Raw genomic sequence first — 55,791 nt, forward strand, 5'->3', positions numbered from 1 at the left:
GCTGGAACAGCTGATCGCCGCCTGGGGCAACCGCCAGGCGCAGGACCTGACCGAATGGAAGGCCCGGATCGACGGCTGGCGCGCGCGCAAGAGCCTGGCCTACCCGGCCAACAAGTCCGCGATCATGCCGCAGCTGGCGATTGAGCGCCTGTTCGAGCTGACAAAGGACAAGGACCCGATCATCGCGACCGAAGTGGGCCAGCACCAGATGTGGGCGGCGCAGTACTTCCACTTCTTTGGCCCCAACAAGTGGCTGACGTCCGGCGGGCTTGGCACCATGGGCTATGGCCTTCCGGCTGCCATCGGTGCGCAGCTGGGCAATCCTGACAGCCTGGTGATCGACGTCGCCGGGGATGCCTCGATCCAGATGAACATCCAGGAGCTGGGCACGGCCACGCAGTTCCGCCTGCCGGTCAAGGTTTTCGTGCTCAACAACGAATGGATGGGCATGGTCCGCCAGTGGCAGGAACTGACCTATGAAAGCCGCTATTCCAGCTCCTACTCGGACAGCCTGCCCGATTTCGTGAAGCTGGCCGAAGCCTATGGCTGGAAGGGTATCCGCATCGAAAACGAATCCCAGCTGGACGCCGGAATCCAGGAGATGATCGACTATCCGGGGCCAGTGATCGTCGACTGCCTGGTGGCCAAGGAAGCCAACTGCTTCCCGATGATCCCCTCGGGCGCGGCGCATACCGACATGATCCTCTACGGCGATCAGGTCGCGGGCACCATGGACGACGAAGCGAAGGCGCTGGTGTGACCCTTCGAGACGGCCTCTCAGCCTGCGGCTTCGACGCCTCCTCAGGGCGATCGGCTTCCCCCTTCTCCGTTCGTCCTGAGGAGCGCGAGGACGAAGTCCGAGTGCGTCTCGAAGGACCGCGCAGGAAAATTTGATATGATGAAGATCAAGCACGAAGCATCGGAACGCCACGTCCTGACCATCACGGTCGATAACGAGGCGGGCATCCTGGCCAAGATCGCCGGTCTGTTCACCGCGCGCGGCTATAATATCGACAGCCTGACCGTGGCCGACATTACCGAAAACCACGCGGTCAGCCGGATCACCATCGTTACCCACGGTCCGCCTGCGGTGATCGACCAGATCCATGCCCAGCTGGACCGGCTGGTCCCGGTCCACAAGGTCGTCGACCTGACCGAGGCTGGCGATCATGTCGAGCGCGAGCTGGCGCTGGTCAAAGTATCCGGCACCGGGGACGCGCGGGTCGAGGCGCTGCGCCTGGCCGAAGTGTTCCGCGCCAAGGTGGTCGATACGACTACCAGCAGCTTCATCTTCGAACTGACCGGCACTCCGGACAAGCTGGACCGCTTCGTCTCGCTGATGCGCGAACTGGGCCTGGTCGAAGTGGGCCGGACCGGCGTGGTCGGCATGATGCGCGGAGCCACAGGGATTTGATTTTCAAGTACCAACCTAACCCGTCATCCCGGGCTTGACCCGGGATCCAGCTTCCTTCCACGCGAAGAACAATCTGGACCCCGGCTCAAGGCCGGGGTGACGCAAACCAAAGACGGGATTACGAACATGAAGGTTTATTACGACGCCGATTGCGACCTGAACCTGGTCACGGGCAAGAAGATCGCCGTTCTGGGCTATGGCAGCCAAGGCCACGCCCATGCGCAGAACCTGCGCGACAGCGGCGTGAAGGAAGTAGCCATCGCGCTGCGTCCCGGCTCGGCCAGCGCGAAGAAGGCCGAAGCGGCCGGCTTCAAGGTCATGTCGAACAAGGAAGCCGCCGGCTGGGCCGACGTCCTCATGATCCTGGCTCCGGACGAGCATCAGGCCGCCATCTGGGACAACGACCTGAAGGGCAACATGAAGCCCGGCGCGGCGCTTGCCTTTGCCCACGGCCTCAACATCCACTTCGGCCTGATCGAAGTGCCCGCCGACATAGACGTGATCATGATCGCGCCGAAGGGTCCGGGCCACACCGTGCGCGGCGAATACCTGAAGGGCGGCGGCGTGCCGTGCCTGATCGCCGTGCACCAGGATGCTACCGGCAATGCCCATGACGTTGCCCTGGCCTATGCCTCTGGCGTGGGCGGTGGCCGCAGCGGCATCATCGAAACCAACTTCAAGGAAGAGTGCGAAACCGACCTGTTCGGCGAACAGGCCGTGCTGTGCGGCGGCATCACTCACCTGATCCAGGCCGGGTTCGAAACCCTGGTCGAAGCCGGTTACGCCCCGGAAATGGCCTATTTCGAGTGCCTTCACGAAACCAAGCTGATCGTCGACCTGCTCTATGAAGGCGGCATCGCCAACATGCGCTACTCGATCTCGAACACGGCGGAATATGGTGACATCACCACCGGTCCGCGCATCATCACTGCCGAAACCAAGGCGGAAATGAAGCGCGTTCTGGAAGACATCCAGTCGGGCCGCTTCGTGAAGAACTTCGTGCTCGACAACCGCGCCGGCCAGCCCGAGCTGAAGGCTGCCCGCAAGGCTGCCGAAGCGCACCCGATCGAACAGACCGGTTCGCGCCTGCGCGCCATGATGCCCTGGATTGGCAAGAACAAGCTGGTTGACCAGGAAAAGAATTGATCCTGTCATGACTTCGGGGCAGAGATGCGAACCATTCGCAACTCTGCCCCGGAGGTTTTCCCATGAAGAATGCACTATTCGGCAGCGCCATCGTGGCCGCCGCTCTTGCCCTGACGCTTCCGCTGGAAGCACAGGCACCCCAGCTTCCCGGCAGCAAGAACACCGCCGCTATCACTGGCGGAACCTATCAGGCCGATGCTGGCCACACCCTGGTCGGCTGGCGCGTCGATCACTTCGGCTTCACCCCCTATTTCGGCCTGTTCGGTGACATCACCGGCACGCTGGTGCTCGATCCCAAGAACCCGGCCGCGGCCAAGGTCGACGTGACCATTCCCGTCGCCAAGGTGACGACGGCCAGCGCGGGCCTGACCGCGCACCTGCTCAAGCCTGCGGGTGAGAGCGGCAAGGCTGACTTCTTCGGCGCGGCCCCTGCCCCGGCACGCTTCGTTTCCACCGCCGTCCATGTCCACGGCGGCGATAGCGCGCACATCACTGGCGACCTCACCCTGAACGGCGTGACGCGCCCGGTCACGCTGGACGCTAAGTTCTATGGCGCGGGCAAGGCTCCGGCGATGATGGGCGGCAAGGAAAACGTCGGCTTCACCGCCACGGCGAAGATCAAGCGCAGCGACTTTGGCGTCGGCTATGCGATCCCGCTGGTGTCGGACGAAGTCGAACTGGATATCGTCGCGGCGTTCCAGAAGTAAGCGGAACCGGCTCTGTGCGGGGGCGTTGTATCAGCGCCTTCGCCGGAGCCGATTTCATGCGCCTGACCTTGTCCCTCACCCTCTCCTGCCTCGCGCTACTGAGCGCCTGTAACGAGGCCAAACGGCCCGCGCCGGAACAGACCGAAATGGGCGAGGACAGCGCGGCCGCCGTGGTTACGCCCGTTCCCGACAACGAACCGACCATGCAGGTCCCTGTGGGGCCCGCGCCCGCAGGCGCTACCGATCCGGCCACGTCGGCGGTCCGCACTGCCGATACCTGCGGCGCTGCCAAGGCCCAGGCGCGCATGAATTCTCTGCCCAGCAAGGACACCCTAACCGCAATCCGCGCTGACGTGGGCCACAGCCGCATTCGCGTGATCGAACCCGGCGCGGCGGTGACGATGGACTATGTCCCCACCCGTCTGAACATCGAGATTGGCGTCGATGGCCGGATCAAGGCGATCCGCTGCGGCTAACGCATTCCGGCAAAGGCGGCACGCAGTTCCGCGACGAAGGCCTCTGGCTGTTCCCAGGCGGCAAAGTGACCGCCCTTCTCCATATCCCCCCAGTGGACCAGGTTGCGGTAATTGCGCTCTGCCCATTTGCGCGGGGTCGGCAGGATTTCCTTGGGAAAGGCGCTGATTGCCACCGGCAATTCGATTTCTTGCGGCGCAAACGAGCCGAAGCTTTCCCAATAGAGCCGCGCGGATGATGCCCCGTTGGCAGGCAGCCAATAGAGCATGATGTTGTCGAGGATCTGGTCCCGGCTCAGCGCATCGAAGGGCGAACCGGAATTGTCGGTCCAGGCCCACATCTTCTCGAAGATCCAGCCTGCCAGTCCAACCGGACTATCGACCAGCCCATAGCCCACCGTCTGCGGACGGGTGCGCTGCTGGGTGGAATAGCCGGAGTCCCAATCCTGGTAATGCTTGAGCGCGCCCAGCGCCTTCAGCTCTGCCGGAGTGGGATTTTCCATATCCTCGGGCAAGGGCCGCCCGATCGGCATGTTGAGGTGAATGCCCGCGCAGCCAGCGACTTTCTGCACGCCGATGGCCGTGGTCACGGCGCTGCCCCAGTCGCCGCCCTGCGCGACCCAGCGGGTGTAACCCAGCCGCGTCATCAGCTGACCCCAGGCGCGGCCGATCTTCTCCACGCCCCATCCGGTTGCGGCGGGCTTGCCGGAAAAGCCGAAGCCCGGCAGCGAGGGGAGGACCAGATCAAAGGCCTGGGCCGGATCGTCCGGATTGGTCAGCGCCTCGATCACCCCCATGAACTCGATCACCGAACCCGGCCAGCCGTGGGTCATGATCAGCGGCATGGCCCCGGCATGAGGGGAGCGGACGTGGATAAAGTGGATGGGCAGGCCGTCAATCTCGGTCACGAACTGGCCCAGGGCATTCAGCCGCGCCTCGCACCGCCGCCAGTCATAGTCGCGGCGCCAATAGGCAACCAGGTCCTGCAAGGCGGCCAGCGGCGTGCCCTGCGACCAGTCCTCCACGGTTTCCTTTTCCGGCCAGCGGGTCCGGTCGATCCGGGTGTTGAGATCGTCCAGTTCCTGTTGCGGAACATCAAGCGTAAAGGGCCGGATTTCAGACATTCCCCAGATCTCCCATTGCCCGTTTGTTATCGGATCATTTGTCCAAAGCCGCCTTCGATGCCGCCTCCACCCGCCCCCGGTCGATCATCGCCAGAGTGCTGGTGGCCTTGGCCAGCAAGTTGCCCGCCCCATCCTTTAACGCGCCTTCATAAAAGGCGGTGCGCTTGCCGTGCTTGACCACCCAGCCCTCCGCAAAGACCGGACCCGGCCGGGCGGGCGCAAAGAAGCTGACTTTCAATTCCAGCGTCATTGGCACGATCTCGTCCCCGGTCAGGGCAATCGCCGCATGGGCCATGGCGGCGTCGATCCACCCCGTCACGAAGCCGCCCTGCACCACGCCGCCGGAATGGCACTGCGCCTGCTTCGCCTCGTATTCCAGAACGGCACGGCCCGCAGGATCAATCTCGACAATCCGGGTCAGGCCCATCTCTTCATAGAGCGCGTTGACAACCGACATCAGACGAGCGCCGAATAGATCAGGGTCTTCAGTTCGCGGCGGATCGGATAGACGCTGCTCGGCGAAAGCTGGGTCATGAAGACCATGTGCACCTTTTCCACCGGATCGACGAAGAACGCGGTCGAGAACATTCCGCCCCAGTAATATTCGCCGGTCGAACCCGGAATCATGTTGGCCGCCGGGTTGATGTTCACGGCAAAGCCCAGGCCGAAACCCACGCCGGCATTGGTCGCCTCGCTGAACAGCGATTTCGACCAGCTGGCCAGATCGCCGCCATCAGGCAGGTGGTTCATGGTCATCAGCTCCAGCGTCTTGCGCCCGATGATCCGTTCGCCTTCCAGTTCCCCGCCGTTAAGCAGCATCTGGCAGAAACGGTGATAGTCCAGCGCGGTCGAAACCAGCCCGCCGCCGCCCGAAAGCTGGCGCGGCATCCGGCTCCAGGCGCTTTCCGCGCCGCGATCGTACATCACCCGGCCCTTGTCCGGAACGAAGGTGTAGCAGTCCGTCAGACGGTCGACCTTGCCTTCGGGCACGGCAAAGAAGGTATCGTCCATCTTGAGCGGCTGGAAAATCCGCGTGGCAAAGAACTGGTCGAGCGAAAGGCCCGACAGGCGCTGAACCACGGCGCCCAGAACGTCGGTCGAAACCGAATAGTTCCAGGCCGTACCCGGCGAAAACTCCAGCGGCAGCTTGCCCAGCGCGGCGACGAATTCGTCGAGATCCAGGTTGCCGTGCCAGTTCTCGAACTTGCCTTCCCGCATCGCGGCATCGATGTTGGTTCGGTTCTGGAAGCCATAGGTCAGGCCAGAGGTATGGCGCAGCAGGTCGACCATCTGCATCGGCCGTTCGCACGCCTTGGTCAGGAACGGCACGCCCGCGCCGCCGCCGTTATAGACCCCCAGTCCCTTGAATTCGGGCAGGACGTGGTGGACCGGCGTATCCAGCGCCACCTTGCCCTCTTCCAGCAGCATCATGAAGGCCACCGAAGTGATAGGCTTGGTCATCGAGGCGATGCGGAACAGCGATCCCTCGTCAATCGTCTTGCCCCCTTCGCGCGCGGTCCCTTGCGAGGAAAAATGCGCAATCTCTCCATCACGGGCGACCAGAACCTGCGCATTGGGCAGCAGGCCTGTATCGAGGTAGCGCTCCTTCACGAAGGCATCGAGACGGGCAAGACGTGACTTATCGAAACCGGCGGCAGATGGCATGCGCAAGAATCCCCTCAGTTGCTTTGCGCAACCTTATTGCCACTGCCGCACGGCTCGGCAAGCGCGGAGAGAGAAGGAGCGGAATTCAGGGGTATCCCCTTTACAAGCCGCGCCTCGCTCGCCATAGGCTGGCGCCATGAACCTGCGTCTTGGCCTTACCCTGCGACTTACCCGCCCTTGGGCGTGAGCTTGGCGTGCCGGTAGGGGCCGCCAGCGGCTCCCAAGGGAAGAACCCACCGCACCATTGTCGCAATTGCCATATACCGGACCATACCGATGACCATGCTGAAGAACCCCGCGGCCAAGTATCGCCCCTTTCCGCCCATCAACCTGCCCGACCGCAAGTGGCCGAGCCAGGTGATCACCAAGGCCCCGCGCTGGCTTTCGACCGACCTGCGCGACGGGAACCAGGCGCTGATCGACCCGATGGGCGCGGAAAAGAAGATGCGGTTCTTCGACCTGCTGCTGAAAGTCGGCTGCAAGGAAATCGAAGTGGGCTTTCCGGCATCGGGCGCAACGGACTTTGACTTTATCTCTGGCCTGGTCCGCAATGACAAGATTCCCGACGACGTTGCAATCCAGATCCTCACGCAGTCGCGCCGCGACCTGATCGAAACCAGCTTTGCCAGCCTGGAAGGCGCAAAGACGGCCATCGTCCACCTCTACAACGCGGTCTCGCCGGTCTGGCGCAAGGTCGTGTTCGGCATGACCAAGGACGAGATCAAGCAGATCGCCATTGAAGGCGCGAAGGTGCTGCGCGACCAGGCTGCCAAGTATCACCAGACCGACTGGGTGTTCGAATACAGCCCGGAAACCTTCTCCACCGCCGAAGTGGAATATTCGGTCGAAGTCTGCGCCGCCGTGATGGACGTGCTGCAGCCGACGCCGGAAAAGCCGATCATCTTCAACCTGCCCGCCACGGTCGAATGCGCGACGCCCAATGTCTATGCCGACCAGGTGGAACTGTTCGGGCGGCTGATCCCCAACCGCGACAGCGTGGTCATCTCGCTCCACACCCACAACGACCGCGGCACCGGCATTGCCGCAGCTGAACTGGGCCTGATGGCTGGTGGCGACCGCGTCGAAGGCTGCCTGTTCGGCAATGGCGAGCGCACCGGCAACTGCGACATCGTTACCGTCGCGCTCAACATGTACACGCAGGGCGTTGATCCGGGACTGGATTTCTCGGATATCGACGCCATCGCCAAGACGGTGGAATATTGCAACCAACTGCCGATCCACCCGCGCCACCCCTATGTTGGCGAACTGGTCTACACCTCGTTCTCGGGCAGCCATCAGGATGCGATCAAGAAGGGCTTTGCCGCGCGCGAGCAGCAGAATGACGAAACGTGGGAGATGCCCTATCTGCCCATCGACCCCGCCGATCTGGGCCGCGATTACGAAGCGGTGATCCGCGTCAACTCGCAGTCCGGCAAGGGCGGTTTCGCCTGGGTTCTGGAACAGGACCAGGGCCTGAAACTGCCCAAGAAGATGCAGGCGCACTTCTCCAAGCACGTGCAGGAACTGGCCGACGAAGTGGGCCGCGAACTGTTTGCCGACGATATCTGGGCGGTCTTCCAGAAGACCTATCACCTCAACACACCGCAGCATTTCCAGCTGATGGATTACGAGGAAACCAAGGCGGCGGACGGCACGCGCCTGTTCGCAGGCAAGATCGCCGTGGACGATCAGGAACAGTCCGTTTCCGGTCGCGGCAATGGTCTGATCAGCTCGGTCGTTTCAACCATTGGCGAAACCTTCGGCGTAAAGCTGGAAGTGAAGGACTATGCCGAACACGCCATGACCGCCGGGTCCGATGCCCGCGCGGCGGCCTATGTCGAATGCACCGGCCCGGACGGCAAGACCGTCTGGGGCGTAGGCATCGACGAGGACATTGCGACGGCCTCGGTCCGCGCCGTACTCAGCGCGGCGAACGCGGTGGCCGGTCGTTAACTTAAGACCCGTTCGTGTCGAGCGTAGTCGAGACACCGCTTGCGGCATCTCGACTTCGCTCGATGCGAACGGATCTTGTTTTCAAGCCCTGTCAGGGCGTCAACACCATCTTCAGCGCGCCAGCTTCCCGCGCTTCGAACAAGCGATAGGCCTCTGCCCCCTCGCTCAGCGGCATCCGGTGGCTGACGTACTTTTCCGGACGCAGACGGCCTGACTGGACCAGCGGGAACAGCGCAGGAAGTTCCTCGGGCACGGAGCAAGTGCCAATGCGGAAGGTCAGGCCCGCTGCAAAGGCGCGCTCCAGCGGAAAGGCAAAGCGTCGGCTCTGCTGCACGCCGATCACTGAAACCGTTCCGCGCCGCTTGACCAGGCGCAGGGCGAAATCGACCGTCGCATCGCTGCCGACCACTTCGACCACGCAGTCCAGCTTGTTGCCGTGGGTATCCTGCTTGATCCGCTCCAGCGCTTCATCCGGATGCAGCGCAATAGCACCCGATGCTTCGGCTATGGCGCGGCGCTCCGCAATCGGGTCGATCGCATAGACCACGTGGGCGCCCATCACGAAGGCGCTGTCCACCGCCATCAGGCCGATAGGCCCAAGCCCGATCACGGCCACGCTGGAACCCGGCCTGATATCCGCATTGCGCGCACCGAACCAGGCGGTCGCCAGCGCGTCCGTCATCATCAGCGCCTGTTCCATGCTGACGCCTTCGGGCACCGGAACCGCATTCACGTCTGCTGCCGGAACCCGGACCGCTTCAGCCTGAGAACCTTGCAGCTTGGCCGAGAGGCCATAGCAAGCACCCGCGTTGAACTCGCAATTGGCGACGTTGCCCGCCAGGCACGAACGGCAGGCTCCGCAGCCCACCGCTGCGGGGATCATGACCTTATCGCCCACCTTGAGCCGGTGAACGCCGCGCCCCACTTCCACCACTTCACCGACAGCCTCGTGACCGACACAAAAGCCGGTATCCTCGGAAAAGCCGTGGCCGTGATAGATGTGCAGGTCCGATCCGCAGATCGAGCAGGCCGTGACCTTGATGATCGCATCGCGGTCAGACTGCGGCGTGGGATCCTCCATCGCCTCGTACCGCACATCGCGCGCGCCGTAATATCGCAGGGCCTTCATGCCGTTCCCCTCTACCAACAGATTTTTTTAATCGCTCGATTAATGCGGGGCCGATCTGCGCTTGTCAAACCCGCAAGTGGCCATAAGCTGGCAGGCAGATCATAACGGAGAGGACGAGAGCGTGAGCGAAGCAATCCTGGAACCTGACCTGCCGATCATCGACCCGCACCATCACCTGTGGGACCTGCGTCCCTTGATGGCGGCCTTCCCCGAACCGCGTCACCACTTCATCGAGGCGATCGCCCTTTCGCCCTATTACACCTTCAATGAACTGCACGCCGATGCCACCTGCGGCCACAACGTGATCGGCACGGTCTTCATGGAATGCGGCGCATTCTACCGCGCCGGGGCCGACGATGCGTTCAAGGTCGTGGGGGAAGTCGAATACGTCAACGGCGTTGCCGCGCAGAGCGCCAGCGGCCTCTACGGCGATATCCGCCTGTGCGACGCGATCATTGGCCATGCCGACCTGCGGCTGGGCGCCAAGGCTGGTGACGTGCTGGACGCACTTTCCGCAGCCAGCCCCCGCTTCAAGGGCATCCGTCACCAGGGTGCCTGGAATGCCGATCCCGACGTGCTCGGCCCGCCGTTCCACGCACCCGAGGGACTTTATAACGATCCCGCCTTCCGCGAAGGCTTTGCCGAACTCGGCAAGCGCGGGCTGACCTTCGACGCCTGGCTGCTGGAGCCGCAGCTGGATGACGTGCTCAGCCTTGCCCGCGCCTTCCCGGACCAGACCATCGTACTGGATCACTGCGGCACGCCGCTGGGCATGGGCAGCTATCACGGCAAGCTGCACGAACGGTTCGACACCTGGCGCGAGAAGATCAAGGCCATCGGCCAGTGCCAGAACGTATCGGTCAAGCTGGGCGGCCTGGCCATGTCCTTCGCCGGGATGCCCGATCACGGACCGGCTGCGGGGCTTTCATCCGAAACGCTGGCTGCCATGTGGCGGCCCTATATCGAAACCTGCATCGAAGCCTTTGGCCCGACCCGCTCCATGTTCGAAAGCAACTATCCGGTCGACAAGTGGGGCGCGAGCTATGCCACCTTGTGGAACGCGTTCAAGCACCTGACCATCGGCGCTTCGGCTGAGGAAAAGCGGGCGCTCTACGCCGGCACCGCCGCGCGCGTGTACGGCATGGAACACCTGCTGGCCTGAGCAGGATGGCGGCAATCCACCTTCCCCGCACGATCCGCATTGGCGGCGGCGCGCTGAACGAATTGCCGGAGGTGCTTTGCGCCTCCGGTCTTTCGCACCCCCTGATCGTGACCGATTCGTGGATCGCCGGCTCCGGCATTCTGGAGCGGGTGGAAAGCTTGCTGGCGGGCGCGGGAATTGCAGCCCGCACTTTTACCGGCGTCGTCCCCGATCCGACTGTTGCCTCGACCGAAGCGGGCTGCGCTTTCCTGGCGCAGGGGAACCACGATTGCGTGATCGGTCTGGGCGGCGGCAGCCCGATCGACAGCGCCAAGATGATCGCGGTGAAGCGCGACCGCGCTATCGCTGTGCGCGATCTGAAGGCTCCGCACCAGGAAGACGCGCCGGGACTGCCGATCATCGCCATTCCAACCACTGCGGGAACGGGCAGCGAAGCGACGCGCTTCACCATCATCACCGACGCCGAGACCGACGAGAAGATGCTCTGCGCGGGGCTGGCCTACCTGCCTCAGATCGCCGTGGTCGACTACGAACTCACCCTGACCAAGCCCGCGCGGCTGACCGCCGATACCGGGATCGACAGTCTGGTCCACGCGGTTGAAGCCTACGTTTCCAAGCGCGCCAATCCGTTTTCCGATTCCATGGCGCTTTCAGCCATGCGGCTGATCTGGGCGAACCTGCCCCTCGCCTGCGCCGATCCCGGCAACCGCGCGGCACGCGAAGCCCTGATGCTGGGCGCGCTGCAAGGCGGCATTGCCTTTTCGAACAGCTCGGTCGCGCTGGTTCACGGGATGAGCCGCCCGATTGGCGCGCATTTCCATGTCGCGCATGGCCTGTCCAACGCGATGCTGATGCCGCTGATCACGGGGTGGAGCGCCCCTGCCGCCCTGCCCCGCTATGCCGATTGCGCACGCGCGATGGGCCTGGCTTCGGACAGAGAAAGCGATCAGGGCGCAGTGGGCCGCCTGGTCGAGGCGCTTGAGCGGGTCAACAGCGACCTCAAGGTTCCAACCCCGTCAGCCTATGGGATAGCCCGCGAACGCTGGGACGAACTGGTGCCGCTGATGGCGCAGCAGGCCCTGGCCAGCGGAAGTCCTGCCAACAATCCCAGAGTGCCCGAAGCGCACGAGATCGAGGACCTGTACCGCCGCGCCTATGCCTAGATCGGCTCCAGCGGTTCGTGCACCATGGGCAAGGATTCCAGGTGGATCGCATCCCCGGTCCGCACTTCGCCGCCGGTAACGACAATGGCCATGACCCCGCATTTGCGGATCACACTGCCGTCCGGCGCCTTGTCCAGCGTCGCAGCCATCAGGCCCTTGGCCAGGCCGTCGATGTACTTGCACGGGTTACGCAGACCGGTGATCTCGATCACGGCCTCATCCCCCAACCGCAACCGCGTGCCGCGCGACAGGCACAGCAGGTCGACGCCCTGGGTGGTGACGTTCTCTCCCAGTTGTCCCGGAGAAACGTGAAAGCCCTTTTCGGCCAGTTCCTCGAACAGCTCGGCATGGATCAGGTGGACCTGTTTCAAGTTCGGCTGGTTCGGGTTCTTGCGCTGATCATAGAGATGCTGGACCAGACGGCCGGCATGGGCATCCCCCTCAACGCCAATTCCCGCGATCAGGTTCACCCTTTCGTGAAGCTGCTTGGAAAAGCGATGCTCGCTATCGCGGGCCAGGCCGATGATGGTTGCTGTCATGGGCCACGGCTTGGCCCTGTTGCGCGGCAGGATCAAGCCCATGCGGGGGAAACGCGTGCGGACTCTCTCCCGCCATTGTAGTCCACGGACAAGCTTTCGCTCCCTCTCGACACGCCATTCCCGGCACTGCTAAGGATTGTTTAATTGACCGTTTAACAGGGGTTATTCATGTCGCTTCCCGCTCCGTTCGATCGTCTTCGCCTGCCCGTCATCGGCTCCCCGCTGTTCATCATTTCCGGGCCGGAACTGGTCATCGCCCAGTGCAAGGCCGGCGTGATCGGCAGCTTTCCAGCGCTCAACGCGCGGCCTTCGGGCGTGCTGGATGAATGGCTGCACCAGATCACCGAGGAACTGGCGGCCCACAACCGCGACAATCCGGACCGCCCGGCCGCGCCCTTTGCGGTGAACCAGATCGTCCACAAGTCGAACAACCGGCTGGAAGAGGACATGGAAGTCTGCGCCAAGTGGCAGGTGCCGCTGGTCATCACCTCGCTGGGCGCGCGTGAGGATATCAACATGGCGGTGCGCGGCTGGGGCGGCATGGTGCTGCACGACGTGATCAACGACCGCTTTGCCCGCAAGGCGATTGAAAAGGGCGCAAGCGGCCTGATCCCGGTGGCAGCAGGCGCGGGCGGCCATGCCGGCACGCTTTCGCCCTTCGCCCTGATGCAGGAAATCCGCGAATGGTTTGACGGCCCGGTCGCCCTCTCCGGCTCGATTGCCTGCGGGCGCTCGATCCTTGCCGCCCAGGCCATGGGCGCGGACTTTGCCTATATCGGGAGCCCCTGGATCGCGACCAAGGAGGCCCGCGCCGTCGATGGTTACAAGCAGGCGATTGTCGAAGGCACGGCTTCGGACATCGTCTATTCCAACCTCTTCACCGGGGTTCACGGCAATTACCTGCGCCCCTCCATTGTTGCGGCCGGGCTTGATCCCGACAACCTGCCCGAAAGCGACCCGTCGAAGATGAACTTCGGTTCGGGCGGCAATACCGAAGCCAAGGCGTGGAAGGACATCTGGGGTTCGGGCCAGGGCATTGGCGCGGTCAAGGCCGTCGAAACAGTCGGCGAGCGGGTCGACAGGCTGGAAGCCGAATACAACCAGGCCCGCACGGAACTGGCGGCCAAGGCCCGGATGGCCCTCGCCTAAAGATTGCGTTCCGGTGCAGTGGCGGGCCACAACAGGTCCGCCATTGCATCCAGTTCGGTAAAGTCGAAACCGCGCCCGACCGGATCGTGGCGATTGAGCCGCAGCGGGCGGCGCTGGGCGAGCAAGCGGCGGCGCAGTGCGCGTTGCAGCAGGCGCAGCCGTTCCAGCGCGTCTTCCAGAGCCTGTTCCGGGCTGTGCCGGTTCCGCAGCGCCCAACCCGCCTCGATCTGCCCCACCCGTTCGATCACCAGGGCATTGTAATCGCGGTGCGGCCCGCGATGCAGCGGCAGACCGATGCGGACGGCGGCATCGTCGTTGGCCGGAAGCAGCATTCCATTGCTGCGAAAGTCGTCAAAGCTCAGCCGGTCCCGCCCGAGACTATCTAATAGGGGGTGGAAACATTTCCGGTTAAGTATCTGCAAAGGAAGCAGATGATGGCGCTGAAGCCCGCCATCATATCCCGGCCTGCCGCGCCGGTTCACTGCCCGGAAGGATAGTCGCTGACGGCCATTCGCAACGGACCATCCACCAGCTTGCGGAGCGGGCAGTGACGGTATTCCACCTATGGTCATGGCGCGACCGTGACCTGCAATTGCCGCCCGCCCAGGATGGGCTTGATCGCCACGCGCTCACCTTCCGGCCCGGTCAGCTCCAGCGGTTCCCTCAGCGGCCCTGTGGCGAGCAGGTCATTGACAAGGCGTACTGCGATGCGCGCAACCGCAGCGGGAGCAAGCCTGCGGTTCGGCAGAAAGAACAGCTCCTGACCGATCAGATAGTCGAGGCCGACCGAAACCATGGCCCCGTCCCGCGCCTGTTGCAGCGAGGTCAGGCCCAGCGCGGGGAAAGGCCCGCCCTTCAACCAGTCCTGGACCACGCCCCGGAAGTACTTCGGGGTCATCCAGCAATGCGCGGGCCGCCAATAAGCGCCCAGGACACCAGGCATCCCGGCCAGTTGCGCCCCCAGCCCCGCAAGGACACGAACCACCGGCAACAAACCCCCGCCCTCTGCCAGATGCGGCGAAGGTCCCAGCGTCACGACCTCTCCCGCGGGGGCGTCCGGAAGCCCTAACAAAGCCGCCTTGCCCGGATGCACTCCCGCCCTGCCCGGAGCCAGCCCGCGGCAATCGAACGTCAGTCCACCAGCCAGCAACTCGGCCCAGTTTCCGTCGTCTTCGGCGATGTGGCTGATCGTGAACTGAAGGTCCAAATCGGCTTTGCTAGCCAGCGCGACCAGAGAATCGATCCCCGGACGCGTTCCAGGCGCAAAGGCGAGCGCAAGAATTGCACTTTCACCGCAGCCAGCGCTGGAATTATCTACTGCCACCCCTGTCCCACAAGCTAAGTAAGTATCCGTAACCCCTGCCATTTTTCCCGGCATTTAGTCGAGTCCCGGCAGGGCAATTAAAACCGTTTCGGAGGAGTCTCTCCTGGCGGTGTTCAAAATATCCCCTGCTCCAGGCCGGTCGCCAACGCCTCGCCCATCTCTTCCGCCTTACGGAGAACATCGGGCAACAGGACCTTGGGAGCCAGAATGGCCTCGGGCGTCTGGGCCGCGGTGTTCACGATCAGCGGCTCGGCCACCCGGCGCAAACGCCAGCCGGTGACGATCCGGTCCACCTGCGCTTGCGCCCCATGTCCGTCGCTGCCCGCCGCAATGATCGTGGCATAGGCGCGGCCCTCCACGCGGCCCAGCAGCGGGTAATAGCAGCGGTCGAACATCTCCTTCATCATGCCGCTCATCGTGCCGAGGTTTTCCGGGCAGACGAACAGGTAACCCGCCGCCGCCAGCAAGTCCTCGGCACCCGCCGCTCCGGCCTGGATCAGCTTTCCATAGCCCCGCGCACCGCGCGCAGCCGCCTCGGCCAGGGCCATGCTTGCGCCAGTGCGGCTATGCCAGATGATTGCGAGCATGGCGGCACCCTAGCACTGTAACCCGCTATGCGGGCAAGTCTTTGCTGACACGGCGGCAATCTATGAACAGGCACCTTCCCCCTTCAGCCGCGCTCGGCTAACCAGCGCGGCATGGCCGCACCTTCTATTCTTGGACTTGATCGCTCGCTCACTGGAAAGACCTGGCGCTGGCGCGGCGGGAACATGGATCTGGGCGGAGCGATCGGGCTGGAGCATGATATTGCCGCCCAGTTGCTGATGTCACGCGGCGTGCCGGAAGACGATCTGGAACGCCACCGCAATCCCTCGCTGCGCGCGTTCCTCCCCGACCCGTCCCTTTTCCGCGACATGGACGTCGCGGCAGAGCGATTGGCCCGCGCCATCGAAAGCCAGGAGCCAGTCACGGTCTATGGCGACTATGACGTCGATGGCGCGACCAGCGCCGCCCTGCTGATCCGCCTGATCCGCGCATTGGGGCACGAGGCGCGCTATTACATTCCGGACCGCCTGCTCGAAGGCTATGGCCCCTCGGGCGAAGCGCTGGTCCGCATTGCCGAGGAGGGCTCAAGCCTGATCGTCACGGTCGACTGCGGCGCCATGGCGCACCAGGCGCTGGACATGGCGCGGCAGGCCGGGGTCGACGTGATCGTGGTCGATCACCACAAATGCTCCCCCGAACTTCCGCGCGCGGTTGCGCTGGTCAATCCAAACCGGCTGGACGAAGAGCTGGAAGCGGCAGCCCATGGCCACCTTGCCGCCGTGGGAGTGGCCTTCCTGCTGGCCGTGGCCACGGTGCGCACCCTGCGGCAGCGCGGCTATTTCGCAACGCGCCGCGAGCCGGACCTGTTTGCCCTGCTCGACCTGGTCGCGCTTGGCACCGTGGCCGACGTTGCCGCGCTGCACGGGCTGAACCGGGCCTTCGTCGCCCAGGGGCTGAAAGTGATGTCGCGGCGCGAAGGCGTGGGCATGTCCGCGCTGATCGACGCCAGCCGCCTGACTCGCGCGCCGACGTGCAGCGACCTGGGCTTTGCCCTGGGCCCGCGAATCAACGCCGGAGGGCGCGTCGGCGAATCGACCCTGGGCGTCCGTCTGCTCACTACCGAGGACCCGGAAGAGGCACAGGCGATTGCCGCGCAGCTCTCCGCCCTCAACGAAGAACGCCGCGCGATCGAGGCGATGGTGCAGGAACAGGCCGAAGCACAGGTCGATTCGCAGCACAACCGCGCGGTGCTGACCCTGGCCGGACGAGGCTGGCATCCCGGCGTGATCGGAATCGTCGCCGGGCGAATCAAGGAAAAGACCGGCAAGCCTACCTTGGTCATCGCATTGGACGCGGACGAATCAGGCCATGGCAAAGGCTCCGGTCGTTCGATTGCCGGGGTGGATCTGGGCGCGGCGATCATTGCCGCGCGCGAACACGGCCTGCTGGTCGCGGGCGGTGGCCACGCCATGGCCGCGGGCCTGACGGTCGAGGCGGGCAAGCTGGACGCGCTCGGCCAATGGCTGGACGAGCGACTGGGCAACACCGTCTCCGCCGCCATGGCGAGCCAGGCGATGCTGCTGGATCTGGCCGTCGCGCCGGGCGGGCTGACCCCGGCCCTGGTGGAGAAACTGGAAAGCGCCGGACCCTACGGCATGGGGTGGCCGGGGCCGCGCGTGGCCGTGGGGCCGGTGCGGATGGTCAAGGCCGATATAGTCGGCACCGATCATGTCCGCCTGATCGTGCGCGGAGAAGATGGTGCCAGCTTCAAGGCAGTCGCTTTCCGCGCCGCCTCTACCGATATGGGCCAGGCCCTGCTCCACGCCACGCACCAGCGCAAGCTATGGCTGGCAGGGCGCGCGAAGATCGATGACTGGGCCAGCCGACCGCAGGCGGAACTGCACGTCGATGATGCGGCTTTCGCAGATTGAAATATTCTTTTGTTTGGCCCCTTGACCGCCTTGGCGGTCTCTCCTATTGGCGCGGCCTGCCCACCGCGCAGCCGGTTGGCCCCTTCGTCTAGCGGTCTAGGACGCGGCCCTTTCACGGCTGAAACACGGGTTCGAGTCCCGTAGGGGTCACCAAGCTGCGCAGGTGGGCATTTTCATTTCCGGCCCGGGTTTCCCCGGGCCAGGCCCACCCGCCCAGCGCGGTTTTTCTCAAGAATCAGAACGTCGCGGACAGGCCGAGGGTCAGCACGTTGTCGCTGGTGTCCTCGCCATTGCGGACGAAGCCGTGCTGGTTGAGATAACCGACGTCGACCGAGACATTCTTGGCCAGGGGCACGTTCACCGATGCCGCATTGCGCATCCGGTCATAGCCGCTGACGGTCTGGAAGCTGGTGGTGTTGAGGTTGATGAAGCTTTCGTGGCTGACGGTGAAAGTCGACTTGCCGACGAAGGGCATTGATGCCTTCACTTGCGGGCGCAGGCGCCAGCCGGTGCCGGTGCGGCCCTCGCGCCAGCGCTCTTCGGTGCGAATGCGTCCGCCCAGCTTCACCTTGCCGATCTGGGCGACATTGTCGAAGTTCACCTGCTGGCGGAAGCGATGTTCACGCGCACGGAAGGTGCCCTGGTTGTAGGTGGGGTTGAAGGTATAGCCCAGCCATGCAGTGACGTTCTTGTTCAGCTTCTTGCCGACCATGACGTTCTGCTCGATCTCGTAAAAACCGCGTTCGTCGCCGGAACGAAAGATCGATTCGCTGTTCAGCTTGAAATTATCGGGCAGGTTGACGGTGACATTCAGCGTTTCCCAGTGCTGGGTGTCTTCCTTGGCCTGGGCCTGGGAAGCAATCAGTGCCGCCGGGATAACGAGAGAGGTGAGAAACAGGCGCATATTGTAGATTCCCTTAAGTGCGGCACTGCGAGTATTTCCGTTTCATGACGGTTTCATGACCATTGACGTCAAAAATGCGACATCAGGGCTACAGCAGAGCGGATAAGCCGCCTCTTCCGACGTGAAATCAATGAAAATCGCGTGAGCGCGGTATGACACGTACAGCGCGTGGATGCCCGCCCCGACTGTCCGGCAAGGGCCGCTCTACATGATCGGCACGGCCCGGATGATGCGGCAGCAGATCATCCGACAAGCCGTGCAGCGCCGCCGTGGCGTCAATCAGCCGGGTGGCGATGACGTGGATCACCTCGTCGTCGTATTCGACCCGCCCGGTCACTTCCATCAGCCGCGCGCTCATGATGACCTTGCGCTGCTTTTCCATCAGGTCCGGCCAGATCACCAGGTTCACTACGCCGGTTTCGTCCTCCAGCGTGATGAAGCACACGCCCTTGGCGCTGCCGGGGCGCTGCCGGATCAGCACCACGCCTGCCACCTGCACCGCAGAGCGATACTTGCGGCTGCGCAGCTCGCTTGCCCGAATAAAGCCGCGCTGCGCCAGGCTCGCGCGCAGGAAGGCCAGCGGATGGGCTTTGAGCGAGAGACGCTGGGTCTGGTAATCGGTCACCACTTCCTCGCTCAGCGGCATTTGCGGAAGGTGGGTTACCGCCCGCTCTGCCCCTTCGTCGCGCGCGGCCATAGCGGCGAACAGCGGCAGGTCCGGCGCGGCGATCAGGCTGCGCGCATCCCACAGCGCCTGCCGCCGGGTCAGGCCAAGCGAGTTGAAGCAATCGGCGCTGGCCAATCGCTCGACCAGCGCAGGCGACAGCGCGGCGCGCTCCTTCAGGTCGCGCACATCGCGAAACGGCCCGCCCCCCTGCCGCGCCGCCACGATCCGCGCGGCGGCGGCTTCGGGAAAGCCATCGACCTGGCGCAGGCCGAGGCGCAGGGCGATTTTGTCCTCACGCAAAGGCGCAAAGGCGCGAAGAGGTTGTTCTGCGCCGCAGGCAATACTCGGTAGATCAGCCCCTGCGCCAAACGCACCCCAGGAATGGCAGACGGCTTCGCCGTAAGCTGAACCTCTTTGCGCCTTTGCGCCTTTGCGTGAGTCAAAAATCTCCAAAGCATTGTCCCACCCCGAACAGTTCACATCCACCGGCAAGACAGTCACCCCATGTTCCCGCGCATCGCGGACGATCTGGGCCGGGGCATAGAACCCCATCGGCTGCGAATTGAGCAAGGCCGCCGCAAAGGCCGCCGGGTAATGGCACTTTAGCCAGGACGAGACATAGACCAGCAGGGCAAAGCTGGCCGCGTGGCTTTCCGGAAAGCCATATTCGCCAAAGCCCTTGATCTGGTTGAAGCAGCGCTCGGCAAAGACCGGATCGTAACCGCGCGCGATCATCCGGCCGACCATCATGTCCTGCAATTCGTCAACCATGCCCCGGCTGCGAAACGTCGCCATGGCCTTGCGCAGACGGTTGGCCTCGGCGCTGGAAAACTTCGCAGCATCCAGCGCGATCTTCATTGCCTGTTCCTGAAAGATCGGCACGCCCAGAGTACGGCCCAGGATGCTGGTCAGTTCGTCCGGCGGGCCGTGCTGCGGACCGGGGGCGGGAATCTCCACCTTCTCCGCCCCGCGCCGCCGTTTCAGATAGGGGTGAACCATGTCGCCCTGGATCGGTCCGGGGCGGACAATCGCCACTTCGATCACCAGGTCATAGAATTCGCGCGGGCGCAGGCGCGGCAGCATGTTCATCTGCGCGCGGCTTTCCACCTGGAATACGCCCAGCGAATCCCCCTTGCACAGCATGTCATAAACCGCCGGATCCTCGCGCGGGACCGTGGCCAGGGTCAGGTCCTTGCCGTGGTGATCGCGCAGCAGGTCGAGGCACTTGCGAATGCAGGTGAGCATGCCCAGCGCCAGCACGTCGACCTTCAGGATGCCCAGCGCGTCGATATCGTCCTTGTCCCACTCGATGAAGCTGCGTTCGGGCATGGCACCATTGCCGATCGGCACGGTCTCGGTCAGCGGCCCCTGGGTCAGGATGAAGCCGCCCACGTGCTGCGACAGGTGCCGCGGCATTCCGATCATCTGCTCGGTCAGGGCCAGCACCCGGCGCAAGTGCGGATCACCCAGGTTCAGGCCGGTTTCGCTTTCGACATGGGCCTCCTTGATCGAATGGCCGTGGCTGCCCCAGACCGTTTTGGCGAGCATGCTGGTCACGTCTTCGGACAGGCCCATGGCCTTGCCCACCTCGCGGATCGCCATGCGCGGGCGGTAATGGATCACCGTGGCGCAAAGGCCCGCGCGGTGGCGGCCATAGCGCCGGTAGATGTACTGGATCACCTCCTCGCGCCGCTCATGCTCGAAATCGACGTCGATGTCGGGCGGCTCCTTGCGCTCTTCGGAAATGAACCGGTCGAACAACAGGGCATGGCGCGCCGGATCGACCGCCGTGATTTCCAGCACATAGCACACCGCCGAATTGGCCGCCGATCCGCGCCCCTGGCACAGAATCGGCGGATCCTGATTCCGTGCAAAATCAATGATATCCTTGATGGTCAGAAAGTACTGTGCGAGGTTCAGCTTGCCGATCAGGTCCAGTTCGCGCCGCAGCGTATCGCGCACGCTGCCCGGCACTCCATCGGGATAGCGCCGCCCTGCCCCTTCCCAGGTCAGCTGCTCCAGATAGGCCTGCGGCTCCATGCCGTCGGGGCAGGTCTCTTCGGGGTATTCATAACGCAGTTCCTCCAGGCTGAAGGCGCAGGCATCGGCCAGATCGCGCGCCGCGCGGATGGCATGAGGCCAGCGGGCAAACAGCCGGGCCATTTCTTCCGGCCCTTTCAGGTGCCGCTCGGCATTGGGGGCCAGCAGGTGCCCCGCCGCCGCGACGGTGGTCTTGTGGCGGATTGCCGTCATGACGTCATGCAAGGGACGGCGCTGCGCCGCATGATAGAGCGGCAGATTGGTGGCAAGAATGGATAGCCGGTTCGCCTTGGCCAGTTCGTCCAGGCGGGCGATCCGGGCCAGGTCGTCGCCGGTATAAAGGTAGCTGGCCGCAAGATGCCGCAGCGTGGGAAGCAGGCGGGTCAGGTGGGGGAGAATGTCCGGGAAAGGTGCGCGGAGAAGGGAATAATGCTCACACGAAGACACGAAGGCACGAAGATGCCGATCTGCGCCGCAGGCAATATCCTTGGCTTCGGCCTCATCGCCAAACGCAGCCGAGGAATGGCAAGCGGCTTCGCCGCAGACTGAACCTCTTCGTGCCTTCGTGTCTTCGTGTGAACCATTATCCCAACGCCCCCCATCCAACGCCACCACGTTGCTTGCGACCGGAATCGCAACCTCAGCCGAAAGATCCCCCGGCGGGACCAGCACCAGGTGCACCCCGGCGCTATGCTCCGCCAGCATGGCCAGGCCGATCTGGCAGGCGCCCTTGTCCTGCCATTCGCCCTCCAGCGTGGACATCCGTCCGGCGGAAATCAGACGGCACAGGCGGCCATAGGCGGCGCGGTCGGCTGGATAGGCCAGGAATTCGAGCCCTTCGACCGTCTCGATCCGGCAGCCGATCACCGGACGCAGGCCCAGTGCGGTCGCTTCGGTATGAAGCCGCACCACGCCGGCCATGCTGTTGGCATCGGCAATGCCCAGCGCGTCATAGCCCAGGCGGCGCGCCGTCGTGGCCAGGTCCACTGCATCAGACGCCCCGCGCAGGAAGGAAAAGCAACTGACCAGCCCCAGCTCGACAAAGGGCGCGCGGCTTTGCGGTGGCGGCAGCGCCTGCTCCACGCGGCGGCGTTCAGGGGTAAGCGGGGCCTCTGGCATGGGTCACGCCGCCAGTTCGCCCAGGCGCGCGGCCACCTTGCGCAGGTCGGCCGCGAAACGGGCTTCCTCTGCCGCGCGGCCATCGTCATGCAGGCGCAGCAGATAGGACGGGTGGACCGTGGGCCACAGCTCGGTCCCGTCCTCCAGCACGTGGGCGCGGCCGCGTTCCTTCTGGACGCTGATCGTCTTGCCCAGCATCCCGCGCGCCGCGCTGGCCCCCAGGGTCAGGATCAGGCGCGGCTGGATCAGCAGGCGCTCGCTTTCCACCCACCAGCGGCAGATGTCGATTTCCCTGGCCGTGGGGTTCTGGTGCAGCCGCCGCTTGCCGCGGGCCGCGAACTTGAAGTGCTTGACCGCATTGGTCACCCAGGCGCGCTGGGGATCGATCCCGGCGTCTTCCAGATAGGCGCGGAGCAGCCGTCCGGCGGGGCCGATAAAGGGGCGGCCCTGCTCTTCCTCGCTATCGCCGGGCTGTTCGCCCACGATCATCAGCGCGGCATGGCGCGGCCCCTCGCCCGGCACGGCGCGGGTGCCGTTGCAACCGATCGGGCAGCGCCGGCAGGCCTGGATTTCCTCGGCAATCGCAGCCAGGCTGGCCGGACGCTCATTGCCGAACAGGCTTGCACCCTGATCCACCATCGCCGCCTCGCGCGCTTGCGCCCCGGCGACCAGATCGGGGATCAGTGCCGCCTCGGGCAGGTTCTTCCAGTATCGCCGGGGCATTTCCTTGAGCATGGCCCCGACCTTCAAACGCGCCGGATTGAAGATGGCTGCGTAATATCGCCGCCACAGCTCCTCCGCCGGATCGCCGGACGGTGCCTCCTCGCGCCGGGCGGGCGGCCCTTCGCGCAACACTTCGCCATCCCAGTGGAGCGAGCCTTCGGGCGTCAGGATCGACCAGTGCATCGCGGTGAAGCGGTTGACGAAGAAAGCCGCATTGGCGCGCAGGATATGGTGCTGCGGTTCGAACCAGGCGACGTAGTGTTCTTCATCCTCTTTCTGAACTGCGCGGAACCGCACGAAGGCGCGCATCTTGTGAATGTCGCGCCGTACGCTGCGCGCCAGATCGCCCAGGCGGCGCACATCGGCATCGGCGGCATCCTCCATCAGGCGGGGCCGTGCCTGCAAGCGCCAGAGCAGGCGGTAGAGCAAGGCAAAGCGCTGCGGATCGCTGTGCAAGGCCGCTTTTCCGGCCAGTTCCAGGAAGGAGCGCGGCACCCGTGGCGGCATGACGTCACGCGCCGGAGCCGGCAGGCGGCGCGGCTTTCCGGCGGCAAACAGGTCTTCACCGCCTTCGCCGGGTACTTGCCAGACCACGCGGTCGGGCGGCACCTCGGCCATGATCAGCCGCCGCGCCTGCTCCCGCCAACCAGCGAAATCGTCCGCCGCATCCAGGGGAACGGCGCAGGCATCGGCAATGCGGGCGTCACGGAAGGGGGTCATGGGCGGTCTGGGTGGAATGGTTCACACGAAGACACGAAGACACGAAGATGGCGCGCTTGCGGCGCAGCCGCGCCTTCCCTCAAACTTAAAGTAAAGTGTGAGGTATGCCGGAAAAGCCTAAGGCGTTTCATGCTCCTTCGTGGCTTCGTGTCTTCGTGTGAGCCTCTCTTCATGCCGCAAACAGCTCCAGTTGCTCGCTACGCCGAGGAGCGACCAGGGCCTTCAGGTCGTCGCGGTCGGTCAGGAGGACCGGACGCCAGTCCGCCGTGACGATGAACGGGCGGACCTTGGCCAGTGACACGGTCAGCTTGGCCACGTCGTCCAGGCGCAGAGTGCGGTGGCGGCGGCTGGCGAGGATCGCGCCGACTGCGCGGGTTCCCAGCCCCGGCACCCGCAGCAGCAGTTCGCGCGGAGCGCGGTTGACGTCGACCGGGAAGCTTTCGCGGAATTTCAGCGCCCAGGCCAGCTTGGGATCCACGTCGAGCGGCAGCATCCCGTCCGCGCCCGCCGCCTGCTGCACTTCATCGGGACGATAGCCATAGAACCGCATCAGCCAGTCAGACTGATAGAGCCGGTGTTCCCTGATCAAGGGCGGACGCTTGAGCGGCAGGACCGCGCTGGCATCGGGGATCGGGCTGAAGGCCGAGTAATAGACCCGGCGCAGGCGGTATTGCCCGTAAAGCGCGCTGGCCCGGCCCACGATCTGGGCATCGCTTGCCCCGTCCGCGCCGACGATCATCTGGGTCGATTGCCCGGCCGGAGCAAAGCGCGGGGCCGAACGGAAGCGCCGCCGCGCGTCCTTCGCCTCGACAATCGCGCTTTTGAGGTCGCCCATCGCGCCTTCGATCACAGCCGCGTTCTTGTCTGGCGCCAGCCGGGTCAGCCCGGCCACTGTAGGCAGTTCGACATTGATCGAAACGCGATCGGCATAGAGTCCGGCCTGCCGGACCAGTTCGGGATCAGCTTCAGGAATGGTCTTAAGATGAATATATCCCCTGAAATCATGCTCCTGACGAAGAATCCTCGCAACCTCTATGAGCTGCTCCATGGTGTGGCTGGAGCTTTTGACGATGCCGGAGGAGAGGAACAGCCCTTCGATGTAATTGCGGCGATAGAAACTGAGCGTCAGGTCCACCACTTCCTGCGGGGTGAACCGCGCGCGCCGCACGTTCGAGCTTTTGCGGTTGATGCAGTAATGGCAATCGAACACGCAGTGGTTGGTCAGCAGGATCTTGAGCAACGAGATGCAGCGGCCATCCGGAGCATAGGCGTGGCAGATGCCCATTCCCTCGGTCGAGCCGATCCCCTTGCCGCCCTTGCTGGTGCGGCGGGTGGTGCCGGATGAGGCGCAGGAGGCATCGTACTTGGCCGCATCGGCCAGGATGGCAAGACGTTCGATAAGACTCGGCCTGGACATTTGTTCGCCTTATGTTCTTATCACGCTGCTGACCAGTCCCTTCATGCACACAGCCCTTGCAGGAACCATTCGGGCACCCCGCCCCGCCCGTCTCCGGCCAGGCCATTGCGATAGATCCAGTAGCGGCGGCCCTGGTCGTCCTCGATCCGGTAATAGTCGCGCAGGCGCGCGCTGGAGCGTTCGCGCCACCATTCCGGGGCGATCCGTTCCGGCCCTTCGGCGCGGGCGATTTCGTGGACCTGCCCACGCCAGCGGAACCGGCGCGGCAGGCCATCGGGGCTGGCATAGAGCACCGCGATCGGCTCGGCCCGGTCAAGCAGCTTCAAGGGCGGCGCGTGAAAGGCCAGTTGCCCCTGCACTGCCCGCTCCGGCTCCAGCGGCGGCACCCAGCGCTGGGCGCGTTCCGGCACGTGGCTGGCCACTGCCAGCGGGCGGCGCACTGCGCTTTCCCCCAGCCGCGCGGCCAGCCGGTCGATACAGGCGGAAAGCGAGGTGCCGTGCGCCTCTGCCGCCTGCTCGAAATCGGCCTGGCTGAGCGCCAGCGGCTCGCACCACGGGGCGGAGAGGCGCGCCAGTTCGATCCCGAAGCCCGCGTCCAGATCGTCCAGCTTGCCCCCGAACAGGCGCGCAACATGAGCCGCGTCGCGGCTGGCAGCGGCCAGTTCCAGGCGGCGCGACAGGACTTCGCCGTCGACCTTCCACAGCGCCAGTTCCAGCCGCCGCGCGCCCTGCGCCTGCCCTTCCAGCAAGCGCGCCATGTCTGCTGCCAGATCGCCCAGCACCTGATCGAGCAGGCTGCGGTGGCGGATTGGCTCCATCAGGCGGCGCTGGACCAGCGGCACTTGTGCGGCGATGACCGGCAGCAGCGGTTCGGGCACCTTGCCGAGCAGCTGGTCCAGCCGGATCAGGGGATTGGCAGCAGGCGCGCGGCTGTTGCGAAAGCGCCGGGCCAGGGCATCACGCGCCACGCCGGACAGGTCGCGGATCCGCTTCAGCCCGAGGCGGCGCAGCACCAGCAGGGTCGCGGGATCAAGCCGCAGCGCCGCGACGGGCAGGTCGTCCAGCTGCGTAGTCCCTTCGTGCAAAATCGCCCGTTCCGGCCCGTAATGCGACAAGGCCCAGGCCGCGCCTGCGGTGGGCGCCAAGGCCAGCCGGGCGGTCAGGCGCCGTGCCGCCAGCCGCAGCGCGGCATCGTCCAGCAGCGCTGCCTCTCCGCCAAACAGGTGCGCGACGCCGGTCACGTCGAGCAGCAGCCCGTCGGGCGGATCGATCGCCGACCACGGTCCCCAGCGCTGTGCCCAAATCGCCAACCGTTCCAGAAAGGCCCGGTCGCCCGCCGGATCACCGGGCGCCACGGCCAGATCGGGACAGAGCGCGCGGGCATCGGCCAGCATGGTGCCGCTTTGCACTCCGGCCCGGCGCGCCGCCGCATTGATCGCGGCCAAGCGCGGCCCATGCGCGGTTTCGGCCAGCAGGGCGAACGGCGCGGGGCTTTCCCCCTCAGCCAGTTGCCAACGGTCTATCGCCAGCTGCGGGCACCAGATCGAGAGGATGCGGCGCGCCATGATCAGCCATGAACCCGGCTTTCGCCATGCTGGTCCGAGGTCGAGCCTGAATCCGGCGAGCGCAGGGTCAGAGCGCCCTGCCCGCCTTCCACCAGCCATGACCCGGGAGGATGCGCGCGGGCGCGAAACAGTTCGGCCTGCCAGGCAGGCACTCCCGGCGCGGCGGGGTTCCAGCGCGAGGGACGCGACGGAGCCGCCCTGGCCTCCCACCGCTGACGCGCGGAAGACAGCCCATGCTCCGCATCCAGCCGGACCAGCCACAGCGGCACGCCATGCCGCTCTACTGCCAGACTAAGCCGCCGCGCCGCCGTGAAGTTCAGCGCTTTCGGATTGCCGGCGATTTCGCCGATGACAAAGGCCAGGTCGCGGCAGCGCAGCCCTTCCTCCAGAGCGAACAGCGCGTCTTCCGGAGTCTTGGCGGCCACGTGGATCAGGCGGTGACGCAGCGCGGGCGGAAGTCCCGGCTGGTAAGGCCGCCCGCCCAGCCGGATCGCGCGCGCATCCTGCACCCACAGCCAGCTACGCTCGTTCTGCTGCGGCCGATTCAGGGCCATGGCCAGCGCCAGGGCGGCCCCGGTCGCCTCTGTGCCGGACGCGAACACTTCGCCGTGCAGAGGCCCTGCATCCAGTCCCGGACGCCAGCGCGGCAGGCTGGGCCGGGAGGGCGCGGCAGGGGGCGCAAAGGCGGAAAGAGGGGTAATGGCAGTCATGGGGCGAGTCTCAATGTTCTATTTATGTTCTCACTCGTCCGATTCGCCAAGCCCCTTCTGCCCCTTTGTGCACGCCGCTTTTGCGGAACCGGTCCGCGCCCCGTGGAGTTCCCCTGATGCTCTCCAACCGAAAGGCGCTTTGATCATGCACTATGAAAACGGCAATCCCGACGAACTGAAGGAAAAGTTCTGGAAAGAGCTGGATGGCTCGCCCTTCGTCATGCTGGAACTGGACGGTCACAGCGGTGATGCAGCGCCGATGACCGCGCAGCTGGACGAGGACGCCAATTCCGCGATCTGGTTCTTCACCAGCCGCTCCGGCGCCTTTGCCGCCATGGGTCCGGCCACGGCGACCTTTTCGGCCAAGGGCCACAACCTGTTCGCCCGCTTTGACGGCGTGCTGAGCGAAGAGGCCGACCGCGCCCGGATCGACCAGTTCTGGTCCAACATGATCGAGGCCTGGTTTCCGCAAGGCAAAGGCGACCCTAACCTGCTGCTGATGCGCATGGACCTGGGTCAGGCCAAGATCTGGGATTCCAACCTGGGCCTGATGGGCACGGCCAGGATGCTGCTGGGCATGGATGCCCGGGCCGACGCCCAGAACAACACGGTCGAAACGAAGCTCTGACCCCCAAAAGGAAGGGCCGCTCCCACCAGGGGAACGGCCCGAACCTTTTTGCCTGTGTGCCAGGTCAGTCGTTGATGTCGATCCCGCCAGGCAGCGGCGGAACCGGCTGCTGCGGCGCATCGGCGTCTTCCTCGTGCACTTCGACCCGGCCGAGCCCGACGTGGCTGCGGCTGCGGCTGTAGCCGAAGTAGACCAGCAGGCCGACTGCGGCCCACCCGACGAACAGCAACTTGGTATAGGCCGACAGGCTCCAGAACAGATAGACGCAGCCGATTGCCGCCAGCGGGGCAACCAGCATCACTGCCGGAGTGCGGAACGGACGCGCCCGGTTCGGATCGCGCTTGCGAAGAACCAGCACGGCAATCGCCACCATGGCAAAAGCGAACAGGGTGCCCGAGTTCGAGATGTCCGCCAGGGCGCCCACCGGGAACAAGGCGGCGAAGAACGCCACGAACACGCCGGTGATCATCGTGACCACGTGCGGCGTCCTGTACTTCGGGTGGACCTTGCTCAACACTTCGGGAAGCAGGCCGTCGCGGCTCATCACGAAGAAGATGCGGGTCTGGCCGAACATCATCATCAGAATGACCGAAGGCAGAGCCAGACCGGCGGCAAGGCCAACCAGGTTGCCAACTTGCTGCCAGCCGATTTCACGCAGGGTCCAGGCCAGGGCTTCCTTGGAGCAGACCACCACTTCGGTCGCCTGCGCGGCGCAGGCAGCGGCCAGTTCCTTGCTCCCCGGCGCAATGGCATTGCCCGCTGCGTCAAAGAGCGGCTGCGCGCCGACCGAACCGATCACGCCCGCTGCCACCAGCAGGTAGAACAGGGTGCAGATGGCAAGGCTGCCGATCAGGCCGATGGGCATGTTGCGCTGTGGATTCTTCGTTTCTTCCGCTGCGGTCGAAACCGCGTCGAAGCCGACATAGGCAAAGAAGATCGAAGCCGCTGCCGCCGAAATCCCGCCAAAGCCGAGCGGCGCGAAGGGTTCGAAGTTCTGGCTGTTCATCACCGGCACAGCCAGGACCACGAACAGCGTCAGCGCGGCGATCTTCACGGCCACCAGGATGGCGTTGACGAAGGCGCTTTCCTTGGTGCCGATGATCAGCAGCCAGGTCACGAACAGCGAGATGAGGAAGGCCGGAACGTTGAACAGGCCGCCGTCGATCGGGCCAGCCGTCCACATGGTTCCCAGATCAAGCCCCAGGAACTCCCTGAGCAAGCCGGTGAAATAACCGGACCAGCCGACCGCGACGGCCCCGGCCGCAACCGCATATTCCAGCACCAGAGCCCAGCCGACCATCCAGGCCAGCATCTCGCCCATCACTGCATAGCTGTAGGTATAGGCCGATCCCGAAACGGGGACCATGGATGCCATCTCAGCGTAACAAAGCGCGGCTACGGCGCAGACGAAACCTGCGATGATAAAGCTGATCATCATACCCGGCCCGGCCTTCTGCGCTGCCTCTGCGGTCAGCACGAAGATGCCGGTGCCGATAATCGCGCCCACACCCAGCATGGTCAGCTGGAAAGCACCCAGAGAGCGGTGGAGCGATTTCTTTTCGGCAGTGGCCAGGATGGCGTCTAATGGTTTGACGCGTCCAAACATCGAAATCCCCTAAATATAGCAGCCCGATACACCGCCGGGCGGCATGTCTTGTCCTGGCGCGGAAGCTAGCGGCACGCTGCAACTTGGCAAGGGCTAACTGCCAAGCCTTCCCCAGATTGTGCGGAACGTATAAGGCCGCAGGCATGTCCACGACTTTCCAGCTCGACACGGCGACCAGCCGGGCCAACCCGACCCCCGCTCCGATGAAGCGGCTGACCATCCCCGCGATCCGCCGGCGCAAGGTGGACGGCGTGACTGCCCAGCCGGTGGTCATGCTGACTGCCTATACCGCGCGGCAGGCGCAATTGCTGGATGCGCACTGCGATCTGCTGCTGGTCGGGGATTCGCTCGGTCAGGTGATCTATGGCCTGCCCTCCTCGGTCCCGGTCACGCTGGACATGATGGCGGCGCATGGCGCGGCCGTGGTCCGCGGTTCCTATCACGCGGCAGTCGTGGTCGACATGCCCTTCGGGGCCTATGAAGCATCGCCGCAGCAGGCCTTCGAAAGCGCCGCGCGCCTGCTCAAGGAAACCGGCTGCGCGGCGGTGAAGCTGGAAGGCGGCGCGGCCATGGCCGAAACCGTCGCATTTCTGACCCAGCGCGGCATTCCGGTCATGGGCCATGTCGGCCTGACCCCGCAGGCGGTCAACGTGCTTGGCGGCTATAACGCGCGCGGCCGCAGCGATGCAGAGGCCAGGAAGATCATCACCGACGCGCAGGCGCTGGACGATGCTGGTGCCTTTGCCGTCGTAGTCGAAGGCGTGGTTGAACCCATCGCCATCGAAGTGACCAAGGCGATCAAGTGCCCGACCATCGGCATCGGCGCTTCGGCGCAGTGCGACGGGCAAGTGCTGGTGACCGAGGACATGCTGGGCATGTTCGAGCGGGTCCCGCGCTTCGTGAAACGGTATGAAAACATCGCCGAGACCATTTCCGGCGCGGCCGAGCGCTATGCAACCGAAGTGCGCGCCCGCACGTTCCCCGGCGTCGAACAGACCTATCAGCCCAAGTAAGCTTGCCAGTCCGCCATCCGGTTGACGCGAGACGCTTTGAATCTACAGGGTCATTCCATGCTGATGAAGTTCTACAAGGGTTCGATACTCTTCACCGCCGTCTGCCTTGCGCTGGGCGCCTGGTATGGCTGGTCGCAGACCGGAAGCCTGTCTGCCACGGCATCGATGCTGTGGATCATCTTCGTCCTGTCGATCCTGGAAGTCTCGCTCTCGTTCGATAACGCCGTGGTCAATGCCGCCGTGCTGAAAGACATGGACGACATCTGGCAGCGCCGCTTCCTGACCTGGGGCATGGTGATCGCCGTGTTCGGCATGCGGATCGTCTTCCCGCTCGCCATCGTGGCGATTGCCGCAGGGCTGGGGCCGATGGCGGCGCTGGACCTGTCGCTCAACAACCCGCAGCAGTATGAAGCCATCGTTTCCAGCGCCCACGTCGGCATTGCCGGATTTGGCGGGGCCTTCCTGGCCATGGTCGGCCTGTCGTTCTTCTTCGACGGGGAAAAGGACGTCCACTGGATCACCTGGGTCGAGGAAAAGCTGAGCGTCATTTCGAACATCAAGGCTGCGGAAATCGCGGTCCTGCTGATCGCGCTCTATTTCATCTCGCGGATCCTTCCGCCCGAGGAAGCGCTGGTCTTCATGGTTTCGGGCACGCTCGGCCTGGTCTGCTTCATCGCGGTCGAGGCGATCAGCACGATTCTGGAAATGCGGGACGAGGCACTGGCGATGCAAGGCGCGGTGGTCCGTTCGGGTCTGGGCGGCTTCCTGTACCTCAACGTGCTGGACGCCTCGTTCAGCTTCGATGGCGTGATCGGCGCCTTCGCGCTGTCGAACAACATGGTGATCATTGCCCTGGGCCTGTCGATCGGTGCGATGTTCGTGCGTTCGATGACCATTCACCTGGTCAAGCAAGGCACCCTGGCAGAGTATCGCTACCTGGAACACGGCGCGTTCTGGGCGATCATTGCCCTGGGCGCGATCATGCTGCTGTCGGCGAAGTTCCACATCCCCGAAACAGTCACCGGGCTGATCGGCGCTGTGTTGATCGGGTTGTCGCTGTGGTGGTCGGTGCGGCACAACCGCCGCAATCCAGACGTGGAAATCGAAGCCGCCGTCAGGTCCGATTGAGCCGGTTGGCTATCGGCGCAGCCAGAACCAGCTGCGCCAGGTGGTAAAGCAGGATCGGCAGCAGGACCACGCCCGCCACCGCCGGCTTGAACAGCACCGAGGCAAGTGGTGCGCCCATGGCAATGCTCTTTTGCGCCCCGGCGAAGAGCAGGCTGACGCGGTTCGCCCGGTCCAGCCCGACCAGCGCGCCTAGCAGCCATGCGCCGAGGTGGCCGACCACCAGGAAAATCGCCACGCCGCCCAGCAACCAGACCCAGCCCGCAGGCTCCACCTGGTTCCAGAACCGCTGCTCGACCGCACCGGAGAAGGCGACATAGACCGCGATGGCAATCGAGCCACGATCAAACCAGGTGGTGAGTTGCTTGTTGTCTTTCACCCAGCCCGACAGCCTGCCCTGCATGACCTGGCCCAACATGAACGGGACCAGCAGGATCATCACCACCTTGATCAGGCCATCGGCGTGAAACCCGGCCTCTCCCCCGCCGCCGAGCAGGGAGAACAGGGGCGCGGTCACGAAGACGCCGAGCAGGTTGAGCAAGGCCGCCGCAACCACGGAACTCGCCACGTTGCCCCCGGCCAGCGAGGAATAGGCCGTGGCCGATTGCACGGTCGAGGGCAGGCAGCCAAGGTAGAGAAAGCCCAGCGCGATCAGCGGCGGCATCCACCCCTGCCCGCCCTGCCACAAGGCCCAGCCAGCCAGCGCCAAGCCGCCAAAGCACCACAGGGTCAGCGGCCAGAGGAAGCGGTGGTTGGACAGGCCCGCCGCCACTTCATGCCGTGGCAGCCGCACGCCATTCAGGAAGAACAGCAGGAAAACCGCGGCATTGGCTACGAACTGGGCGATCCCCCGCGCCGGGCCGGTAACGGGCACCAGCACGGCGAGGAGGATGGCCAGGGTCAACAGACGGACCATCGGGTCGATGCGGCTTAGCAGAGTCACAGCGGCCCCTTAGGCGGTTCAGCCCGGTTTAGCGACCCGCAAGCTTCGGAGCAGGCGCAGGCGTGGCCGAGAAACGCGGCGCCGGGGCCGGCTGCACCATTCCGCCTTCCTCGATGAAAGTGCCGCGCGCCACGTTGTGCGGATGCTGCGGCGCTTCCTTCAGGCTGAGCACCGGGGCGAAGCAGATGTCGGTCCCATCCATGATCGCGCACCATTCGTCACGGGTCTTGGTCAGGATCAGGGCGGTCATCCGCTCCTTCAGCTCGTCCCACTTGGCCGGGTTCATCTGCTGGGCAAAGTCGGCATCCTCCTTCAGCCCGGTCTTTTCCATCAGCAGGGCATAGAACTGCGGCTCGATCGAGCCGAGCGAGATCCACTTGCCGTCCTTGGTTTCGTACGTGTCATAGAAGTGCGTACCGCTGTCGAGCAGGTTGACCCCGCGCTCGTCCTTCCACTGGCCGTTGCCCAGGAAGGTATAGGTCATGGCCGACAGGATCGCCGCGCCGTCAACCATCGCGCAGTCGACCACCTGGCCCTGCCCGCCCGACCGGGCGTGCAGCACTGCGGACACGACGCCGAAGGCCAGCATCATGCCGCCGCCGCCGAAATCGCCCACGGCATTGACCGGGAAAGTCGGCTTTTCGCCCTTGCGGCCATAGGAATGGAGCGCGCCGGACAGGGCGATATAGTTGATGTCATGCCCCGCCAGAGGCGCCATCGGTCCTTCCTGGCCCCAGCCGGTCATGCGGCCGATCACCAGCTTGGGATTGATCGCGTGAAGCACGTCCGGACCCAGGCCCAGCCGTTCCAGCACGCCGGGACGATAGCCTTCGATGAGGGCATCGGCGCTTTTCACCAGTTCCTTGATCTGGTCGATTGCGGCGGGATCCTTGAGGTCCAGTTCGATCCGCTCGCGGTTGCGGTTCAGGATGTCGCGGTTGCCGCCATCGCCAAAGCGCCCGCTGGTGCCCGGCCGCTCAACCCGGATCACCCTTGCGCCGTGGTCGGCCAGCATCATCCCGCAGAACGGGCCCGGCCCGATTCCGGCCAATTCGATGACGGTCACACCCTGAAGAACGCCTGCCATATCCATCCTCTCCACAAAATTTAATCGCGCGGTTGAAATTGCCTTTAAGAGGCTGCCGCGCGGCTTGTCGAGAGGGCTTGGCGCAATTTCAGGTTTGCAGATCGTACTGCTTCAAGAGGTCGTAAAGCGTCGGGCGGCTGATCCCCAGCAGCTTGGCCGTGTTGGAGATGTTGCCTTCGCTGCGCGCCAGGGCATGGCGAATGACCTTGCGGTCCGCTGCCTCGCGCGCCGATTTGAGGTTGAGAGCCTGGGTATCGTCCTCCGTCCCACCGGCCAGGTCCAGGTCTTCCGCAGCGATCAACTTGCCATCGGCCATGATCACCGCGCGCTTCACCCGGTTTTCCAGCTCGCGCACGTTGCCGGGCCAGGGCCAGGCGTCGATGGCGGCGAGCGCATCGGGCGCAAAGCCTTTGACCGCAGGGTTCATTTCGCGTGCAAAGCGGGCGAGGAACGCCTTGGCCAGCAGGGCCGCATCGCCCGGACGTTCGGCCAGGCTGGGGATTTTCACGACGATTTCGGCCAGGCGGTAGAACAGGTCTTCGCGGAACCGGCGCTCGGCAATCATCGCTTCAAGGTTCTGGTGCGTGGCGCAGACGATCCGCGTGTCGACCGCGATGGACTTGCGCGAGCCGATCCGCTCGATCACCCGCTCCTGCAAAAAGCGCAGTAGCTTGACCTGCAAGGGCAGCGGAATGTCGCCCACTTCGTCAAGAAACAGCGTGCCGCCCGCCGCGAGTTCGATCTTGCCCTCGGTCGTCTTGACCGCGCCGGTAAAGGCCCCCTTCTCGTGCCCGAACAGTTCGCTTTCCAGCAGGTTTTCGGGGATGGCGGCGCAGTTGATCGCGACGAAGGCCCCGCCGCGCCGGTCGCTTGCCTCGTGCAGGCCGCGCGCCAGCAGTTCCTTGCCGGTGCCGCTGGCCCCCAGCAGCATGACCGAGACATTGGTATTGGCGACCCGCTCTATCGTGCGGGCCACTTTGACCATTTCCGGCGCGGCGGTGATCAGCCGCCCCAGCACCCGGTGGTCCTCGCCCACCTTTTCCGCCAGCTTGCGGTTTGCCGCTTCGATCTGGTGCAATTGCAGCGCGCGCCGGACGATCAGGCCCAGAGTCTCGATGTCCACGGGCTTCTGGTAAAAGTCATAGGCCCCGCGCGCGATGGCCTGAAGGGCGGATTCGCGCGCGCCATGGCCCGATGCCACGATTACCTTGGTATCCGGCTTCAGCGCCATGATCTCGTCCAGCACGGCAAAGCCTTCGCTGGTGCCATCGGGATCAGGCGGCAAGCCCAAGTCAAGCGTGACGACCGGCGGCTCCTCGCTGCGTAGTGCCGCAAGCGCTCCGGCACGGTCCGTCGCCTGGATCACTTCGAAATCCGGATAGGCCCATTTGAGCTGCGCCTGAAGCCCGGCATCGTCCTCCACGATCAGCAGCTTGGGTTTGGGTTCAGTCATGTCATGCCACCTTTGCACCGGCAAAGCCGATGGAATTCAGGCCCTGCGCGGCACCGGGCTGGGCCAGTGGGAGAACCACGGCGAAGCGCGTGCCCAGCCCTTCCCGGCTTTCCACTTCCAGCCGCCCGCCCATGGCGCGCACCAGTTCGCGCGCTTCGTAAGCGCCGATGCCGAAGCCGCCGGGCTTTGTGGAATCGAACGGACGATAGAGCCGCGAGCGGATGAATTCCGCGCTCATGCCGGGGCCGGAATCGAGCACTTCGATCACGCCTTCCGCTCCTCTTGCTCCCACCGCAACCACGACCGGCGCGCCTGCGGGGCTGATGTCGATGGCGTTCTGCACCAGGTGAAGCAGCACCTGCTCCAGCGATTCCGGGCTGGCCACGACCACGCTGTCCTCGTTCTCAACCAGCGAGAGCGGATGCCGCGCCTTGAGTTGGTCCACCACAGAGCGCGCAATCGCATTGGCGCGGATCGGCGCGAGGGCTTCGATGTTGCCCGGACCATAGCGCGAAAGGCGCGACACCAGCGCGTTCAGCTTGTCGGTCGAATTGCGCAGGGTGACCAGCATGTCGGCGCGAAATTCCGGATTCTCGGCATGCAGTTCGGCATTGCGGGCGAGCAGGCCCAGCTGGCTGGCCAGATTCTTGATGTCATGCATGACAAAGGCGATGCGGCGGTGAAAGTCATCGAACCGCGCCGCTTCGGCCAGCGCCGCCTGCCCGGCGTTTTCAGCCAGATAGCTCGCGAGCTGACGCCCGACCACGCGCAGCAGGTCAAAGTCTTCCCAATCCAGCCGCCGGACATGGGCGGGCCGGGCGAGGACGACCATCCCTTCCAGCCGCTCGAAATGCAGCAATGGAACCAGCGCCCAGGCCTGCGGCTCTGCCAAAAGCCATTCCGGCAGCGCACTGGCAGCGCCTGCGGCTCGTTCCACATCGAGGTCAGGGATATACCCATCCTGCTCATACCGCCGCGCCAGGGTGTGACTCAGCGCCGCGGCCGGCACCGTCGCAATCGGCCAGTTCCACCGCGCTGCCAGTTCGAGCGCGCCGTTTTCTCCTGGCAGCAGCAGCAATCCCGCCGGACTATCGGTAATGTCTGCCACGGCCCGGATCACGCGCTGGTTCAGCGGTGCGCTGTCAGCCCCGGCAAGCCCGATCGTGCGGGTAAAGCGCAGCCACTCTGCCCGGTAGTCATAACGGTGCTGGAACAGGTTCTTGATCAGCGTCACCCGCAGCCAGCCGCGCAGGCGCGGGGAAAGCGCGGTCAGGATCCCCGCCAGCGCAATCGCCACTACGAACGCGATCTGCAACAAGGCCGCATTTTCGCTGCCGGCAAAGGATAGCCACTGCGCCACGGCAACCATGACCGTCAGGTAGCCGCCGATCAGCAAGAGCGAGACTGTCTGGAACGTCACCGCGCGCGAAGGCTGGAACCGCAGGCTTTCGCTCTTCTCCACCGCTCCCAGCGCCAGCAGCCCGGCGACCGGAACTGCGAACAGCCCGCGCAGCAGGGCAATGACCTGCGGAGTGGCCTCAGAGAGATAGGCAATCGCATAGAAGTGCAGATCCACGATCCACAGCAGCGCCGCCGCAATGGCCGGCCAGCGAATGATCAGGCGCGATTGCTGCGCCGCCCCTGCATAAAGGTTGTGGACCAGCACCAGCCCGCCAACGGCAACCAGCAGCCGCAGCGAAACCAGCGAATGAAAGGCAAACCCGGCAGAGACCGGCACCTGCCGCAGCGACAGGATCAGGAAAATTGCGACCTGCAAGAACTCCACGAAAGCCAGCGCGGCAAGCATGGGCCGGACCGGCCTGACCGAAGCGAGCCGTCCATCCATGCTGAAGAGGCGATAGAGCGCAAAGATCCAGGCCAGGTTGCGCAGGCTCTCGGCCAGTCGGACCGCGCCGGATTCCAGGCCTGCCCCGGCTCCGGTCATCAACCACAGCGCGGTAAGCCCGACGGCGACATTGAGAGCAGTATCAGCCGCACCAAACCGCCCGCGCCGCCGCTGCAACCACGCGAGCGCAAGCAGGCAGGCAAGCGCGCCCATGCTCCAGAACAGGGCGTCAATGCCGGATGGAAAGGAGAACGGCCAGAACATGGCAGGGCGAGCCTCGCGAAGGTTGCCTCTCTAGCCTAACTGCCATGTGTGAAATGTCGGTAAATTTTACAGAATGCGGTTAACTTCGCCCTATCGGCCAAAGGAGAATGGGGTAAGGCCGCGGCTGCGTTCATCGAATTGCAGGGCCGCACCACGCGGCGGCAAGGACCGCTGCTGGCAATCGCCCCGATGGCAACGCGCGCAGCCAGGACCGGTCCGGGCCTCTTGCGCCGGATCGAGCGACAATCCCCGCGCTTGCGACAATTGCCGTGCCAGTTGCGCATCCAGTCCCAGCACCACGGCAAATTGCGCCGGGTTTCCACCGGGGGCAGCACTCCCCTCCACCGTCCGGGCCATGGTGAACCAGTGCGAGGTCTGACCGGAAGTCTCGGCAAATTCGACCGTCTGGACCTGGATCCGTCCTGCCTGCTCGAAGGCGCGGTGTACGTTCCACAGGGGGCAAGCAACGTCGCTTTCCAGCATGGTCGTCCCGCTGGCCCCGGCATAGCGCTTGGAAAACTGCCCGGCGCGGTCGATCCGCGCCATGAAGAACGGCAAGCCGCGCTGCCCCACCCGTTGCAGCGTGGTCAGACGGTGGGCGAGCTGCTCGAAGCCGACATTGAACCGGCGCTGGAGAATGGTCAGGTCATATCCGGTCGCCTCGCACGCGCGCATGAACCGGCCATAGGGCATCAGCAGGGCCGCCGCGAAATAGCCGGACAAGTGGCGGCGAAACAGCCGCCAGGCCGCGCGGTCGGCAAATTGCGCGCCATCGGCAATCGCGGCGATATGCTCGCCCTGCTCCAGCATGGCCAGTTGCAGCGCGACCTGGAAATTGCGCGAGGACTGATCGAGCAGTTCGGACAATTGCAATTGCCGGGCATGAAGGTCGAGCCGCCGCAAGGCATCGGGCATCACGTCATAGGGCAGGACGCGGACCGAAAGCTGGTGCTTCTGCCGCAAGCGTTCCGCCAGGGCCGCGCCCATGTCCGCGTTGGACAGCCGCAATTCGTCGTGAAGCGCCTCCGCCGCCGCATCCAGGTCGGCAAAGTGGTTGCGCCAGCGCTCGATCTCGCGCCGGGCCAGGTCCATCGGGTCGCTGGCGGCCACCTCCCCCACTCCGCCCCCAGCGTCGTAGAGCCGAGCAAAGGCCAGAGCAGCTTGCGGCGCGGCGGACAGCCATTCCGCAATCTCGTCGCGGTCGATTCCCAGGTCGGCGAAGCGTTCGTCGGCCAGACGGCGGCGCAGGCCATCGACCCCGCCCACGGCCTCGTCTTGACGCAGGCTGCGCGGATCGAAATCGAAGGTTTCGGCCAGCTGCACCAGCAGGCGCGCGGAAATCGGCCGCTGGTTGCGCTCGATCAGGTTGAGGTAGCTGGGCGATATGGCCAGGCGCGCGGCCATGGCGGCCTGGGTCAGCCCTTCGCGGCGGCGCAAGCGGCGAATGGCCGGTCCGGCCAGGAATGCGGTTTCTGCCATGCACGCCTTATGTAAATTAATTTACAGATTTGCAAGCGCGGCCTGCACCCTTCGGGCATCGATACAACAAATTTTGTAATTTGTCGTACGAGAATCACGGGCGGCGAGGTTACCCATGGTGCAGCAACTCCCCGATGGAGAAAGACCATGAGCTACACCGACATTATCGCCCAGGCAGATCAGACCATTGGCCAGAACGGCAACTGGGATGGCATCAGCGCCGAATCCGTCGCCCGCATGCGCCTCCAGAACCGCTTCAAGACCGGCCTGGACATTGCCAAGTACACCGCCGCGATCATGCGCCAGGACATGGCCGCCTACGACGCGGACCCGGCCAACTACACCCAGTCGCTGGGTTGCTGGCACGGCTTCATCGGGCAGCAGAAGCTCATCTCGATCAAGAAGCACTTCGGCACCACCAAGAGCCGCTACCTCTATCTCTCCGGCTGGATGATCGCCGCCCTGCGCAGCGAATTCGGCCCCCTGCCCGACCAGTCGATGCACGAAAAGACCTCGGTCCCGGCGCTGATCGAAGAGCTCTACACCTTCCTGCGCCAGGCTGATGCCCGCGAACTGGGCATGCTGTTCCGTGACCTCGACAATGCCCGCAAGGCTGGCGACGAAGTCACGGCCAAGCAGGTCCAGGCCAAGATCGACAACTACGAAACCCACGTCGTTCCGATCATCGCCGACATCGACGCCGGTTTCGGCAATGCCGAAGCGACCTACCTGCTTGCCAAGAAGATGATCGAAGCGGGCGCTTGCGCCCTGCAGATCGAAAACCAGGTTTCGGACGAAAAGCAGTGCGGCCACCAGGACGGCAAGGTTACCGTCCCGCACGAGGACTTCCTGGCGAAGATCCGCGCAATCCGTTACGCCTTCATGGAACTGGGCGTTGAAGACGGCATCATCGTTGCCCGCACCGACTCGCTGGGCGCTGGCCTGACCAAGCAGATCGCCTATACCCGCGAAGCTGGCGACATTGGCGACCAGTACAACAGCTTCCTCGATTGCGACGAAGTCGACGCCGGCAACATCGGCCACGGCGACGTGCTGATCACCCGCGACGGCAAGCTGCTCAAGCCGAAGCGCCTGCCCAGCAACCTCTACCAGTTCCGCGCCGGAACGGGTGAAGACCGCTGTGTCCTGGACTGCATCACCAGCCTGCAGAACGGCGCGGACCTGCTGTGGATCGAAACCGAAAAGCCGCACATCGGCCAGATTGGTGGCATGGTCAGCCGCATCCGCGAAGTCATCCCCAATGCCAAGCTGGTCTACAACAACTCGCCCAGCTTCAACTGGACGCTGAACTTCCGCCAGCAGGTGTTCGATGCCTGGACCGAAGCCGGCAAGGACGTTTCCGCCTATGACCGCGCCAAGCTGATGAGCGTCGATTACGACAACAGCGAACTGGCGGCAGAAGCCGACGAGCGCATCCGTACCTTCCAGCGCGATGCTGCCCGTGAAGCCGGCATCTTCCACCACCTGATCACGCTGCCGACCTATCACACCGCAGCGCTCAGCACCGACAACCTGGCCAAGGAATACTTCGGCGAACAGGGCATGCTGGGCTACGTCAAGGGCGTCCAGCGCCAGGAAATCCGCCAGGGCATCGCCTGCGTGAAGCACCAGAACATGTCTGGCAGCGACATCGGCGACGACCACAAGGAATACTTCGCCGGCGAAGCAGCCCTGAAGGCAGCTGGCGAACACAACACGATGAACCAGTTCGCGGCCTAACCAACCGCACCGATCTCCTGGGGAGGAGAAACGACGGCCGTCGGAGCGCCCCTTTCGCTCCGGCGGCCGTTACCTTTTGTGGGAAGGATCTCCCCCCTACTGCTGAGGCGGAGCCTGTCGAAGCCGGTCATTGGATAAATGGTTCACGCAGAGACGCAGAGAAGGAAGGGAGGCGCGGAGGCTGCCAGTTGTCGCAGGCACTTCCAATCTCGCGAAAATTCAGGCCCAGCGCAGAAGAAACCGCCAACAGGGCAGCAAGCACTCCTTAACGCCTCTGCGTCCTTTGCGTTCTCTGCGCGAACCCCTTGAAGCCCTGCCACCTAACGCAAAGACCGCTGGGCCCCGGCCTTCGCCGGGGTGACGGCTAATTTCCAAAACTCCGCTCAGGCTGAGCCTGTCGAAGCCGAACCGGTCAGCCCAACGTCAGAAACACTCACGCGCCAGGAATTCACGGCTTTCCGGGCTAATAAGCGCGGCGTGGCCGTAGTTCGGGTGGTCGATCAGCAACATCGCATTGCCCTGCCCGCTCTTCCACGCGGCAATCGCTTCGGGGGTGAAGTCGAAGTGCATGAAGTGGACCGCGCTGGCCTTGTTGTCGCTGGCGCGGGTGCGTTCAGTGTCGCCTTCGGGACGGGCGCGGATCACGATGTCGCCAATCTGGATGGCGATGTGGTTTTCCACCCCGCCAATTGTGCGCAGGAAAGCATCACGGCGGACCGGATCGCCCACTTCGAACAGGATCGTGCAGGTCAGTTCCGAACCCTTGGGCACCATCGGATCATAGGCCGCCAGTTCATCGACCAACTGCTCATGGCCGCCCTTTTCGATCCGCAGCATTTCCTGGATCTGCAGCCACATCGAATCCCAGTTTTCGAACAGGACAGTGGCGTTCGGCCCCACCGCGATGCGGGTGAGCTTCTTGCGGGCCAGGGCTTCCTGCTTCTTGTCGTTCCGGATCAGTTCGTACTGATCCAGCGGCAGAATGTCGGCAGGGGTAATGGTGCGGGTATCGCGAGGCATGGTTACAGTCCGTATGCTTGAGCCAGAACCTCGATCGGGTGGCCGATGCGAGCCGGGGGTTCGCCACCGTTCGAAGCAATCACCTGCTTCAGGTGCGGACCGGCCAGCGGGCATTCCGAAACGATCAGGTCCGGCTGTTCTTTCACCAGATTGCGCGCGGCAGGACGACCCACCTTGACCGCGCGGTCGAAGTTTTCCTTGAAGATGCCCCACTTGCCGCCATGGCCAGAGCAACGCTCGGTCAAGGCAGGCTTGGCTTCGGGGATCAGGCGGAGCATTTCCATCGCCTTTGGCCCCATGTTCTGGGCGCGAGCGTGGCAGGCAAAGTGCACGGCGATGCGCTTGTCCATCGGCTCGATCGGGGCCAGCCCGCTCTCCTTGGACAGGGCAACGATATATTCGGAGACGTCAAAGGTATGCTTGCTCAGCAGCTTCACCGTCTCGCTTTCCGGATCGATCAGCGGCCATTCGAACTTGAGCATCAGCGCGCAGGAGGTGGTCAGCGCGACGACGTCCCAGCCCTGTTCGATCAGCGGCGCAAAGTGTGCGGAAATCCGCTGCGAGGCGCTGGCCACGGCAGGCAGGTCGCCGTTTTCGAACTTGGGCATTCCGCAGCAATCGGGATGCTCGATCCGCACCTGGACGCCGTTGTGGGCCAGAACCTTGACCATGGCGAGACCCGGCCCGCCATCGTTGAATTCATCGTGGCAACCGGCATAGATCGCGACCTTCTTGCCGAAGGCCGGGCCATCCGGGTTCGGCGCAGGAACGATGCCGGGGGCCTGGCGCGTCAGGGAGACGTCCATGAATTCCGGCAGGTGCGCGCGGCGATCAATGCCGACGACCTTTTCCATCACCGGACGGGTCAGGCCATTGTTCTGGCGCGTGGCCCAGTTGGCGAGACCGGCAACGGCAGTACCCAGCCGGCCATTGCGGTCCATCTCGGCGAGCTGTTCGTCAGCGAAAGAGGTGAGGCCCTTGCGATGCTCAACCGCGCGATAGCGCAGCATCAGGTGCGGGAAATCCAGATCGAAGCTGTGCGGCGGGACATAGGGGCACTTCGTCATGAAGCACATGTCGCACAGCGTGCAGGCGTCCACGACGGCCTTCAGCTGCGGCGCAGTCAGGTCTTCGACTTCCTCGTTCGGCGCTTCGTCAATCGCGTCGAACAGGATCGGAAAGGAGTCGCAGAGGTTGAAGCAACGGCGGCAGCCGTGGCAAATGTCATAGACGCGGCGCAGCTCAGCTTCGAGCGCGGCTTCATCGTACCAGCTTTCGTCCTGCCACGGGATCGGATGACGAACGGGTGCTTCGAGGCTGCCTTCCATGACTTCCCCCTGAAATGTGGAATAGCGTTTTGAAGGGATGCTTCGGCAGGCGGGACAATCCCGCGCCTGCCGAAGACTGATACCTTGGCCGGAATTACGCGTCGGCGAGCAGGCCGTCGAGCGTCTTCTGGAACTTGCCGGCGTGGCTCTTTTCAGCCTTCGCCAGGGTTTCGAACCAGTCGGCGATTTCGTCGAAACCTTCGTCGCGAGCGGTCTTGGCCATGCCCGGGTACATGTCGGTGTACTCGTGGGTTTCGCCAGCGATCGAAGCCTTCAGGTTGGCAACGGTGTCGCCGATGGGTTCACCGGTGGCCGGATCGCCGCAAGCTTCGAGGTATTCGAGGTGGCCGTGGGCGTGGCCGGTTTCGCCTTCCGCGGTCGAGCGGAACACGGCGGCAACGTCGTTGTGGCCTTCGATGTCGGCCTTCTGTGCGAAGTACAGGTAACGGCGGTTGGCCTGGCTTTCGCCAGCGAATGCCGCCTTGAGGTTTTCCTCGGTCTTCGAGCCCTTGAGTTCCATGATCACTCTCCATGCTTGGGTGGAATCTGACCATGATTAATTGCGCCGATGCGGTTCATCTGGCCATCGGGAATTTCCGCGATCGGTAATCGGCTTAACCGATCAACTTAATGCGAATAATTCGCAATTCCGCATGAGTGGGCAAACTGCGCCTGCTCGTTCGCCCGTCCGTTCCCCCACTCCGCCCAAGCGTGGAACTGCGCAGGGACGCCATGGTTGAGGAAGCGGCAACACGCAATCCATGGAGGAACCTATGGGACAGTATGACTACACCGGGGTAACCGGTGCTTCCAACTATTCGGGCAGCGAAAGTGGCGAAAACCGCAACGGCAGCAATCGCGACCGCTGGGGTTCGTCCTATCAAAGCGGCTTCCGGGGAGAGAACCGGCGCAACACCGACAACGCGTGGTCGAACGACGAAGGCGACGAGTTCAGCAGCAACACCTATGGCACTTCGACCCGGCGGGGCAGCTCCGGTTCTGGTTCGAGCTACGGCTCGGGCAGCTATGGATCGGGCAGCACCAGTTCCAGCGGCTCGCGCTACTCCAACCCGCGCTCCGGCTCGACCAATGATTATGACGACGATTACGGTTCAAGCGGACGTTACAGCAGCGGTGGCTATGGCACTTCCAGCTATGGCAGCTCCAGCTATGGCACCGACGAGGACTATAGCACCGGCACCAGCTATGGCCGGGGCAACCGTTATGGCAGCTCCACCGACAGCAGCAGCAGCTATGGCCGCACGTCAGGCTCCTACGGCGCGCGGTCGGACTACAGCGACGATTACGACAACGAGGATTCGGAAACCAGCTATGGCCGCGACGATTATCGCGACGGCCTGGCCATCGACGAAACCCGTACCCTGATCTCGTCCAGCAAGGTCGAAGGGACTGCCGTCTACGACCGTGATGGATCGCGCATGGGGACGGTGCACAACTTCATGGTCAACAAGCGTTCGGGCCAGGTCGACTATGCCGTGCTGTCGTTCGGCGGCTTCCTGGGAATGGGCACCCGGTACTATCCCCTGCCGTGGGACATGCTGGAATATGACACCAGCCAGGGCGGCTATGTCGTGGACATGGACGAGGATGATCTGGATGAAGCTCCCAGCTTCCGCAGCGGCGAAGAACCGGACTTCAGCGACCGCTATGGCCAGCAGGTCTATGGCTATTACGGGATGCGGTACTGAACCGAAACCCTGGTGCCCCTGGCCCGACTCGAACGGGCACGTCTTGCGACAAACGATTTTGAGTCGTTCGCGTCTACCATTCCGCCACAGGGGCACTGTGGGTGATCTCGGCGCTTAGCGGCGAGACCGGATTACTTCAAGCGCGGAACATCCGCGTCGGAAAATAGAGGGCTGGTCCGGTAAAAGCGCCGGGTCAGCCCTTTACCGCTGTGGCAATCGCCTTGTGCAGGCGCGAGTGGAGTGCATCGTTGCCCGCCAGCACCTGCGCATCGCAGATCGGCTTGCTGATCCCGCGCCAGTCGGACACGAAACCGCCCGCTTCACGCACCAGCAGACAGCCCGCTGCCGTGTCCCAGGGCGATAGTCCGCTTTCCCAGAACCCTTCGTAGCGGCCCGCCGCAACCCAGGCGAGATCGAGCGAGGCCGCACCAAAGCGGCGGATACCGGCCACTTGCGGGGCCAGCGCGGCATAGATCTTCACCCATTCCGGGGCATCGCCGCGCCCGGCAAAGGGAATGCCGGTGGCGATCAGGCTTTCGTCCAGGTGACGCCGCGCCGACACGCGCAGGCGCGCATCGTGGAGCCATGCGCCGCGGCTCTTTTCAGCCCAGAAGCTTTCGTCGGTGATCGGCTGGTAAACCAGCGCCGCCGTCACGTCGCCCCAGCCCGAACCGTCCAGCTTGGGTTCCTGCACGGCAATCGAAACCGCGAAGTGCGGAATGCCGTGAAGGAAGTTGCTGGTGCCGTCGAGCGGATCGATGATGAAGCGGGGCTTGCCTTCTTCACCCAGGATCTCGCCGCCTTCTTCCATCAGGAAGCCCCAGCCGGGACGGGCTGCGCGCAGTTCGTCCCAGATGATGCGTTCGGCGCGCTGGTCCGCCTTGGACACGAAATCGGCCGGTCCCTTGCGGCTGGCCTGCAAGTGCTCCACCTCGCCGAAATCGCGGCGCAGGCGGCCACCGGCCTTGCGGGCAGCCTTTTCGATTACACGAATGATGCCAGAGACGACGGCCATCTGGGATCAGTCCGCCTTGCCGACGTAGGTACGCTCGTACACGTCGACAATGATGCGGGTGCCGCTGGCAATGTGCGGCGGAACCATGACGCGCACGCCATTGTCGAGCACGGCGGGCTTGTAGCTGGAAGAGGCGGTCTGGCCCTTCACCACGGCGTCGGCTTCAACGATGGTGGCTTCGACCTGTTCCGGCAGCTGGACCGAGATCGGACGCTCGTCATACATTTCCAGCAGAACGGTCATGCCGTCTTGCAGGAAGGCATCGGCGCCGCCCAGGAGGTCCTTGGGCAGGTTGATCTGGTCATAAGTTTCGGTGTCCATGAACACCAGGTCATCGCCCTCGGCATAGAGGAACTGGAAGTCCTTGGTGTCCAGGCGGACCTTTTCGACCGTGTCGGCGCTGCGGAAACGGACGTTGGTCTTGCGGCCATCGATCAGGTTCTTCATCTCGACCTGCATGAACGCGCCGCCCTTGCCGGGCTGGGTGTGCTGGGTCTTGGCGACTTTCCAGATGCCGCCTTCGTATTCGAGAATGTTGCCGGGACGGATGTCCACGCCGCTGATCTTGGCCATAATGCCTGCCTTCAAGGATGAGAAAGAATCCGGCCGTGCTGCCGGAAGGTCGCGCCCCTTACCGCGATGGGCGCTTTTGGGCAAGGTGTGGCGTGCCGGCAAAAGCGGTGCTACCAGACAGGACGATGCTGAAGTACGCCCTCCCCGCCCTGCTGCTGGCCGCTTCCGGCGCCGCGTTTGCCGTTCCCGGCGGCCCGATCGACGTTCTCGCCCCAGCGGCCTACGCCTGCGAAATGCCGGGCGATGCCACCAATGCCGCCGGCTACCGGGTGGACGATGAAAACTTCGCGATTGCGAATTCGACGTCCTACTTCACGCCCGAGGGGCGCGGCACTTACCTGCTGACCGGCGACTTGCTGGTCCTCACCAGCGGCCCCAAGAAGGGCAACCGCTATCGCCGCGCCAGCGATAATTTCCTGCGTAAGCTAGATGCACAGGGCAAGGACACAGCGCTGCGCTGCGTGCGCAAGGTGCTCAACAACACCAGCACCCCGGCCTGCGACGGAGCGGACGGGGAAAAGCTGGCCAGTTGCAAGAGCAAGGGGCCGGTCCGGCTGTAACGGGGACTTAAACCCGCACCACCGCCCGCCGCGTCCAGGCATAGAGCCCATGCACCGCCCCGGCAAAGATGACCAGGCCAGCCAGCTCCGCCAGCGGATTGCTCTCCAGCAAGGCCAATGCCTCCGGGCTACCCGTTCCAGCTGCAATCCCGGCGAAGGCCACGCCGAACAGGCTTTCGCCCACGATCAGGCCAGTCGCCGCCAGCACGCCCATGCGCTCCGCAAATTCCGGGTCAGACTGGCGCACGGCCCAGCGGTTGTAGAAATGACCGGCCAATGCCCCCAGCGGGATGAGCAAAGTCAGCGCCATCGGCAGGTAAATACCCATGCCCACGGCCAGCGGCGGCAAGCTGCGCTTGCCAGTCTTGCGCAGCACTTCGTCCACCGCAATCACTGCCGCGCCGATGGCTGCGCCCAGGCCGATCAAGCCCCAGTCGAGATTGCCGCCCAGCACCCCTTGCGCAATCGCGGTGATCAGCGCGGCCTGCGGTGCGGCCAAGGCATCCGGGCCCGCCCCCGGCGCTCCCTGAAAGCCGAAGGTGGTGTTGAGCAGGTCCAGGATCGGCGGAATCACCAGCGCGCCGAAAACGACACCCAGCACCAGCGCAACCTGCTGCCGCCACGGCGTCGCGCCGACCAGTTGCCCGGTCTTCAGGTCTTGCAGGTTGTCGTTGGAAATGGTCGCCACGCCAAAGATGATCGCGGTGACGAACAGGGCAAAGGCCACCAGCGCGCGGGTGCTCGCTTCATCCCCGCCCAGCCCGAACACGGCCACCAGGATCAGCGAAATGCCCAGACTGGAAAGGATGCCGACGCCGGAGATCGGACTGTTCGATGCCCCGATCAGCCCCGCCATGTAGCCACACACCGAAGCGATCACGATCCCGGCCAGCAGAACGTAAAGAATCGACAGCCCCAGCGTCGTGCCCAGAGCTGCCGCAATCGGTCCATCCGCAGCAAAGCCCGCCAGCAGCAGGCCAATCGGCACCATGGCGAGCAGGATCGTCCCGCCGACCACGCCGATCGGCAGGTCGCGCTCGGTGATGTCCAGCGCCGCGCCCTGCCCGCTCTTGCGCGCCTTGGCTGCGGCCAGCGCCCCGGCAATGCCCTTGCCGATCGGGCCGATCATTTTCAGCAGGGTCCAGATCGCCGCAACGCCGATAGTGCCAGCGCCGACAAAGCGGACCTTTTCGCGGAAAGTGGTGGAGACAAAGTCGGCCAGTTCGGTGCCAGCCGGCACGCCGCCCGCCGTGAAGATCGGCAGCAGCACGATCCAGCCGATGAACAGGCCCACCAGCATGGCCACGCCAACCGCCAGCCCGACCAGATGCCCAACCCCGATCAAAGCGAGCGAAAAGCTGGTCGACAGGGCCGTCGCGCCGCTGCCCAGCTTGACCACGGTCCCGGCCTCCTCAGCCACCAGCTTCATCTTGGCCAGCAGGGTGTATCCGGCAGAGAGCAGCGCGGCGAGGACGATGGCGGCCAGCCCCTTGCGGTTCTCTTGCGCGCCGCCCACCCCGGCGCCAACTTTCAGCACTTCGGCAGCAGCCACGCCTTCGGGATAGGGCAGGTCCGATCCGGTCACGAGGGCGCGGCGCAGCGGCACGGAGTACATAACGCCCAAGATTCCGCCCACCGCGATGACCGCGACCGATAGCCAATAGGGAAAGCCGGTCCACCACCCGATCATCACCAGACCGGGCAGAACAAAGATGATCGCCGATAGCGTCCCCGCCGCAGAGGCGATGGTCTGGACGATGTTGTTTTCCTGGATCGAGCTATCGGCAAAGGCCTTGAGCAAGGCCATCGAGATCACGGCCGCCGGGATCGAGGTGGCAAAGGTCAGCCCGATCTTCAGCCCCAGGTAAACGTTGGCCGCCGTGAACAGCACGGTCAGCAGCGCTCCCAGCAGAATTCCGCGCAGGGTCAGCTCGCGCGGGGCAGTCGTTCCAGTGGCCATGGCATCCTCCGTAACCCTAAAGGTGCCACAGCCGCCTGGTCCGCGAAACCCTAGCTCCCTTTGAGCAGGGGATAAGGATTGACCGGCTCACCCTGACCGTACCACGGGATTTCCGGGGCGACTTTCCAGATTGCAAAGTGCAGGTGCGGCGCGGCAGGATTGCCGTTGCCGCTATAGCCGACGCGCCCCAGCACTTCGCCCGCGCCCACCATGCGCCCCTCGCGCAGGTCAGGCGCATAGCTATCAAGGTGGGCATAGTAATAGATCGTGCGGCGATCCGCCGAGCGGACGTAGATCGTATTGCCGCCTTCGCGCGAGAGGAACAGCTTCTCCACCTTTCCGGGTGCGGCTGCCACCACATTCGTGCCCAGCGGTGCCATGATGTCGATGGCATCGTGCCGCCGTACGCCATTCGCCCGGGCCTGGCTGAACGTATCCGTCAGTTGCTCAGGTCGAATGCCGCTGACCGGGATCACGAGCGCAAAATCTCCGGCTCCGGCACTGGCGCTGGCTGGTGCTGGCGACGCACGCGGCGGCCCGGCCTCTGCCTGCCCAGGAGCGGTCTGCGCAGCGCTGACGGGCTGCGGGGAATCGCGGTGCAAGACCATCAGGCCGTTCAGCGCGCCGTTGCTGACGGCAACCAGCGCCAGCCACCCGACCGCCGATGTCGCAATCACACCCGCTGCAAGGCTTGCCGGATGAACCGCCCGCTTCATGGCTCACGCCTCGAACAGCAGTTCGGTCTGCTGCGAGACCATCTGCGCCAGCCGCGCCGCATCCCAGTTGGTCAGACGGACACAGCCATGGCTTTCCGCCCGCCCGATCGTTTCAGGGTGCGGGGTGCCGTGAATGCCATAGTGTTCCTTGCTGATGTCGATCCACACCACACCGACCGGATTGTTCGGCCCTGGCTTCAGCAAGGCCTTGTCTGATCCAGCCTTGGCATCCCAGAACAGGTCCGGGTTGTAGTGAAACTGCGGATTGAAATCCGTGCCCAGGATCTTCCACTGGCCCAGCGGCAGCGGATCGTGCTTTGACCCCATGGTCGCCGTATAGACCGCAATCAGGCGGTCCGCTGCATCATAGGCCTTGAGCGTACCCTTGGACTTGCTGACCACGACGCGTGCGGCGTGTGGCTGAGACGAAGCCACGCCCAGTGAAGTTAGGGTAGCGGCCCAGTCCGCCTCCTTCACCGCTCCCGGATCGACTCGGTCATTGCCGACGTTGGGCACGCGGATTTGCTGCCAGGCGGCAAACTGCGGCTGGCCCGGCTTTGGCACGCCGCCACCGGGGGGATTGAGTTCGCGCAGCACCTCGACGGTGGTGTGGAACCGCTCAGCCAGCTTTTCGTCGAGATTCTCGTGGCACAGGCAGTCAAGCCGCGCCTGCTCTTCCGGGTCTTCGGGAATTTCGGTGAAGGGACCATTGGCGAATTCGGGCGGGATAGTAACCAGCCGCGTGGCCGGAATGTTCGACCACTGGGCCAGCGCGCGGCGTGTTTCGGTGTCCAGCTTCCCGCTTTGCGGCAAGCCATTGGCTTCCTGGAAACCCATCAGCGCGTTGCGGGTGGAAAGGCCTTCCTTGCCGTCGATCACCCCCGGCGTGAAACCCAGCCGGTCAAGCACGACCTGCGCCTGCATCACGGGGCGCGGGCGGTCATCCGCAGCGCCCGGTTCGAGGGGAGTGCCCGGTGCCGGATCGCGCGCGGCAAAGGGATCGCGCTGAACCGCGGCGCTGGCATCGCCTGCCTCTGCGCTGGAACTGGCATTGGCGTCGCTGCCCTCTCCCGCAGGCTTGCACCCGCCCAGCAGCAGCGCTGCGGTCAGGGCGGAGGATAGGACAAACCTGGTTCGGACCATCGCGCAAAATCTCCCTTGCTGTGGGAGAGGCAACGCGAACAGGCGGAATTGGCTCCGCCGCGTGGGTCAGGCTGCGCCCAGCACCCGGTGGAACGCCTTGACGGCTTCTACTTCATCGCCGTTCCACACCGCGCCGGACACCGCAAGGAAATCGGCCCCCGCCTCGACCAGCGGCGCGCAGTTTTCCGGCGTGATCCCGCCAATGGCGACGCAGGGAATTTCCATCAGTTCCTGCCACCAGCTGAGCAGGTCCGGCTCGGCCCGGTGCTCGATCTGCTTGGTGGTGGTCGGGAAGAACGCGCCGAAAGCGACGTAGTCCGCCCCGGCCTCGCCCGCTTCCATCGCCAGGTGGCGGCTGTTGTGGCAGGTCACGCCGATCTGGGCATCGCGGCCCAGGCGCTGGCGGGCTTCCTCCACCGTGCCGTCGTCCTGCCCCAGATGCACCCCGTCCGCCTTGATCCGTTTGGCCAGACTGATGGAGTCGTTGACGATGAACGCCACTTCGCGCGCCGCGCAGATTTCCTGCAAGGGAGCGGCCAGACGCGCGGCCTCATGCTCGTCAATGTCCTTCACCCGGAACTGGAACGCGGCCACTGGCCCAGCATCCAGCGCGCGGGCAAGCCGTTCAGGGAAATTACCGCCCACGTCCAGCGGCGAAATCAGGTAGAGTTGGCAATCGGTCATGGCGGGCCTTTAGCCGCTTTGATCCGGTTCCGGAACCGTTCATCGCGCCGGGGCATTGTCTGGGCCATGAAAACCGCTCTTGCCCTAACCCCCATCGCCTTCCTGGCCGGATTGAGCGCCTGCGCGTCGATCCCGCCCGACAGTGACGGCATCGCCCGCGCCGGAATTGCGCAGACTGCCTATGTGAACGGTCCGAAAGTCACTCCGCTGGCCGTGATGGAAGACAGCCGCTGCCCTGTCCGCACGCAATGCGTCTGGGCCGGACAGGTGCGCATCCTGGCGCGGATCGAAACCGGAGCCGGATCGCAGACGACGGAAATGACCAGCGGCAAGCCGGTCTGGGTCATGAACGGCTTGCTTGAGCTGGTCGAAACCCGGCCGGACCGCGTGGCGGGCGCGCCGCCCATCGCCAGTACCGACTATACCTTTGGCTTCCGGTTTACGCCGGGAACTTAGGCCGTCTTCACGGTCGATCCGGTGTAGATCTGGTCAATGGCCTGGCCCAGCGCCGCGTCGAATTCCGCGTCGCTCATCTGGGCGCGCAGGTCTTCCAGCAGGGCGCGGCTGAAGCTGGCGATGATGCCGCGGTTCTTGGCCAGCTCGATGCAGGCTTCGGGGCGCTTGTAACCGCCCGACAGGGCAACGACGCGCAGCACCTTGGGATGATCGACCAGTGCGTCGAAGGTGCCCGGCTTCACCGGCAGCGACAGCTTGAGCATGACCTGCTGGCCTTCCGGCAGGGCATCGAGGTTCTTCAGGATCTCGTCGAGCAGGATCGCATCGCATTCGGCGCGGGTTTCGCTCTTGATGTTCACTTCCGGCTCGATGATCGGCATCATGCCGTGCGAGAGGACCTGCTGGCCCACTTCGAACTGCTGCTTGACCACGGCGGCAATGCCTTCGCGGTTGGCCGAATTGATGACCGAACGCTCCTTGGTGCCATAGACGCCCAGCGCCTTCGAACGGCTGAGCAGCGCATCCAGTTCCGGCATCGGCTTCATCAGCTGCACGCCGTTTTCCTCTGCCTCCAGCCCCTTGTCGATCTTGATGAAGGGAACGATGCCCTTTTCGATCAGGGCGGCGGGAACCGGCTTGCCGCCGGCGGTGCCGTCCATGGTCCGTTCGAACAGGATCGCGCCGATCACCTTGCTGCCGTCAAAGGCCGGCGAAGTAATGATCCGTTCACGCATGGCGTGGATCAGGTCGAACATTTCGGCTTCATTGGTCCAGGCATCTTCGCCGAGGCCATAGCCGGCAAGCGCCTTGGGCGTGGAACCGCCCGACTGATCGAGAGCGGCGATAAAGCCGTTTCCGGCGGCCATCTTTGCGGTCATGTCGGCAGTGTTCATCGGATGGTTCCCTGTCCTTGCATCATGATTTGCATACGTATGTAATGCGGCGCGCATAGCGGCGATGCTGCGTTGCCGCAACCTCGCCCGCGCGCTTTTCTTCAGACTGTCTGGAGCGCCACCACGCCCGGCAGCTGCTTGCCTTCCATCCATTCGAGGAAGGCACCGCCAGCGGTGGAAATATAGGTAAAGTCGTTCGCCACACCGGCATGGTTGAGCGCGGCGACCGTATCGCCCCCGCCCGCGACCGAGGTCAGCACGCCTTCCTTGGTCAGCGCGGCGGCAGAGCGCGCCAGGGCAACCGTGGCCGCATCGAACGGCTGGGTTTCAAACGCGCCCAGCGGGCCGTTCCAGACCAGGGTGCGGCAGGTCTTGAGCACGTCGGCCAAGGCCTCGACCGCCTGGGGGCCGACATCCAGGATCATCTCGTCCTCGGCCACTTCGTGCACGTTGCAGGTGCGCAAAGACGGCGGATTGGCAGCAAATTCCTTGGCCACTAACACGTCATACGGCAAGTGGACGGTGCAGCCGGACTTGTCAGCCGCGTCGAGGATGCCCTCTGCGGTTGCGGCAAGGTCATGCTCGCACAGCGACTTGCCCACGTTCACCCCGCGCGCGGCGAGGAAGGTATTGGCCATGCCGCCGCCGATGATCAGGTGATCGACCTGGGTAACGAGGTGGGTCAGCACGTCCAGCTTGGACGAAACCTTGGCCCCGCCGACCACGGCAGCGACCGGGCGGACCGGCTGACCCAGGGCGGCTTCCAGCGCCTTCAACTCCGCTTCCATCGAACGCCCGGCATAGGCGGGCAGCAAGTGGGCCAGCCCTTCGGTGCTGGCATGGGCGCGGTGCGCGGCGGAAAAGGCGTCGTTCACATAGATATCGCCATTGGCGGCAATTGCCTTGGCCAGTTCCGGGTCGTTCTTTTCCTCACCCTTCCAGAAGCGGGTGTTTTCCAGCATGGCGATGTCGCCGGGGCGCAGGATGCCGACGGCCTGTTCGACCACGGGGCCGGCCACTTCCGGCACGAACATCACTTCCTTGCCCAGCACGGCCTGGACCGCGTCCAAGGTCATCGAGACGGACATGGTCGAGACGCGTTCCCCCTTGGGCCGTCCGAAGTGGGCGAGCAGCAGGACCTTTGCGCCTTTTGCCGCCAGTTCCAGAATGGTCGGCGCCGAAGCCCGCACGCGCGTATCGTCGGTCACGGCCCCGTCCTGCATCGGCAGGTTCAGGTCCACGCGGACCAGCGCTACCTTGCCGGTCAGGTCACCAAGATCGTCGAGCGTGCGGAACTTCGTCATAGCCGTCTCCTGAGCGCAATCACCTCGCGCCCTCATCCGAACGTCACCCTGAACTTGTTTCAGGGTCCATTTTGCCGCCCGGCCCCGCCTTCTCGATGGAAAGCAGAGCCGAGCCGCACTTTGCCAATCCTCCCACCGGCGCTGCGGCACGATGGATGCTGAAACAAGTTCAGCATGACGGAATTGGTGGCAATTACGCTAAATTACAGCAGCTTGCCCATTGCGCCGGCCGTATCGACCATGCGGTTGGAGAAGCCCCATTCGTTGTCATACCAGCTCAGCACGCGCACCAGCTTGCCGTCGATCACAGCCGTTTCCAGGCTGTCGATGGTGCTGCTGTTCGGGCAGTGGTTGTAGTCGATCGAAACCAGCGGCTCGTCCGAGAAGCCGAGCACGCCCTTGAGCGGGCCTTCCGCCGCTGCCTTGAGCAGCGCGTTGACTTCTTCCTTGGTGGTGTCGCGCTTGGGCTGGAAGGTCAGGTCGACGACCGAGACGTTCGGGGTCGGCACGCGGATGGCCGAACCGTCCAGCTTGCCCTTCAGTTCGGGCAGCACTTCGCCCACGGCGCGGGCGGCGCCGGTGGTGGTCGGGATCATCGACATGGCAGCAGCGCGGGCGCGGCGCGGATCTTCGTGGATCTGGTCGAGGATCTTCTGATCGTTGGTATAGGCGTGGACCGTGGTCATCAGGCCGCGTTCGATACCGATGGCGTCGTTCAGCACCTTGGCAAAGGGTGCAAGGCAGTTGGTGGTGCACGAAGCGTTGGAAACGATGGTGTGGCCCGCTTCCAGCTTTTCGTGGTTCACGCCGTAAACGACGGTCAAGTCAACGTTCTTGCCCGGAGCCGAGATCAGCACCTTCTTGGCGCCAGCGGCCAGGTGCTTTTCGCACGACGCGCGGTCGGTGAAGAAGCCGGTGCATTCCAGGGCAATGTCCACGCCATTGGCGGCGTGCGGCAGGTTGGCCGGATCACGCTCAGCCGTAACATGGATGCGCTTGCCGTTGATGATCAGGTCGTTGCCATCGACTTCGACCGTGCCGCTGAACGGGCCATGGACGGAATCGCGCTGGAACAGCATGGCATTGGCCTTGGCCGAAGCCAGGTCGTTGATCGAAACCAGTTCGAGGTCATGGTCGGTACGCTCAAGAATAGCGCGTGCCACATTGCGCCCGATGCGCCCGAAACCGTTGATCGCAACCTTGATCGCCATGTCATTCTCCTTTGGAATACCACTGCCCGTTAGGGCCAAATCTCACTCGTTATGCGCCTAGACGGGCCTTGACCTGCGGAACGATGGCTTCTGCCGTCAGACCGAAATAGCTGTACAGCTGATCCGCCGGGGCCGAAGCGCCGAACCGGTCGATGCCGAAGCGCAGGCCGTCAAGCCCTGTGTAGCGCTCCCACCCGGTGGTGACGCCTGCCTCGATCGAAACCTTCAGCACGTCCGCAGGCAGGACATCGGCGCGATAGGCCGCGTCCTGGGCGTCGAACAGTTCGGTGCACGGCATCGAGACGACGTCCGCGCCAATTCCGGCGGCTTCCAACTCGGCGGCGCAGGCCACCGCGATTTCGACTTCGGAGCCTGTGGCAACCAGCACGACCTTGCGCGTCGCCTGGGCAGCGCGAAGGCGATAGCCGCCCTTGGCGCTGAGCATGCCGCCTTCTGCGCGCAGCTGCGGCAGGTTCTGGCGCGACAGGGCCAGGACCGACGGGGTGCCCTTGGCTTCCAGTGCTAGCGCCCAGCACTCCGCCGTTTCAACCACGTCGGCCGGGCGGAAAGTCAGCAGGTTCGGGATCAGGCGCAGCGACATCACGTGCTCGATCGGCTGGTGGGTCGGGCCGTCCTCGCCCAGGCCAATCGAATCGTGCGTCATCACATAGACGACCTGCGCGTGTTGCAGGGCCGACATGCGGATCGCATTGCGGCAATAGTCGGAAAAGACCAGGAAGGTTCC

The 55,791-nt window shown here is 64.4% G+C and carries 50 protein-coding genes and 2 tRNA genes (2 of these 52 running past the window's edge); 18 read left to right on the plus strand and 34 right to left on the minus strand.

The window, feature by feature from the left end; all coding sequences use genetic code 11:
* The 5 genes from ilvB to ACQKOE_RS03270 all read left to right on the plus strand — a co-directional run.
* Window positions 1-760, plus strand: the final stretch of a protein-coding gene (gene ilvB, locus ACQKOE_RS03250) for a biosynthetic-type acetolactate synthase large subunit (RefSeq protein WP_427511536.1). 983 nt of this gene lie to the left of the window's left edge; the window shows 760 of its 1,743 coding nt (coding positions 984-1,743); its start codon lies off the left edge, out of view; it ends in the stop codon at window positions 758-760.
* 138 nt (window positions 761-898) lie between these two features.
* Window positions 899-1,414, plus strand: a complete 516-nt coding sequence (gene ilvN, locus ACQKOE_RS03255) for an acetolactate synthase small subunit (protein WP_374588060.1) — start codon at window positions 899-901, stop codon at window positions 1,412-1,414.
* 126 nt (window positions 1,415-1,540) lie between these two features.
* Window positions 1,541-2,560, plus strand: coding sequence for a ketol-acid reductoisomerase (ilvC, locus tag ACQKOE_RS03260; protein WP_374587934.1), 1,020 nt, complete (start codon window positions 1,541-1,543; stop codon window positions 2,558-2,560).
* A 62-nt stretch (window positions 2,561-2,622) separates the two neighbouring features.
* On the plus strand, window positions 2,623-3,267 hold the full coding sequence (locus ACQKOE_RS03265; RefSeq protein ID WP_427511537.1) for a YceI family protein: 645 nt from the start codon (window positions 2,623-2,625) through the stop codon (window positions 3,265-3,267).
* Window positions 3,268-3,323: 56 nt separating this feature from the next.
* Window positions 3,324-3,743 (plus strand): I78 family peptidase inhibitor, encoded by a 420-nt coding sequence (locus ACQKOE_RS03270; RefSeq protein WP_427511538.1) that lies wholly within the window; start codon window positions 3,324-3,326, stop codon window positions 3,741-3,743.
* On the opposite strand, the gene ACQKOE_RS03275 is transcribed toward ACQKOE_RS03270, so the two are convergent.
* The 3 genes from ACQKOE_RS03275 to ACQKOE_RS03285 are packed head-to-tail and all read right to left on the minus strand — an operon-like array spanning window position 3,740 to window position 6,529.
* Entirely contained in the window at window positions 3,740-4,864 is a 1,125-nt protein-coding gene (locus ACQKOE_RS03275; RefSeq protein WP_427511539.1) for an epoxide hydrolase family protein, read from the minus strand. The genes ACQKOE_RS03270 and ACQKOE_RS03275 overlap by 4 nt on opposite strands.
* A gap of 34 nt (window positions 4,865-4,898) precedes the next feature.
* Entirely contained in the window at window positions 4,899-5,321 is a 423-nt protein-coding gene (locus tag ACQKOE_RS03280) for a PaaI family thioesterase (RefSeq protein WP_427511540.1), read from the minus strand.
* Complete coding sequence (locus tag ACQKOE_RS03285; RefSeq protein ID WP_427511541.1) at window positions 5,321-6,529, minus strand: serine hydrolase domain-containing protein; 1,209 nt, start codon at window positions 6,527-6,529, stop codon at window positions 5,321-5,323. Before ACQKOE_RS03285 ends, ACQKOE_RS03280 begins: the two co-directional genes overlap by 1 nt.
* 276 nt (window positions 6,530-6,805) lie before the next feature.
* Between ACQKOE_RS03285 and leuA the strand changes: the two genes are divergently transcribed.
* Window positions 6,806-8,482, plus strand: a complete 1,677-nt coding sequence (gene leuA, locus ACQKOE_RS03290; protein WP_427511542.1) for a 2-isopropylmalate synthase — start codon at window positions 6,806-6,808, stop codon at window positions 8,480-8,482.
* Between the two features lie 91 nt (window positions 8,483-8,573).
* Here the strand turns inward: leuA and ACQKOE_RS03295 are convergent, their stop codons facing one another.
* Window positions 8,574-9,611: an alcohol dehydrogenase family protein gene (locus ACQKOE_RS03295; protein WP_427511543.1), complete on the minus strand. Its 1,038-nt coding sequence runs from the start codon at window positions 9,609-9,611 to the stop codon at window positions 8,574-8,576.
* Window positions 9,612-9,732: 121 nt separating this feature from the next.
* Here ACQKOE_RS03295 and ACQKOE_RS03300 point away from each other — a divergent pair, with 121 nt between their 5' ends.
* Both ACQKOE_RS03300 and ACQKOE_RS03305 read left to right on the plus strand, forming a co-directional pair.
* The gene (locus tag ACQKOE_RS03300; protein ID WP_427511544.1) at window positions 9,733-10,773 is read left to right on the plus strand and encodes an amidohydrolase family protein; all 1,041 of its coding nucleotides are present in this window, start codon (window positions 9,733-9,735) and stop codon (window positions 10,771-10,773) included.
* 5 nt (window positions 10,774-10,778) lie between these two features.
* A complete protein-coding gene (locus ACQKOE_RS03305; protein WP_427511545.1) occupies window positions 10,779-11,936 on the plus strand; it encodes an iron-containing alcohol dehydrogenase in 1,158 nt (385 codons plus the stop codon).
* Here ACQKOE_RS03305 and ACQKOE_RS03310 read toward each other — a convergent pair.
* Window positions 11,933-12,475, minus strand: coding sequence for an MOSC domain-containing protein (locus ACQKOE_RS03310; protein WP_427511546.1), 543 nt, complete (start codon window positions 12,473-12,475; stop codon window positions 11,933-11,935). The genes ACQKOE_RS03305 and ACQKOE_RS03310 overlap by 4 nt on opposite strands.
* A gap of 168 nt (window positions 12,476-12,643) precedes the next feature.
* On the opposite strand from ACQKOE_RS03310, the gene ACQKOE_RS03315 reads away from it, so the two are divergent.
* Complete coding sequence (locus tag ACQKOE_RS03315; protein WP_374587958.1) at window positions 12,644-13,624, plus strand: NAD(P)H-dependent flavin oxidoreductase; 981 nt, start codon at window positions 12,644-12,646, stop codon at window positions 13,622-13,624.
* Here the strand turns inward: ACQKOE_RS03315 and ACQKOE_RS03320 are convergent.
* The 3 genes from ACQKOE_RS03320 to ACQKOE_RS03330 all read right to left on the minus strand — a co-directional run bounded on the left by ACQKOE_RS03320 (window position 13,621) and on the right by ACQKOE_RS03330 (window position 15,535).
* Window positions 13,621-14,196: an AHH domain-containing protein gene (locus ACQKOE_RS03320; protein ID WP_427511547.1), complete on the minus strand. Its 576-nt coding sequence runs from the start codon at window positions 14,194-14,196 to the stop codon at window positions 13,621-13,623. The two genes, ACQKOE_RS03315 and ACQKOE_RS03320, sit on opposite strands and share 4 nt — an antisense overlap.
* The gene (locus ACQKOE_RS03325; RefSeq protein WP_427511548.1) at window positions 14,193-14,831 is read right to left on the minus strand and encodes a hypothetical protein; all 639 of its coding nucleotides are present in this window, start codon (window positions 14,829-14,831) and stop codon (window positions 14,193-14,195) included. The genes ACQKOE_RS03320 and ACQKOE_RS03325 overlap by 4 nt, the downstream gene beginning before the upstream one ends.
* Before the next feature lie 230 nt (window positions 14,832-15,061).
* Window positions 15,062-15,535 (minus strand): flavodoxin family protein, encoded by a 474-nt coding sequence (locus ACQKOE_RS03330; protein WP_427511549.1) that lies wholly within the window; start codon window positions 15,533-15,535, stop codon window positions 15,062-15,064.
* 111 nt (window positions 15,536-15,646) lie between these two features.
* On the opposite strand from ACQKOE_RS03330, the gene recJ reads away from it, so the two are divergent.
* Together recJ and ACQKOE_RS03340 are read left to right on the plus strand one after the other, a co-directional pair.
* Window positions 15,647-17,425 carry a single-stranded-DNA-specific exonuclease RecJ gene (recJ, locus tag ACQKOE_RS03335; protein WP_427511550.1) on the plus strand — a complete coding sequence of 593 codons (1,779 nt, stop codon included), beginning with the start codon at window positions 15,647-15,649 and terminating at the stop codon, window positions 17,423-17,425.
* A gap of 77 nt (window positions 17,426-17,502) precedes the next feature.
* Window positions 17,503-17,578 (plus strand) — tRNA-Glu (locus ACQKOE_RS03340).
* A gap of 82 nt (window positions 17,579-17,660) precedes the next feature.
* Here the strand turns inward: ACQKOE_RS03340 and ACQKOE_RS03345 are convergent.
* The 6 genes from ACQKOE_RS03345 to ACQKOE_RS03370 all read right to left on the minus strand — a co-directional run bounded on the left by ACQKOE_RS03345 (window position 17,661) and on the right by ACQKOE_RS03370 (window position 27,290).
* The gene (locus ACQKOE_RS03345; RefSeq protein ID WP_427511551.1) at window positions 17,661-18,329 is read right to left on the minus strand and encodes a DUF2490 domain-containing protein; all 669 of its coding nucleotides are present in this window, start codon (window positions 18,327-18,329) and stop codon (window positions 17,661-17,663) included.
* A 127-nt stretch (window positions 18,330-18,456) separates the two neighbouring features.
* Window positions 18,457-22,155, minus strand: a complete 3,699-nt coding sequence (locus ACQKOE_RS03350) for an error-prone DNA polymerase (RefSeq protein WP_427511552.1) — start codon at window positions 22,153-22,155, stop codon at window positions 18,457-18,459.
* Between the two features lie 3 nt (window positions 22,156-22,158).
* Window positions 22,159-23,598, minus strand: coding sequence for a UdgX family uracil-DNA binding protein (locus tag ACQKOE_RS03355; protein WP_427511553.1), 1,440 nt, complete (start codon window positions 23,596-23,598; stop codon window positions 22,159-22,161).
* Window positions 23,599-23,767: 169 nt separating this feature from the next.
* Window positions 23,768-25,015 (minus strand): putative DNA modification/repair radical SAM protein, encoded by a 1,248-nt coding sequence (locus ACQKOE_RS03360; RefSeq protein ID WP_427511554.1) that lies wholly within the window; start codon window positions 25,013-25,015, stop codon window positions 23,768-23,770.
* A 41-nt stretch (window positions 25,016-25,056) separates the two neighbouring features.
* Window positions 25,057-26,580, minus strand: a complete 1,524-nt coding sequence (locus tag ACQKOE_RS03365) for a DUF6504 family protein (protein ID WP_427511555.1) — start codon at window positions 26,578-26,580, stop codon at window positions 25,057-25,059.
* Between the two features lie 2 nt (window positions 26,581-26,582).
* A complete protein-coding gene (locus ACQKOE_RS03370; protein WP_427511556.1) occupies window positions 26,583-27,290 on the minus strand; it encodes a hypothetical protein in 708 nt (235 codons plus the stop codon).
* Window positions 27,291-27,435: 145 nt separating this feature from the next.
* On the opposite strand from ACQKOE_RS03370, the gene ACQKOE_RS03375 reads away from it, so the two are divergent.
* Complete coding sequence (locus ACQKOE_RS03375; RefSeq protein WP_427511557.1) at window positions 27,436-27,918, plus strand: pyridoxamine 5'-phosphate oxidase family protein; 483 nt, start codon at window positions 27,436-27,438, stop codon at window positions 27,916-27,918.
* A 64-nt stretch (window positions 27,919-27,982) separates the two neighbouring features.
* Here the strand turns inward: ACQKOE_RS03375 and ACQKOE_RS03380 are convergent, their stop codons facing one another.
* On the minus strand, window positions 27,983-29,524 hold the full coding sequence (locus tag ACQKOE_RS03380; protein ID WP_427511558.1) for an amino acid permease: 1,542 nt from the start codon (window positions 29,522-29,524) through the stop codon (window positions 27,983-27,985).
* A 143-nt stretch (window positions 29,525-29,667) separates the two neighbouring features.
* Here ACQKOE_RS03380 and panB point away from each other — a divergent pair, with 143 nt between their 5' ends.
* On the plus strand, window positions 29,668-30,537 hold the full coding sequence (gene panB, locus ACQKOE_RS03385; protein ID WP_427511559.1) for a 3-methyl-2-oxobutanoate hydroxymethyltransferase: 870 nt from the start codon (window positions 29,668-29,670) through the stop codon (window positions 30,535-30,537).
* A 57-nt stretch (window positions 30,538-30,594) separates the two neighbouring features.
* Window positions 30,595-31,665 (plus strand): DUF475 domain-containing protein, encoded by a 1,071-nt coding sequence (locus tag ACQKOE_RS03390; protein WP_374587989.1) that lies wholly within the window; start codon window positions 30,595-30,597, stop codon window positions 31,663-31,665.
* Here ACQKOE_RS03390 and ACQKOE_RS03395 read toward each other — a convergent pair.
* From ACQKOE_RS03395 to ACQKOE_RS03415, 5 genes are all read right to left on the minus strand, one after another.
* Window positions 31,652-32,605 carry a bile acid:sodium symporter family protein gene (locus ACQKOE_RS03395; protein ID WP_427511560.1) on the minus strand — a complete coding sequence of 318 codons (954 nt, stop codon included), beginning with the start codon at window positions 32,603-32,605 and terminating at the stop codon, window positions 31,652-31,654. The two genes, ACQKOE_RS03390 and ACQKOE_RS03395, sit on opposite strands and share 14 nt — an antisense overlap.
* 28 nt (window positions 32,606-32,633) lie before the next feature.
* Complete coding sequence (locus ACQKOE_RS03400) at window positions 32,634-33,692, minus strand: CaiB/BaiF CoA transferase family protein (protein ID WP_427511561.1); 1,059 nt, start codon at window positions 33,690-33,692, stop codon at window positions 32,634-32,636.
* 88 nt (window positions 33,693-33,780) lie between these two features.
* Complete coding sequence (gene prsR / locus ACQKOE_RS03405) at window positions 33,781-35,145, minus strand: PEP-CTERM-box response regulator transcription factor (protein WP_427511562.1); 1,365 nt, start codon at window positions 35,143-35,145, stop codon at window positions 33,781-33,783.
* Window position 35,146: 1 nt separating this feature from the next.
* Window positions 35,147-37,255: an XrtA/PEP-CTERM system histidine kinase PrsK gene (gene prsK, locus ACQKOE_RS03410; protein ID WP_427511563.1), complete on the minus strand. Its 2,109-nt coding sequence runs from the start codon at window positions 37,253-37,255 to the stop codon at window positions 35,147-35,149.
* 90 nt (window positions 37,256-37,345) lie between these two features.
* Complete coding sequence (locus ACQKOE_RS03415; protein WP_427511564.1) at window positions 37,346-38,734, minus strand: helix-turn-helix domain-containing protein; 1,389 nt, start codon at window positions 38,732-38,734, stop codon at window positions 37,346-37,348.
* Between the two features lie 147 nt (window positions 38,735-38,881).
* Between ACQKOE_RS03415 and ACQKOE_RS03420 the strand changes: the two genes are divergently transcribed.
* Window positions 38,882-40,474 carry an isocitrate lyase gene (locus ACQKOE_RS03420; RefSeq protein WP_427511565.1) on the plus strand — a complete coding sequence of 531 codons (1,593 nt, stop codon included), beginning with the start codon at window positions 38,882-38,884 and terminating at the stop codon, window positions 40,472-40,474.
* A gap of 423 nt (window positions 40,475-40,897) precedes the next feature.
* On the opposite strand, the gene ACQKOE_RS03425 is transcribed toward ACQKOE_RS03420, so the two are convergent.
* The 3 genes from ACQKOE_RS03425 to ACQKOE_RS03435 form a co-directional block, all read right to left on the minus strand.
* Window positions 40,898-41,494 carry a DUF3501 family protein gene (locus ACQKOE_RS03425; RefSeq protein ID WP_427511566.1) on the minus strand — a complete coding sequence of 199 codons (597 nt, stop codon included), beginning with the start codon at window positions 41,492-41,494 and terminating at the stop codon, window positions 40,898-40,900.
* A gap of 2 nt (window positions 41,495-41,496) precedes the next feature.
* Window positions 41,497-42,822 carry a heterodisulfide reductase-related iron-sulfur binding cluster gene (locus tag ACQKOE_RS03430; protein WP_427511567.1) on the minus strand — a complete coding sequence of 442 codons (1,326 nt, stop codon included), beginning with the start codon at window positions 42,820-42,822 and terminating at the stop codon, window positions 41,497-41,499.
* Window positions 42,823-42,916: 94 nt separating this feature from the next.
* The gene (locus ACQKOE_RS03435) at window positions 42,917-43,342 is read right to left on the minus strand and encodes a rubrerythrin family protein (RefSeq protein WP_374588007.1); all 426 of its coding nucleotides are present in this window, start codon (window positions 43,340-43,342) and stop codon (window positions 42,917-42,919) included.
* A gap of 241 nt (window positions 43,343-43,583) precedes the next feature.
* On the opposite strand from ACQKOE_RS03435, the gene ACQKOE_RS03440 reads away from it, so the two are divergent.
* Window positions 43,584-44,531: a PRC-barrel domain-containing protein gene (locus ACQKOE_RS03440; RefSeq protein WP_427511568.1), complete on the plus strand. Its 948-nt coding sequence runs from the start codon at window positions 43,584-43,586 to the stop codon at window positions 44,529-44,531.
* Between the two features lie 10 nt (window positions 44,532-44,541).
* Here ACQKOE_RS03440 and ACQKOE_RS03445 read toward each other — a convergent pair.
* The 3 genes from ACQKOE_RS03445 to efp form a co-directional block, all read right to left on the minus strand.
* A tRNA-Leu gene (locus ACQKOE_RS03445) sits at window positions 44,542-44,625 on the minus strand.
* A 99-nt stretch (window positions 44,626-44,724) separates the two neighbouring features.
* Window positions 44,725-45,546, minus strand: a complete 822-nt coding sequence (locus tag ACQKOE_RS03450; RefSeq protein ID WP_427511569.1) for an inositol monophosphatase family protein — start codon at window positions 45,544-45,546, stop codon at window positions 44,725-44,727.
* 6 nt (window positions 45,547-45,552) lie between these two features.
* A complete protein-coding gene (gene efp / locus ACQKOE_RS03455; RefSeq protein WP_374588013.1) occupies window positions 45,553-46,119 on the minus strand; it encodes an elongation factor P in 567 nt (188 codons plus the stop codon).
* Between the two features lie 125 nt (window positions 46,120-46,244).
* Between efp and ACQKOE_RS03460 the strand changes: the two genes are divergently transcribed.
* Window positions 46,245-46,679: an elongation factor P gene (locus tag ACQKOE_RS03460; protein WP_427511570.1), complete on the plus strand. Its 435-nt coding sequence runs from the start codon at window positions 46,245-46,247 to the stop codon at window positions 46,677-46,679.
* A 7-nt stretch (window positions 46,680-46,686) separates the two neighbouring features.
* On the opposite strand, the gene ACQKOE_RS03465 is transcribed toward ACQKOE_RS03460, so the two are convergent.
* From ACQKOE_RS03465 to thiE, 4 genes are all read right to left on the minus strand, one after another.
* Window positions 46,687-48,639: an OPT family oligopeptide transporter gene (locus ACQKOE_RS03465; RefSeq protein ID WP_427511571.1), complete on the minus strand. Its 1,953-nt coding sequence runs from the start codon at window positions 48,637-48,639 to the stop codon at window positions 46,687-46,689.
* A gap of 50 nt (window positions 48,640-48,689) precedes the next feature.
* Window positions 48,690-49,355, minus strand: a complete 666-nt coding sequence (locus ACQKOE_RS03470) for a M23 family metallopeptidase (RefSeq protein ID WP_427511572.1) — start codon at window positions 49,353-49,355, stop codon at window positions 48,690-48,692.
* 3 nt (window positions 49,356-49,358) lie between these two features.
* The gene (locus ACQKOE_RS03475) at window positions 49,359-50,498 is read right to left on the minus strand and encodes a L,D-transpeptidase family protein (protein ID WP_427511573.1); all 1,140 of its coding nucleotides are present in this window, start codon (window positions 50,496-50,498) and stop codon (window positions 49,359-49,361) included.
* Between the two features lie 66 nt (window positions 50,499-50,564).
* Window positions 50,565-51,182: a thiamine phosphate synthase gene (gene thiE / locus ACQKOE_RS03480; RefSeq protein ID WP_427511574.1), complete on the minus strand. Its 618-nt coding sequence runs from the start codon at window positions 51,180-51,182 to the stop codon at window positions 50,565-50,567.
* A 66-nt stretch (window positions 51,183-51,248) separates the two neighbouring features.
* Between thiE and ACQKOE_RS03485 the strand changes: the two genes are divergently transcribed.
* On the plus strand, window positions 51,249-51,638 hold the full coding sequence (locus ACQKOE_RS03485; protein WP_427511575.1) for a hypothetical protein: 390 nt from the start codon (window positions 51,249-51,251) through the stop codon (window positions 51,636-51,638).
* Here ACQKOE_RS03485 and ACQKOE_RS03490 read toward each other — a convergent pair.
* From ACQKOE_RS03490 to tkt, 4 genes are all read right to left on the minus strand, one after another.
* The gene (locus ACQKOE_RS03490; protein WP_427511576.1) at window positions 51,635-52,531 is read right to left on the minus strand and encodes a fructose bisphosphate aldolase; all 897 of its coding nucleotides are present in this window, start codon (window positions 52,529-52,531) and stop codon (window positions 51,635-51,637) included. The two genes, ACQKOE_RS03485 and ACQKOE_RS03490, sit on opposite strands and share 4 nt — an antisense overlap.
* A 101-nt stretch (window positions 52,532-52,632) precedes the next feature.
* Window positions 52,633-53,835, minus strand: a complete 1,203-nt coding sequence (locus ACQKOE_RS03495; RefSeq protein ID WP_427511577.1) for a phosphoglycerate kinase — start codon at window positions 53,833-53,835, stop codon at window positions 52,633-52,635.
* Window positions 53,836-54,038: 203 nt separating this feature from the next.
* A complete protein-coding gene (gene gap / locus ACQKOE_RS03500) occupies window positions 54,039-55,046 on the minus strand; it encodes a type I glyceraldehyde-3-phosphate dehydrogenase (RefSeq protein WP_427511578.1) in 1,008 nt (335 codons plus the stop codon).
* Between the two features lie 49 nt (window positions 55,047-55,095).
* Window positions 55,096-55,791: the 3' end of a transketolase gene (gene tkt, locus ACQKOE_RS03505; RefSeq protein WP_427511579.1), read on the minus strand. It continues 1,281 nt past the right edge of the window; only the last 696 of its 1,977 coding nucleotides appear in the window; its start codon lies off the right edge, out of view — the gene reads right to left on this strand; the stop codon is at window positions 55,096-55,098.

Origin of the sequence: Novosphingobium sp. NPDC080210 (assembly GCF_050281025.1) — a bacterium.
Lineage (GTDB): Bacteria > Pseudomonadota > Alphaproteobacteria > Sphingomonadales > Sphingomonadaceae > Novosphingobium.

Excerpts from the sequence above, each read along its gene's own strand:
- ilvN (WP_374588060.1), top strand. The coding sequence starts at position 899 with ATGAAGATCAAGCACGAAGCATCGGAACGCCACGTCCTGACCATCACG.
- ilvC (WP_374587934.1), top strand. The coding sequence starts at position 1,541 with ATGAAGGTTTATTACGACGCCGATTGCGACCTGAACCTGGTCACGGGC.
- ACQKOE_RS03265 (WP_427511537.1), top strand. The coding sequence starts at position 2,623 with ATGAAGAATGCACTATTCGGCAGCGCCATCGTGGCCGCCGCTCTTGCC.
- ACQKOE_RS03270 (WP_427511538.1), top strand. The coding sequence starts at position 3,324 with ATGCGCCTGACCTTGTCCCTCACCCTCTCCTGCCTCGCGCTACTGAGC.
- ACQKOE_RS03275 (WP_427511539.1), bottom strand. The coding sequence starts at position 4,864 with ATGTCTGAAATCCGGCCCTTTACGCTTGATGTTCCGCAACAGGAACTG.
- ACQKOE_RS03280 (WP_427511540.1), bottom strand. The coding sequence starts at position 5,321 with ATGTCGGTTGTCAACGCGCTCTATGAAGAGATGGGCCTGACCCGGATT.
- ACQKOE_RS03285 (WP_427511541.1), bottom strand. The coding sequence starts at position 6,529 with ATGCCATCTGCCGCCGGTTTCGATAAGTCACGTCTTGCCCGTCTCGAT.
- leuA (WP_427511542.1), top strand. The coding sequence starts at position 6,806 with ATGACCATGCTGAAGAACCCCGCGGCCAAGTATCGCCCCTTTCCGCCC.
- ACQKOE_RS03295 (WP_427511543.1), bottom strand. The coding sequence starts at position 9,611 with ATGAAGGCCCTGCGATATTACGGCGCGCGCGATGTGCGGTACGAGGCG.
- ACQKOE_RS03305 (WP_427511545.1), top strand. The coding sequence starts at position 10,779 with ATGGCGGCAATCCACCTTCCCCGCACGATCCGCATTGGCGGCGGCGCG.
- ACQKOE_RS03310 (WP_427511546.1), bottom strand. The coding sequence starts at position 12,475 with ATGACAGCAACCATCATCGGCCTGGCCCGCGATAGCGAGCATCGCTTT.
- ACQKOE_RS03315 (WP_374587958.1), top strand. The coding sequence starts at position 12,644 with ATGTCGCTTCCCGCTCCGTTCGATCGTCTTCGCCTGCCCGTCATCGGC.
- ACQKOE_RS03320 (WP_427511547.1), bottom strand. The coding sequence starts at position 14,196 with ATGACCATAGGTGGAATACCGTCACTGCCCGCTCCGCAAGCTGGTGGA.
- ACQKOE_RS03330 (WP_427511549.1), bottom strand. The coding sequence starts at position 15,535 with ATGCTCGCAATCATCTGGCATAGCCGCACTGGCGCAAGCATGGCCCTG.
- recJ (WP_427511550.1), top strand. The coding sequence starts at position 15,647 with ATGGCCGCACCTTCTATTCTTGGACTTGATCGCTCGCTCACTGGAAAG.
- ACQKOE_RS03345 (WP_427511551.1), bottom strand. The coding sequence starts at position 18,329 with ATGCGCCTGTTTCTCACCTCTCTCGTTATCCCGGCGGCACTGATTGCT.
- ACQKOE_RS03350 (WP_427511552.1), bottom strand. The coding sequence starts at position 22,155 with ATGCCAGAGGCCCCGCTTACCCCTGAACGCCGCCGCGTGGAGCAGGCG.
- ACQKOE_RS03355 (WP_427511553.1), bottom strand. The coding sequence starts at position 23,598 with ATGACCCCCTTCCGTGACGCCCGCATTGCCGATGCCTGCGCCGTTCCC.
- ACQKOE_RS03360 (WP_427511554.1), bottom strand. The coding sequence starts at position 25,015 with ATGTCCAGGCCGAGTCTTATCGAACGTCTTGCCATCCTGGCCGATGCG.
- ACQKOE_RS03365 (WP_427511555.1), bottom strand. The coding sequence starts at position 26,580 with ATGGCGCGCCGCATCCTCTCGATCTGGTGCCCGCAGCTGGCGATAGAC.
- ACQKOE_RS03370 (WP_427511556.1), bottom strand. The coding sequence starts at position 27,290 with ATGACTGCCATTACCCCTCTTTCCGCCTTTGCGCCCCCTGCCGCGCCC.
- ACQKOE_RS03375 (WP_427511557.1), top strand. The coding sequence starts at position 27,436 with ATGCACTATGAAAACGGCAATCCCGACGAACTGAAGGAAAAGTTCTGG.
- ACQKOE_RS03380 (WP_427511558.1), bottom strand. The coding sequence starts at position 29,524 with ATGTTTGGACGCGTCAAACCATTAGACGCCATCCTGGCCACTGCCGAA.
- panB (WP_427511559.1), top strand. The coding sequence starts at position 29,668 with ATGTCCACGACTTTCCAGCTCGACACGGCGACCAGCCGGGCCAACCCG.
- ACQKOE_RS03390 (WP_374587989.1), top strand. The coding sequence starts at position 30,595 with ATGCTGATGAAGTTCTACAAGGGTTCGATACTCTTCACCGCCGTCTGC.
- ACQKOE_RS03400 (WP_427511561.1), bottom strand. The coding sequence starts at position 33,692 with ATGGCAGGCGTTCTTCAGGGTGTGACCGTCATCGAATTGGCCGGAATC.
- prsR (WP_427511562.1), bottom strand. The coding sequence starts at position 35,145 with ATGACTGAACCCAAACCCAAGCTGCTGATCGTGGAGGACGATGCCGGG.
- prsK (WP_427511563.1), bottom strand. The coding sequence starts at position 37,255 with ATGTTCTGGCCGTTCTCCTTTCCATCCGGCATTGACGCCCTGTTCTGG.
- ACQKOE_RS03415 (WP_427511564.1), bottom strand. The coding sequence starts at position 38,734 with ATGGCAGAAACCGCATTCCTGGCCGGACCGGCCATTCGCCGCTTGCGC.
- ACQKOE_RS03420 (WP_427511565.1), top strand. The coding sequence starts at position 38,882 with ATGAGCTACACCGACATTATCGCCCAGGCAGATCAGACCATTGGCCAG.
- ACQKOE_RS03425 (WP_427511566.1), bottom strand. The coding sequence starts at position 41,494 with ATGCCTCGCGATACCCGCACCATTACCCCTGCCGACATTCTGCCGCTG.
- ACQKOE_RS03430 (WP_427511567.1), bottom strand. The coding sequence starts at position 42,822 with ATGGAAGGCAGCCTCGAAGCACCCGTTCGTCATCCGATCCCGTGGCAG.
- ACQKOE_RS03435 (WP_374588007.1), bottom strand. The coding sequence starts at position 43,342 with ATGGAACTCAAGGGCTCGAAGACCGAGGAAAACCTCAAGGCGGCATTC.
- ACQKOE_RS03440 (WP_427511568.1), top strand. The coding sequence starts at position 43,584 with ATGGAGGAACCTATGGGACAGTATGACTACACCGGGGTAACCGGTGCT.
- ACQKOE_RS03450 (WP_427511569.1), bottom strand. The coding sequence starts at position 45,546 with ATGGCCGTCGTCTCTGGCATCATTCGTGTAATCGAAAAGGCTGCCCGC.
- efp (WP_374588013.1), bottom strand. The coding sequence starts at position 46,119 with ATGGCCAAGATCAGCGGCGTGGACATCCGTCCCGGCAACATTCTCGAA.
- ACQKOE_RS03460 (WP_427511570.1), top strand. The coding sequence starts at position 46,245 with ATGCTGAAGTACGCCCTCCCCGCCCTGCTGCTGGCCGCTTCCGGCGCC.
- ACQKOE_RS03465 (WP_427511571.1), bottom strand. The coding sequence starts at position 48,639 with ATGGCCACTGGAACGACTGCCCCGCGCGAGCTGACCCTGCGCGGAATT.
- ACQKOE_RS03470 (WP_427511572.1), bottom strand. The coding sequence starts at position 49,355 with ATGAAGCGGGCGGTTCATCCGGCAAGCCTTGCAGCGGGTGTGATTGCG.
- ACQKOE_RS03475 (WP_427511573.1), bottom strand. The coding sequence starts at position 50,498 with ATGGTCCGAACCAGGTTTGTCCTATCCTCCGCCCTGACCGCAGCGCTG.
- thiE (WP_427511574.1), bottom strand. The coding sequence starts at position 51,182 with ATGACCGATTGCCAACTCTACCTGATTTCGCCGCTGGACGTGGGCGGT.
- ACQKOE_RS03485 (WP_427511575.1), top strand. The coding sequence starts at position 51,249 with ATGAAAACCGCTCTTGCCCTAACCCCCATCGCCTTCCTGGCCGGATTG.
- ACQKOE_RS03490 (WP_427511576.1), bottom strand. The coding sequence starts at position 52,531 with ATGAACACTGCCGACATGACCGCAAAGATGGCCGCCGGAAACGGCTTT.
- ACQKOE_RS03495 (WP_427511577.1), bottom strand. The coding sequence starts at position 53,835 with ATGACGAAGTTCCGCACGCTCGACGATCTTGGTGACCTGACCGGCAAG.
- gap (WP_427511578.1), bottom strand. The coding sequence starts at position 55,046 with ATGGCGATCAAGGTTGCGATCAACGGTTTCGGGCGCATCGGGCGCAAT.